The 56,311-nt window shown below is 73.5% G+C and carries 52 protein-coding genes; 19 read left to right on the top strand and 33 right to left on the bottom strand.

The features are described 5' to 3' along the window. Positions 1-113: 113 nt before the first annotated feature. Together ABGB06_RS18940 and ABGB06_RS18945 are read left to right on the top strand one after the other, a co-directional pair. On the top strand, positions 114-587 hold the full coding sequence (locus ABGB06_RS18940) for a DUF2975 domain-containing protein (RefSeq protein ID WP_347590836.1): 474 nt from the start codon (positions 114-116) through the stop codon (positions 585-587). Next, complete coding sequence (locus tag ABGB06_RS18945; protein WP_347590837.1) at positions 587-790, top strand: helix-turn-helix transcriptional regulator; 204 nt, start codon at positions 587-589, stop codon at positions 788-790. The genes ABGB06_RS18940 and ABGB06_RS18945 overlap by 1 nt, the downstream gene beginning before the upstream one ends. 3 nt (positions 791-793) lie before the next feature. On the opposite strand, the gene ABGB06_RS18950 is transcribed toward ABGB06_RS18945, so the two are convergent. Continuing rightward, entirely contained in the window at positions 794-1,843 is a 1,050-nt protein-coding gene (locus ABGB06_RS18950; protein WP_347590839.1) for a methyltransferase, read from the bottom strand. Between the two features lie 146 nt (positions 1,844-1,989). Between ABGB06_RS18950 and ABGB06_RS18955 the strand changes: the two genes are divergently transcribed. After that, on the top strand, positions 1,990-2,166 hold the full coding sequence (locus ABGB06_RS18955; protein ID WP_347590841.1) for a hypothetical protein: 177 nt from the start codon (positions 1,990-1,992) through the stop codon (positions 2,164-2,166). Positions 2,167-2,213: 47 nt separating this feature from the next. Next, positions 2,214-4,907 (top strand): lanthionine synthetase LanC family protein, encoded by a 2,694-nt coding sequence (locus ABGB06_RS18960; RefSeq protein WP_347590843.1) that lies wholly within the window; start codon positions 2,214-2,216, stop codon positions 4,905-4,907. A 16-nt stretch (positions 4,908-4,923) separates the two neighbouring features. Here the strand turns inward: ABGB06_RS18960 and ABGB06_RS18965 are convergent, their stop codons facing one another. Then, positions 4,924-6,660 (bottom strand): hypothetical protein, encoded by a 1,737-nt coding sequence (locus tag ABGB06_RS18965; RefSeq protein WP_347590845.1) that lies wholly within the window; start codon positions 6,658-6,660, stop codon positions 4,924-4,926. Positions 6,661-6,857: 197 nt separating this feature from the next. Here ABGB06_RS18965 and ABGB06_RS18970 point away from each other — a divergent pair, with 197 nt between their 5' ends. After that, entirely contained in the window at positions 6,858-7,805 is a 948-nt protein-coding gene (locus ABGB06_RS18970) for an aldo/keto reductase (RefSeq protein ID WP_347590847.1), read from the top strand. A 93-nt stretch (positions 7,806-7,898) separates the two neighbouring features. Here ABGB06_RS18970 and ABGB06_RS18975 read toward each other — a convergent pair whose 3' ends face one another. The 6 genes from ABGB06_RS18975 to ABGB06_RS19000 all read right to left on the bottom strand — a co-directional run bounded on the left by ABGB06_RS18975 (position 7,899) and on the right by ABGB06_RS19000 (position 12,532). Further along, the gene (locus tag ABGB06_RS18975) at positions 7,899-8,459 is read right to left on the bottom strand and encodes a dihydrofolate reductase family protein (RefSeq protein WP_347590849.1); all 561 of its coding nucleotides are present in this window, start codon (positions 8,457-8,459) and stop codon (positions 7,899-7,901) included. Between the two features lie 120 nt (positions 8,460-8,579). Further along, positions 8,580-9,281, bottom strand: coding sequence for a helix-turn-helix domain-containing protein (locus ABGB06_RS18980; protein ID WP_347590851.1), 702 nt, complete (start codon positions 9,279-9,281; stop codon positions 8,580-8,582). 73 nt (positions 9,282-9,354) lie between these two features. Continuing rightward, positions 9,355-10,263 (bottom strand): SAM-dependent methyltransferase, encoded by a 909-nt coding sequence (locus ABGB06_RS18985; protein WP_347590853.1) that lies wholly within the window; start codon positions 10,261-10,263, stop codon positions 9,355-9,357. Continuing rightward, positions 10,260-10,796 (bottom strand): EF-hand domain-containing protein, encoded by a 537-nt coding sequence (locus ABGB06_RS18990; protein ID WP_347590855.1) that lies wholly within the window; start codon positions 10,794-10,796, stop codon positions 10,260-10,262. The genes ABGB06_RS18985 and ABGB06_RS18990 overlap by 4 nt, the downstream gene beginning before the upstream one ends. Before the next feature lie 209 nt (positions 10,797-11,005). Then, entirely contained in the window at positions 11,006-11,794 is a 789-nt protein-coding gene (locus ABGB06_RS18995) for an alpha/beta fold hydrolase (protein ID WP_347590857.1), read from the bottom strand. Positions 11,795-11,932: 138 nt separating this feature from the next. Then, complete coding sequence (locus ABGB06_RS19000; protein ID WP_347590859.1) at positions 11,933-12,532, bottom strand: TetR family transcriptional regulator; 600 nt, start codon at positions 12,530-12,532, stop codon at positions 11,933-11,935. Positions 12,533-13,003: 471 nt separating this feature from the next. Between ABGB06_RS19000 and ABGB06_RS19005 the strand changes: the two genes are divergently transcribed. The 3 genes from ABGB06_RS19005 (at position 13,004) to ABGB06_RS19015 (ending at position 16,145) form a co-directional block, all read left to right on the top strand. After that, positions 13,004-14,512, top strand: coding sequence for a hypothetical protein (locus ABGB06_RS19005; protein WP_347590861.1), 1,509 nt, complete (start codon positions 13,004-13,006; stop codon positions 14,510-14,512). Beyond that, positions 14,509-15,708 (top strand): hypothetical protein, encoded by a 1,200-nt coding sequence (locus ABGB06_RS19010; protein WP_347590863.1) that lies wholly within the window; start codon positions 14,509-14,511, stop codon positions 15,706-15,708. Before ABGB06_RS19005 ends, ABGB06_RS19010 begins: the two co-directional genes overlap by 4 nt. 68 nt (positions 15,709-15,776) lie before the next feature. Then, the gene (locus ABGB06_RS19015; protein ID WP_347590865.1) at positions 15,777-16,145 is read left to right on the top strand and encodes a hypothetical protein; all 369 of its coding nucleotides are present in this window, start codon (positions 15,777-15,779) and stop codon (positions 16,143-16,145) included. Between the two features lie 181 nt (positions 16,146-16,326). On the opposite strand, the gene ABGB06_RS19020 is transcribed toward ABGB06_RS19015, so the two are convergent. From ABGB06_RS19020 to ABGB06_RS19060, 9 genes are all read right to left on the bottom strand, one after another. Further along, positions 16,327-18,648 carry an FdhF/YdeP family oxidoreductase gene (locus ABGB06_RS19020; RefSeq protein ID WP_347590867.1) on the bottom strand — a complete coding sequence of 774 codons (2,322 nt, stop codon included), beginning with the start codon at positions 18,646-18,648 and terminating at the stop codon, positions 16,327-16,329. A gap of 35 nt (positions 18,649-18,683) precedes the next feature. After that, entirely contained in the window at positions 18,684-19,196 is a 513-nt protein-coding gene (locus tag ABGB06_RS19025) for an SRPBCC family protein (protein WP_347590868.1), read from the bottom strand. Between the two features lie 217 nt (positions 19,197-19,413). Beyond that, the gene (locus ABGB06_RS19030) at positions 19,414-20,757 is read right to left on the bottom strand and encodes an FtsX-like permease family protein (RefSeq protein ID WP_347590870.1); all 1,344 of its coding nucleotides are present in this window, start codon (positions 20,755-20,757) and stop codon (positions 19,414-19,416) included. A gap of 3 nt (positions 20,758-20,760) precedes the next feature. After that, a complete protein-coding gene (locus ABGB06_RS19035; protein ID WP_347590872.1) occupies positions 20,761-21,576 on the bottom strand; it encodes an ABC transporter ATP-binding protein in 816 nt (271 codons plus the stop codon). Positions 21,577-21,723: 147 nt separating this feature from the next. Continuing rightward, positions 21,724-21,900, bottom strand: a complete 177-nt coding sequence (locus ABGB06_RS19040; protein ID WP_347590874.1) for a hypothetical protein — start codon at positions 21,898-21,900, stop codon at positions 21,724-21,726. 162 nt (positions 21,901-22,062) lie between these two features. Next, positions 22,063-22,710, bottom strand: coding sequence for a response regulator transcription factor (locus ABGB06_RS19045; protein ID WP_347590876.1), 648 nt, complete (start codon positions 22,708-22,710; stop codon positions 22,063-22,065). After that, positions 22,703-24,298 (bottom strand): sensor histidine kinase, encoded by a 1,596-nt coding sequence (locus ABGB06_RS19050; protein WP_347590878.1) that lies wholly within the window; start codon positions 24,296-24,298, stop codon positions 22,703-22,705. Before ABGB06_RS19050 ends, ABGB06_RS19045 begins: the two co-directional genes overlap by 8 nt. Positions 24,299-24,319: 21 nt before the next feature. Beyond that, positions 24,320-25,138, bottom strand: coding sequence for an ABC transporter permease (locus ABGB06_RS19055; RefSeq protein ID WP_347590880.1), 819 nt, complete (start codon positions 25,136-25,138; stop codon positions 24,320-24,322). A gap of 1 nt (position 25,139) precedes the next feature. Next, positions 25,140-26,057 (bottom strand): ABC transporter ATP-binding protein, encoded by a 918-nt coding sequence (locus ABGB06_RS19060; protein ID WP_347590882.1) that lies wholly within the window; start codon positions 26,055-26,057, stop codon positions 25,140-25,142. Between the two features lie 184 nt (positions 26,058-26,241). Here ABGB06_RS19060 and ABGB06_RS19065 point away from each other — a divergent pair, with 184 nt between their 5' ends. Beyond that, on the top strand, positions 26,242-27,045 hold the full coding sequence (locus tag ABGB06_RS19065; protein WP_347590884.1) for a MerR family transcriptional regulator: 804 nt from the start codon (positions 26,242-26,244) through the stop codon (positions 27,043-27,045). After that, entirely contained in the window at positions 27,042-27,659 is a 618-nt protein-coding gene (locus tag ABGB06_RS19070) for a hypothetical protein (protein WP_347590886.1), read from the top strand. The genes ABGB06_RS19065 and ABGB06_RS19070 overlap by 4 nt, the downstream gene beginning before the upstream one ends. Here the strand turns inward: ABGB06_RS19070 and ABGB06_RS19075 are convergent. The 6 genes from ABGB06_RS19075 to ABGB06_RS19100 form a co-directional block, all read right to left on the bottom strand. Continuing rightward, a complete protein-coding gene (locus ABGB06_RS19075; RefSeq protein ID WP_347590888.1) occupies positions 27,634-27,792 on the bottom strand; it encodes a hypothetical protein in 159 nt (52 codons plus the stop codon). The genes ABGB06_RS19070 and ABGB06_RS19075 overlap by 26 nt on opposite strands. A 296-nt stretch (positions 27,793-28,088) precedes the next feature. After that, positions 28,089-29,600: a choline-sulfatase gene (gene betC, locus ABGB06_RS19080; RefSeq protein WP_347590890.1), complete on the bottom strand. Its 1,512-nt coding sequence runs from the start codon at positions 29,598-29,600 to the stop codon at positions 28,089-28,091. Continuing rightward, a complete protein-coding gene (locus ABGB06_RS19085) occupies positions 29,593-30,447 on the bottom strand; it encodes a sugar phosphate isomerase/epimerase (protein ID WP_347590892.1) in 855 nt (284 codons plus the stop codon). Before ABGB06_RS19085 ends, betC begins: the two co-directional genes overlap by 8 nt. Beyond that, positions 30,440-31,453, bottom strand: coding sequence for an ABC transporter substrate-binding protein (locus tag ABGB06_RS19090; RefSeq protein WP_347590894.1), 1,014 nt, complete (start codon positions 31,451-31,453; stop codon positions 30,440-30,442). The genes ABGB06_RS19085 and ABGB06_RS19090 overlap by 8 nt, the downstream gene beginning before the upstream one ends. A gap of 19 nt (positions 31,454-31,472) precedes the next feature. Continuing rightward, entirely contained in the window at positions 31,473-32,264 is a 792-nt protein-coding gene (locus ABGB06_RS19095) for an ABC transporter ATP-binding protein (protein WP_347590896.1), read from the bottom strand. Beyond that, complete coding sequence (locus tag ABGB06_RS19100; protein WP_347590898.1) at positions 32,261-33,028, bottom strand: ABC transporter permease; 768 nt, start codon at positions 33,026-33,028, stop codon at positions 32,261-32,263. Before ABGB06_RS19100 ends, ABGB06_RS19095 begins: the two co-directional genes overlap by 4 nt. A 286-nt stretch (positions 33,029-33,314) precedes the next feature. Between ABGB06_RS19100 and ABGB06_RS19105 the strand changes: the two genes are divergently transcribed. Next, positions 33,315-34,061, top strand: coding sequence for a GntR family transcriptional regulator (locus ABGB06_RS19105; protein ID WP_347590900.1), 747 nt, complete (start codon positions 33,315-33,317; stop codon positions 34,059-34,061). Between the two features lie 125 nt (positions 34,062-34,186). On the opposite strand, the gene ABGB06_RS19110 is transcribed toward ABGB06_RS19105, so the two are convergent. The 3 genes from ABGB06_RS19110 to ABGB06_RS19120 all read right to left on the bottom strand — a co-directional run bounded on the left by ABGB06_RS19110 (position 34,187) and on the right by ABGB06_RS19120 (position 38,417). Beyond that, entirely contained in the window at positions 34,187-36,370 is a 2,184-nt protein-coding gene (locus ABGB06_RS19110) for an MMPL family transporter (RefSeq protein ID WP_347590902.1), read from the bottom strand. A 119-nt stretch (positions 36,371-36,489) separates the two neighbouring features. After that, positions 36,490-37,203 (bottom strand): response regulator transcription factor, encoded by a 714-nt coding sequence (locus tag ABGB06_RS19115; protein WP_347590904.1) that lies wholly within the window; start codon positions 37,201-37,203, stop codon positions 36,490-36,492. Next, positions 37,200-38,417 (bottom strand): histidine kinase, encoded by a 1,218-nt coding sequence (locus ABGB06_RS19120; RefSeq protein ID WP_347590906.1) that lies wholly within the window; start codon positions 38,415-38,417, stop codon positions 37,200-37,202. Before ABGB06_RS19120 ends, ABGB06_RS19115 begins: the two co-directional genes overlap by 4 nt. A 171-nt stretch (positions 38,418-38,588) precedes the next feature. Between ABGB06_RS19120 and ABGB06_RS19125 the strand changes: the two genes are divergently transcribed. Further along, positions 38,589-39,992, top strand: coding sequence for an OFA family MFS transporter (locus tag ABGB06_RS19125; protein ID WP_347590908.1), 1,404 nt, complete (start codon positions 38,589-38,591; stop codon positions 39,990-39,992). 323 nt (positions 39,993-40,315) lie between these two features. Further along, entirely contained in the window at positions 40,316-41,350 is a 1,035-nt protein-coding gene (locus ABGB06_RS19130; RefSeq protein WP_347590910.1) for a pectinesterase family protein, read from the top strand. 72 nt (positions 41,351-41,422) lie between these two features. On the opposite strand, the gene ABGB06_RS19135 is transcribed toward ABGB06_RS19130, so the two are convergent. Beyond that, positions 41,423-42,028, bottom strand: a complete 606-nt coding sequence (locus ABGB06_RS19135; protein ID WP_347590912.1) for a TIGR03086 family metal-binding protein — start codon at positions 42,026-42,028, stop codon at positions 41,423-41,425. A gap of 73 nt (positions 42,029-42,101) precedes the next feature. On the opposite strand from ABGB06_RS19135, the gene ABGB06_RS19140 reads away from it, so the two are divergent. After that, positions 42,102-42,908 carry a helix-turn-helix domain-containing protein gene (locus ABGB06_RS19140; protein WP_347590914.1) on the top strand — a complete coding sequence of 269 codons (807 nt, stop codon included), beginning with the start codon at positions 42,102-42,104 and terminating at the stop codon, positions 42,906-42,908. Between the two features lie 118 nt (positions 42,909-43,026). Here the strand turns inward: ABGB06_RS19140 and ABGB06_RS19145 are convergent, their stop codons facing one another. From ABGB06_RS19145 to ABGB06_RS19165, 5 genes are all read right to left on the bottom strand, one after another. Continuing rightward, a complete protein-coding gene (locus tag ABGB06_RS19145; RefSeq protein WP_347590916.1) occupies positions 43,027-44,607 on the bottom strand; it encodes a tripartite tricarboxylate transporter permease in 1,581 nt (526 codons plus the stop codon). A gap of 2 nt (positions 44,608-44,609) precedes the next feature. After that, positions 44,610-45,143 (bottom strand): tripartite tricarboxylate transporter TctB family protein, encoded by a 534-nt coding sequence (locus ABGB06_RS19150; RefSeq protein ID WP_347590918.1) that lies wholly within the window; start codon positions 45,141-45,143, stop codon positions 44,610-44,612. After that, entirely contained in the window at positions 45,140-46,126 is a 987-nt protein-coding gene (locus tag ABGB06_RS19155; protein ID WP_347590920.1) for a tripartite tricarboxylate transporter substrate-binding protein, read from the bottom strand. Before ABGB06_RS19155 ends, ABGB06_RS19150 begins: the two co-directional genes overlap by 4 nt. 201 nt (positions 46,127-46,327) lie before the next feature. Further along, complete coding sequence (locus ABGB06_RS19160) at positions 46,328-47,053, bottom strand: response regulator (RefSeq protein WP_347590922.1); 726 nt, start codon at positions 47,051-47,053, stop codon at positions 46,328-46,330. Further along, the gene (locus tag ABGB06_RS19165) at positions 47,050-48,747 is read right to left on the bottom strand and encodes a sensor histidine kinase (protein ID WP_347590924.1); all 1,698 of its coding nucleotides are present in this window, start codon (positions 48,745-48,747) and stop codon (positions 47,050-47,052) included. The genes ABGB06_RS19160 and ABGB06_RS19165 overlap by 4 nt, the downstream gene beginning before the upstream one ends. Before the next feature lie 157 nt (positions 48,748-48,904). On the opposite strand from ABGB06_RS19165, the gene ABGB06_RS19170 reads away from it, so the two are divergent. Beyond that, positions 48,905-49,819, top strand: coding sequence for an endonuclease/exonuclease/phosphatase family protein (locus ABGB06_RS19170; protein ID WP_347590926.1), 915 nt, complete (start codon positions 48,905-48,907; stop codon positions 49,817-49,819). Positions 49,820-49,898: 79 nt separating this feature from the next. Next, positions 49,899-50,666, top strand: coding sequence for a class I SAM-dependent methyltransferase (locus ABGB06_RS19175; RefSeq protein WP_347590928.1), 768 nt, complete (start codon positions 49,899-49,901; stop codon positions 50,664-50,666). Positions 50,667-50,671: 5 nt separating this feature from the next. Here the strand turns inward: ABGB06_RS19175 and ABGB06_RS19180 are convergent, their stop codons facing one another. Continuing rightward, complete coding sequence (locus ABGB06_RS19180) at positions 50,672-51,802, bottom strand: FAD-dependent oxidoreductase (RefSeq protein ID WP_347590930.1); 1,131 nt, start codon at positions 51,800-51,802, stop codon at positions 50,672-50,674. 256 nt (positions 51,803-52,058) lie between these two features. On the opposite strand from ABGB06_RS19180, the gene ABGB06_RS19185 reads away from it, so the two are divergent. The 3 genes from ABGB06_RS19185 to ABGB06_RS19195 all read left to right on the top strand — a co-directional run bounded on the left by ABGB06_RS19185 (position 52,059) and on the right by ABGB06_RS19195 (position 56,307). Next, a complete protein-coding gene (locus ABGB06_RS19185) occupies positions 52,059-52,262 on the top strand; it encodes a cold-shock protein (RefSeq protein ID WP_347590932.1) in 204 nt (67 codons plus the stop codon). An 82-nt stretch (positions 52,263-52,344) separates the two neighbouring features. Then, positions 52,345-53,793: a DEAD/DEAH box helicase gene (locus ABGB06_RS19190; protein WP_347590934.1), complete on the top strand. Its 1,449-nt coding sequence runs from the start codon at positions 52,345-52,347 to the stop codon at positions 53,791-53,793. 162 nt (positions 53,794-53,955) lie between these two features. Further along, positions 53,956-56,307, top strand: coding sequence for a rhamnogalacturonan lyase (locus ABGB06_RS19195; RefSeq protein ID WP_347590936.1), 2,352 nt, complete (start codon positions 53,956-53,958; stop codon positions 56,305-56,307). Positions 56,308-56,311 lie beyond the last annotated feature (4 nt).

Below are 56,311 nucleotides of genomic sequence, written 5' to 3' on the forward strand. Positions count from 1 at the left end.
GGAGGCGGTCACCGGTTGACGAGGGGCTCGTCGGTGTCCGCGGGTCGCGCGGTCTTGCCGATGCCTATCGAATGTCGATAGCTTTTTATCGAGAGTCGATCGGAGGAGGGGTGATGGGCCAGCTGGCGGTGCACGGGTTGCGGGGGGTGATCGTGGTGTTGTTCGGCGGGTCGGTGTTCGTGCAGGCGGTGATGGTGCCGCTTCTGGCCATCGATCTGGAGGGGGTCGACGCGGTCGCGTATCCGCCGTCCGCGTTCGTCGTGGTCACGGTGCTGGGGGTGGTGACGGTCCAGGTCGTGCTGGTGTGCGTGTGGCGGCTGGTGACGATGGTGCGGCACGGGACCGTGTTCTCGCACGAGGCCTTCAGGTACGTGGACGTGGTGATCGGCGCGTTCGTGGCGGCGGCGGTGCTGCTGTTCGCGCTCGCGGTGATGCTGGCGCCGGGGGAGGCGGTCGCGCCCGGTATCGTCCTGCTGATGTGCGGGGTGGTGGTGGCGGTCCTGGGGGTCGCGCTCATCGTGCTGGTGTTGCGGTTGTTGCTGGCCCAGGCCGCGCGGATGCGGGTCGAGTTGGAAGCGGTGATCTGATGCCGATCACCGTCGACATCGACGTGATGTTGGCCAGGCGGAAGATGTCCGTGGGGGAGTTGGCGGAACGCGTGGGGATCACGCCGGCCAACCTCGCGGTGCTGAAGAACGGGCGGGCCAAGGCGGTGCGGTTCACGACGCTCGACGCGCTGTGCGAGGCGTTGGAGTGCCAGCCGGGGGATCTGCTGCGCTGGGAGAAGTGAACCTCAGCCGGCGGTGGGCGTGCAGGTCAGGACGAGGTGGCCGGTCGCGAGGGTGCGGCGCAGGGCGGCGTCGGGGGTCAGGCCGGCGGCGGTGGCCAGCCGGATGAGCTGGGGTTCGGTGCGCACCCGGCCGCCGTTCAGGATCAGTTGGTGCAGGTCGGCGTGGGCGACGCCGGCGCCGCGCTCGGGCGGCGACCACTCCACGCACAGCACCCGGGCGGTGCGGCCCGCGGCCTCCCGGCAGCGGCGGAGGAGGCGGAGCGCCTCGTCGTCGCCCCAGTCGATGAGCACGTTCTGCAGGACGTAGACGTCGGCGCCCGCCGGGATGGTGCCCGGGTCGAAGAAGTCGCCGCCGACCGTCGTGCAGCGCTCGGCAAGTCCCTTACCGGCCAAAGCCGTTGCCACGGCGGCGGCGGTGTGCGGCAGGTCGACGAGGGTGCCGCGCAGCTGGGGATGGCGGGGCAGCAGGGTGTCGAGCAGCGATCCGGCGCCGCCGCCGACGTCCACGACGTGCCCGGCGTCCGCCCAGGGATAGCCATCCGCCAGGGCGACGCTGACGGGGGTGGGGCGGCCGGTGCGGCCGGCTCGGTGGGCGGCGAGCACCGCGTCGTCGTCGTCCACGTCGTGGTAGAAGCCGGTGCCGAACGACTCCGGATAGGCGGCCCGGCCGGTCCGCAGGGTGTGGGTGAGCAGCGGGTAGGCGCGCTGGGAGCGCGCGTTGACCCCGTTCAGGTCGAGGCCGGCGCGCAGTCCGCCCGGATGGTCCTCGCGCAGCGGCTCCGACAGCGGCGTCAGCGAGAACGCCCCGGGCGTTTCCTCGGCAAACAGGCCGCGGTGGACCAGGAAGTCCAGCAGCCGCCGGGTGGCGTCCGGTTCGGTGCCCGCGGCGGCGGCGATGGCCTCCGCCGTGTGGTGTCCGGCCGCGATGTGGTCGGCGATGCGGAGGGTGGCGGCGGCCCGGATCGCGTACGGGCCGAGCAGGTCCGCCGCGTCCAGCAGCCGTGCGGCCGGGGAGGGCGCGGGATCGGGTGGACCGGGTGGGGAGGCGGGCATGGGGCGAGTCTGGACAAGGCCGTCGGGAGGCGTCAACGAGGGGATGGGCAGGCAACGGGAATCGGCCGGATCACGCCGTTGGCCGTCGATTTGCGCGTTGCTATGGTCACCGAGTTGGTCAATGTTCCTTTTTGAGAGAGGTTTCTGTGGATATTCTCTCCGAACTGACCCCGCGGGTGGCCGGCCGCCGTGTGGTCGAGCCGCAGCTGTCCTTCGACCACGTCGAGCGGGCCATCCAGGCCCCGGACCGGTGCGCCATGAGTTGCTCGTGCATCGGCACCGACTGTCGCCTGACGGACAACAGCCTCGCCTTCGCTGAGTGAACGACCCGGTCGAGCGTGACGCGGCGGGGGCCGGGGAAGGCGATCGGATGACGGACGCCGCGCCGAAGGGCTGGCAGGCCGAGGCACTGGTCCGGCAGCATCTGGCGGCTCTCGACCTCCCGGAACCCGGCCCTGCCGTGCACGTCGGCACCCAGTGGACGAGCGTCGCCCCGCACGGCGTCCCGATCCACGAGCACGGCTGGAAGCTGCACGTCTCCTCGCGCAGCGACACCTTCCCCCGACTGGCGGCCCGGCTGCTGCCCGTGCTGCTGGCCGAGCGCCACCATTTCAAGATCGCGCGGTCCGAGACCGTCCTGGCCATCATGAACCACGGCCGGGAGTCCCCCGCCACGGTCGGCAAGGCCGTCACCGTCTACCCCGCGCCCGACCAGGTCAGGCGGCTCGGCCTGGCGTTGGCGGAACTGCTGCGGGGGCACGAGGGTCCCCGGGTGCTCAGCGACCGGCGGGTGGCCGAGGACGCCCCCGTCTACTACCGGTTCGGCCCGTTCGCCGCGCGCTGGTACGCGGGCGAGCACGGCGCGTTGGGCATCCGCATCGCCGGACCGGCCGGGGAGTGGTTCGAGGCGGGCGCCACCATGGAGTACCGGCAGCCGGCCTGGACCAGCGACCCGTTCACCGAACGGCACGCCGACGACGGCGGAACGGGCGAGAACACCATGACGCTGGGCGGCCGGTTCCGCGTCACCCAGGGCATCTACCAGGCGGCCCAGGGCAACGTCTACCGGGCCGAGGACACCGACACCGGCCGTCCGGTGGTGGTCAAACAGGCGCGGGCGCACGTCGGCGAGGGGCCCGGGGCCGTCGACGCGCGCACCCGGCTGCGCAACGAACGGCGCATCCTGCACGCCTGCGAGGGCGTGGCGGGCGTGCCCGAGTTCGTCGACCACTTCGCCCACGGGCCCGACGAGTACCTGGTGACCAGCGACGTCGGCGAGCGCAACCTGCTGCAACACGTCCGGCTGCACGGCGTCCTCCAGCCGCCCGGACACCCCGCGCCCACCGAGGCGTTCGCCACGCTGGCGGCCCGACTGGCCGCCACGGTCCTGGCGTTGCACGAGCGCGGCGTCATCGTCCGCGACCTCACCCCGCGCAACGTCGTGCTCGGCCCGGGCGGCCAGGACCGCCCCGACGCGCTCGACCCGTGCCTGATCGACTTCGGACTCACCGCCCTGGACGGCGTCTTCTTCCCCGGCGGCACGCCCGGCTTCGCGCCGCCGCGGCAACTGGCCGGCGAGGAGCCGCGCCCGGACGACGACGCCTACGCGCTGGGGATGATCCTCGGCTTCGCCGCCACCGGCATGGTGCCGCTTCCCGAGATCAAGGACGTCGATCTGGCGCGCCGCCGGATGCTCCAGGCCCTGGCCGACCAGGGGTCCGCGGCACCGGGCTCCGGCGCACCGAGCTCCGGGCCGCCGGACGGGCTGCTCGCGGCCATCGAGGGACTGCTGTCCGGAGACGGCGAGACGGCGGACCGGGTGCTGCGGGCGCTGGCGTCCGGGCGGTGGCACGACGACGAGACGGGCGACCGTGACCGGCCCGGCCGGGACGCCGGCCACACCCCGCCCCCGCCGCCGCGGACCGCGCCGCGCGCCATGGAGGCGCGCGTGCTCGACATCGTGCTCGCCGAGGTCGGCAGCCGCCAACTGGACAGCGCGCCCTCCGAGATCGGCGCCGTGGACGCCAACCTCTACACCGGCAGCGCCGGCGTCGGCCTGGAACTGCTGCACCATCTGGAGCGCCCCGGCGTGCCCGAGGTGGTGGAACGCCTGGCCGCGCACGCGCACGCGGCCACCCGACGCATCCGGTGGCCCGAGGGGCTGCTGGCCGGGACCACCGGGATCGAGCTGTTCCTCGCCCGCGCCAGGGCCGCGGGGCTCGACGTGCCGGCGGTGGAGCGCGGCACCGAGCCCGAGCCGAACGACGACCTCTTCAGCGGGGTCGCCGGCCTGGCGCTCGGCCACCTGCTGCTGAGCGACGTCACCGGCGACCTCGACCAACTGGCCGTCGCCCGGGCCCACGCCGAGCGGCTGGCGAGCCCCGACGCCCCGCACCTCACCGTCGACCCGGACGCCCCGGGACTGCCCGCGGGCGCCGGCGTCGACCCGACCGTCGGATACGCGCACGGGCGGGCGGGCATCCTCGACGCCCTGGTCGGCACCGTCGCGCGCACCGGCGACGCGGGCCTGCGCGACGCCGCGCGGCTGCGGGCGCGGGAGCTGGCCAAACAGGCCGAGCCCATGATCGAGGCGGCGCTCGCCCCCACCGCGGTGCCGATCACCGCGTCCTGGTGCCAGGGCCTCTCCGGCGCGGCGCGGGCGCTGGTGCACGCCGGCTCGGTGCTCGCCGAGCCCGAGTGCACCCGGGTCGGCCGCGCGGCGGCGGACGCCTGCGCCGCCTGGATCCCGCGGATGGAGAACCTCTCGCAGTGCTGCGGGGCCTGCGGTGTGGGCAGCATGCTGATCGACGTCGCGGTGCGGAGCGGGGAGGAACGGCACTGGGAGGCCGCCCACCGGGTGGCGCGGCACCTGATGACCCGCAGCCACGGTCCCGACGACGCACCGCGGTTCATCCCGCTGGACGGCCAGGACGCGCCGCTGTCGTTCGGCATGGGCTACGCCGGCGTCCTCACCTTCCTGCGCCGCCTCAACCGCCGCGGCGACCCCGACCTGCTCAGCCCGGTCATCACCCCGGTCGTCGGCCCGGTCGTCGGCCCGGGCTGAGGAGGTCGGTCGGGCGTCACGGGGTGATCAGCGACTCGTAGGCGGAACTCACGTCCGAGGGCGACGAGTCGACGTACATGTCGGACGGCGGGCCGGTGTCGATGCCGTAGTACTCGTACTCCACGGTGTACGGGCAGCCGGTGCCGCCGATCTCCATGCGCTCGTCGCTCACCCGCTCGCCGGTGCGCACCTCGTACACCTCCACGGGGAACCGCCGGTTGTGGAACGTCACCTCCGTGCCCCAGTCGTGCAGCGGGGTCTCGTACCGCTCCGTGCAGACCGAGGTGCCCTGCTTCAGGTCGCCGACGCAGATGACCAGCACGGCGTCGTCGGCGCCGTCGGCGAGCCAGGATCCCGGCAGGTGGCCCTCGTGGCTGGCGGGTTCGCCGTAGACCAGCGCGGGGTTCGAGCCGTCGCCGCGGAACGGTTCCGCGCCGCGGTAGGGCGCGGGGTCGTCGCAGTAGGCGGGCTGGTCGCCGGAGGAGCCCGAACCGGGCGCGAGGAGCTCGCGGAGCTGGTCGAACTCGATGGCCGTCTCCGCCCGTTCGACGCCGTCCGCGGCCTGGGCGGCGAGGTCGTGGTCCGGGTACTCGTCGAGCAGCTGCTGGTAGCGGTCGCGGGCCTGGTCCCAGTGGTCGTCCGCCATGGCGTCGTCGGCGCAGCCCACGATCGCCGCGGGCGCGACGGTCGGGACCACGTCGGCGGCGCGGTCCAGCACGTCGTCGCTGGTCGGCCGGCCGGCGAGCCAGTCGGTGACGTCCCTGGTGTCGCAGGCGTCGTCCAGCGGCAGCGCGTCGAGGAAGCCGTCCAGGACCCGCTCGACCTCGTTCTCCTGGCCGGGGAACTCCGCCAGCACCGTGGCGAGCTGGTCGAAGCCGGTGGCCAGGGCCGCGGTGTCGCCGCTCACCGTCGCGGAGTCGAACTCCTCGGCGGCCTCCGCGAGGACGAGATCGGCCCGGCGTCCCGGCGCGCCCTCCCACAGCGCCGCGGGGTGCTCCTCGTACGTCTCCAGCGTGTCGGCGGCCCGCAGCCGGTCGTCCTCGGCCTGCCGTTCGGCGCGCAGCAGCAGTTCGCAGGCCTCGACGGCGTCGTCGGCCCGGTCGACCAGCGCGGGGTCGGTCACCTGGTGTCCGGCCCACAGGCCGTCCAGGATCGACAACGCCGCCGCGCAGTCGTCCCCGCGGTGCGCGTCGGCCGCGTCCCGCTCGATCCCGGCGGCGTCGACCCGCAGCACCGCGAAGACCAGCAGGACGGGAGCCGCGACGCCGAGCGCCACGAGCCGCTGCCGCCGCACCCCGGGCCGGCCGAGATCGGTGGCCGTGGTGGCCGTGGTGTTCGCGATGTTCGGGGTGTTCGGGGTGTCGACGGCGGCCGCGGTCGCGTCCCGTGCGGTGCGGCGCGGCCAGCCGCCCGCCAGATACCAGCCGTGCAGCACGAGGGCCACCCACCACAGCAGCACCGCGATCCGGAACCACGTGGCCTGCGCGCCGGAGGCGAGGACGGCGACGAGGACGGCCGTGGCCGCCACCGTGCCGACGGCCAGGCGTCGCCGCCCGAGCATCAGGTAGCCGGCGCCGAGGAGGGAGACGTTGGCGAGCGCGACGGCGAAGGGGTCTCGGGAGCGGCGAGCGGTCCTGGCCCCGGTCGGTTCCGGTGCCGGGTCTGGGTCCGGGTCCGGTGTCGATGCCGGCGGTGTCGATGCCGGCGGTGGCGGCGACGGCGGCCGGTCGGGCATCGCGGGTGTCGGGTCCACTGGATCTTCCTCCCCCTGGGCGCACACGACGTTCCGTTTCCCATTGTTGGGACGGCGGCCGGGAGGGGTCCCAGAAGCGGGGAACGAGCGGGCGACGGTCTTGCCCTGGAGAGCACTCCAGGTGCCAGGCTCGTGTCCCTCGGCCAGCCTTCGGCCGGGGGGACCCCCAGACCCGCGGAATCACGGGAAGGAACGCCATGACCGCGCTCAACCTCGCGCTCGGCACGATGCACTTCGGCACCCGGCAGGACGCGCCGACCTCGTTCGACCTGCTGGACCGGTTCGTTGACGCCGGCGGAACGCTCCTCGACACCGCGGACTGCTACGCCTTCTGGGCCGACGACGACGGCCACGGGGGAAAGAGCGAGGAGGTCGTCGGGCAGTGGCTGGCCGGGCGACCCGGCATGCGGGACCGGGTGTACCTCAGCACCAAGGTCGGCGCGGAGCCGGTCGGTCCCGGCGAGTGGCCCGCCAACCGGGAAGGGCTGTCCGCGAAGGCGATCGGCGCCGGCGTCGAGGGCAGCCTGCGGCGGCTCGGCACCGAACGCATCGACCTGTACTGGACCCACATGGAGGACCGGTCGGTCGGCCTCGAGGAGACGGCCGGCGCCCTCGCGGAACTGGTCGGGGCCGGCACGGTCGCCCGGCTCGGCTCCTCGAACCATCCGCTGTGGCGCGTGGAGCGGTCCCGGCAGATCGCGCGCGGGCACGGCTGGGCCGAGTTCACGGCGCTCCAGCTGCGCCACTCGTACCTGCGGCCCCGCCCCGGCGCGCCCGTGGCCGGCCAGGACCACCCCTACGGCTGGGTCACCGAGGAGACGCTCGACTACGTCCGGACCGACCCCGAACTCACCCTGTGGGTCTACACCGCCCTGCTCAACGGCTCCTACACGCGCCCCGACCGGCCGCTGGGCGAGCCGTACCAGCACGTGGGCAACGACCGGCGGCTGGCGGCCCTGGGCCGGGTCGCCGAGGAACTCGGCGTCAGCCGCAACCAGGTCGTCCTCGCGTGGCTGGTGGGCGGCGAGCCCGCCCTCACCCCCATCGTCGGCGTCAGCACGCCGGAGCAACTCGACGAGGCGGTGGCCGGCGTGCGCCTGGAACTGCCCGCCGAACACCGCCGCCTGCTCGACGAAGCCGCGTGACCGGGCCGGCGGGCCGCGCCGACACCGGGCCCCGCACGCCGAGCACGACGTGCCGGTCCCGGTGCGGCGGCCCGCCGTTGCCGGGGCTCTCCGTCAGGCCGAGCGCACCGGGTGGTAGGTGGCGATGATCACGCCGCTGCTGGTCTGCTGCGAGCTCACCAGTTCGAGCTTCTTCAACGCGGCGTCGTCGGCGAAGAGCTTCTTCCGGCCCTCGCCGGCGATCACCGGGTGGATCAGCAGCACGAGCTCGTCGAGCAGGTCCTGGGCGATGAGGGACCGCACCAGGCCCGGGCTGCCGGCGACCGAGATGCCCTTGCCCTCGGTGGCCTTGAGCTCCCGGATCGCGGTGGCCAGATCGCCCTTGAGCAGGGTGCTGTTCGCCCATTCGGACACGGAGTCCAGTGTGGTGGAGGCGACGTACTTGGGCGCGTTGTTGATCCAGTCCGCGAAGCCCGCGTCCTCGCCGCTGGTCACGGTCGGCCAGTAGCCGGCCCATTCGGAGTAGGTCACCCGGCCGAGGAGCACCGTGTCGTTGCTCTCCAGCGCGTCGCTCAAAACGGCGCCCATCTCGTCGTCGAACGCGAACTGCCACTGGTCGGGCGATTCGGCGACGCCGTCGAGCGAGAAGAAGAGGGTCGAAACGACTTTGCGCATGGTGGCGACCTTTCCTGCGTTCCTGTGCCGGGGCGCACGCCCCCCGCATGTGCTCCAGGTTGGGCGCCTGGGGCGGTCCGGGCTCGGTGGCCGTGGTGTGAGGGTAGACCGGGGCGCGGGTCAGGTCTTGTACGTGAGCGACATCGGCTCCGCGGGATCCCGGGTACGCAGCTGCGTCGCCGTTCGCCCGATGAAGCGGCTCAACGACCGCGCCAGATGCGGCTGGTCGAAGTAGCCCAGCCGGTGCACCACGTCCAGGGCCGGTATCCCGGCGTGGAGCAGATGGGCCGCCTCCCGGGCGCGGTGGATCCGCTCGACGGCGCCGCGGGTGAACCCGGTCGCGGCGAGGAAGCGCCGCTGCACGGTGCGCGCGGAGAGGTCGGGTGGCGCGCCGCGCAGCACGTCGGCGACGAGCGGGTCGGAGACCAGCACCTCCTCGCGCACCAGCCGTCGGACGAACGCCTCGGCGTTGTCGTAGTCGGGCAGCCGCCAGGCGGAGCCCTTCAACCAGAACGTCCGGCGCGTCGCGTCGGGTATGTCGACGGCGCCGTTCACCAGCCCGCCGATCGGGAGATGCGGCATCGACGTGCCCAGCGCGAAGGTGATCCCGACGAACGCGGCCTCCTCCGGCACCGGGGCCCGGCTCGCCGCCGACTCGGGGCCCTGCACCGTGACCATGATCCGGCCGCGCTGCTCGCAGACGACCAGGTCCCAGGTCGTCGCCGCGACCGACGTCATCCGGTCGACGCCGCGGCTGCGGCTCCGCCACACGGCCTCGACGAACGGCGAGTCGGACGGTCGGCTCTCGATCTCCAGGCCCATCGGCGCGCTCCCCCCGCTCGGCCGGCCCTGCCCAGGCGGCCAGTGTGGCACGCCCCCGGTCCCGGCCCGGGGGCTAGCCGAGGGTCGCGAAGGCCCAGCGGTTGGTGGCGAGGGTGTCGCGGGGTTCGGCGGGCAGGGCGCGCGGGTTGAGGTGGGCGTGGTCGAACGGGGTGCGGACCGAGGTGGACCAGCCGCGGGCCCGCAGGTCCGCCGCGGAGTCGGGGCGGGGCGCGCCGTCGAAGAGGGCGAGGAAGTTGACGCCGATCTGGTGGAGCGTGGCGGCGTAGATCGGGTCGCTGGCCGCGGCGAGGGACGTCGCGTCGGCCTTCGCCTCGTAGGCCAGGGCGCTGCCCGGGACGCTCAGCCGGTGGATGGTGTCGACGAGGCGCCGCTCGGCGGCGGCCGGCAGGTAGAACAGCAGGCCCTCGGCCAGCCACACGGTGGGGAGGGTGGGGTCGAAGCCGGCGGCGGTCAGCGCGCCCGACCAGTCGGTGCGGAGGTCGACCGCGATCGGCACGAGGGCCGCGCGGGGAACGGCGCGCCGGCCGGCCAGCACGTTCCGTTTGAAGGCGAGCACCCCGGCGCTGTCGAGCTCGAAGACCACGCGGTCCGGCGGCCAGTCGAGGCGGAAGGCGCGGGTGTCCAGGCCCGCGCCGAGGAGCACGATCTGGCGGGCGCCCGACCGGGCCGAACGGAGGGCGAAGTCGTCGAAGACCCGGGTGCGCAGGCCGAAGTAGCGACCGAGGCGGCCCCACAACGGGTTGGCGTCGCCGTCCGGGACCTGCTCCGGGCGGACCGGCCAGTCCGCGGACGCCCGCGCGGCGCGGACGAAGTGCTCGGCGTGGACGTCCCGCACCAGGGTGTCGGTCCGGTGGGTCTCGATGGCTCGGGCCGCGGCGACCATCAGGGCCGTCCGCCCGACCCCGTCCCCTATGCCGTCCTCCGCTATGCCGTCCTCCGCGTCGGTCACGGGGCCGGTCACGGGGTCGGCGCCGGTCCGACCAGGAGGTTGCCGGGCGTGTCCGCCGTCTCGGGGGCGTAGTACTCCCGGATGCCGGCGGCCCAGGTCTCCTTCGCGATGCGGTCGTCGTCGGAGGGACCGAAGGCGTCGAAGAGGGCGTCGATGTTCGAACGGTCGAAGCCGATCGCCGTCATCAGCGCCACGAAGACCGGGCGTTGGACGGTGCCGTCGCCGTTCGGGTCCCCGAGGGTGGAGAGCGCCTCGGCGAACTCGTCGATGGTCTCGTCGAACCGCTCGGGCGACAACACGCAGGCCGTGTACTCGTCGAAGCTGATCCGGCCGTCGTGGTCGGCGTCCAACTCCGTGCGGAGGGTGGTCCAGTACCGGCGGAACGCGGCCCGCATCGCCGCCCTCTCGCCCTCGTCGGAGGCGACCGCCGCCTCGTCGACCCGGGCGGCCATCAGGTCGAAGTCGTCGGCCTCGAGGTGCCCGTTGCCGTTGACGTCGAAGAGGGAGAAGACGAGCCGGACGCGGCTGACTGCCTCAGAGCGCATGGATGTCCTCGGATGAGATGGAAGGTGTGATGGTGCGCTGCCCCCACTATCGGGAGCCCGCCCGGCGCGGTGGGGTCGAAGCGGCCGCACTCACCCGATCGGGTGAAATACGCGGGTGCGGGGTTTGATCCGCAAGGGCTTCCTGCTCGGTCCTGCTCGGGGTCTCCTCGGGACTGTTCGGGCTGCCGTCCGCTACCGCTGCGCTGTTCCTACGGTGTGGGCGCGGTGGTGAGGAAGTCCAGGACGAGAGGGCTGGCGTGGGCGCGGTGCTCCTCGAAGTAGGCGTGCCGGCCGTTGGGGATCAGGTGCAGTCGGGCGCCGGGGATGCGGTTGGCGAGCAGGGGAGCGTTGGCGGTGGGGTTGAGCCGGTCGTCGCTTCCGTGGACGACCAGGGTGGGCGCGCTGATGTCCGGCAGGAGATGCCAGGCGTCGTGCTGGTCGCTGGCCGCGAGGTGGTGGCGCCGGGCGTGGGCGGGCATGCGAGGGTCCCCGAGGGTGTGGTGCGGGCCGGGATGGGTGGCGAGCCATCGAGGGGTGTACATCAGCTCCAGAAGGGCCTGTCGCGCGGCTCCGGGCCGTGACCGCGTCAGGGCCCGGCGGACGTCGTTGTCGCGTTCGACGCCGTGCGGGCCGCCGGGTGAGGTACAGCCGAGGACCAGGGCGCCTACCCGGTGGGGGTGGCGGGCCGCGAGATGCTGGGCCACCCGCCCGCCCATGGACGTGCCGTAGACGTCGGCCCGGTCGATGCCGAGTTCGTCGAGGACGGCGATGACGTCCCGGGCGAACAGTTCGGTGCTGTGGGGAGCGTCGGGCTTGTCGCTGTCGCCGGTGCCGCGGTAGTCGAGCGTGAGGGTGCTGCGCGCGGGATGGAAGTCGGCGCGAACCGCGTCCCACCAGCGGTGGTTGTTGGCCTGGCCCGCCAGCAGGACCAGCGGCGCCCCCTGCCCCTGGAGCTGGTACGCGATGCGGGTTCCGTCCGGTGTCATGGCGTACGTCATCGGTTTCCTCGCTCCCCTGCCGTCGAGCAGGGTACCCGCGTTGCCCCGTGCCCCGTGGCCCGTGGCCCGTGGCCCGTGCCCCGAGCGGACGGCGAAGCCGGGGCGATCGCTCCGGGTGCTTCGTCGCCCCCGGGTCGTTCAGGGCCGGTCGTCGGACGGGTCCGCGTTCGTCGGGGCGGCGCGGTCGACCAGGGAGGCGATGAGGGCGTCGGGGGAGTGCGGCCGGAGGAGGTCGGGGACCGTGAGGTCGTCGATGATCAGGCCGAGCATGGCGAGGTAGAGCAGCAGCACCGTGGTGCGGTCGCCGGGGAGGCCGGCGTCGAGGTGCCAGGCGATGTTGTCGTCGAGCATCGCGGTGAACCGGTCGGTCAGGTCGGCCCGGAGCTCCGGGCGGCGGGTGGCCTCCAGGCGCAGCTCCAGCATCGCGAGATGGCTGCTGCGGTCGGCGCGCATCCGGTCGAGGAGCTGGCGCAGCAGGGTGACCGTCAGCTCCCGGGAGGGCTCGGCGGTCATGGTGGCCGTCAGCTCCGCCTCGTCCGGGGTGAGGCGCTGGGTCGTGCGGTCCATGATCTGCCGCAGCAACTCGGCCCGGTTCGCGAAGTAGTTGGAGGCCGTGCCGACCGGCACCGCGGCCTCCTTGTCCACGGCGCGCAGCGTGAGCCCGCGTGAGCCCTCGCGGGCGAGGACTTCGATGGCCGCGTCGAGCAGCGCGGTGCGCCGGGCGGGGTTCTGCCGCATCTGGAATCTCCCGAGGGAAGCCGTTGACACCACTGCAGGTGCAGTAGTACGTTCAAAGCACTTCAAGCAGAGTACATCAGATGGAGCGATTAGGAGGATCCCCATGCGAGCTCAGACCACCCGACGCGTTTCCCCGCGGGCGAGGCACGGCCGCGGCGGCCGGCCGTTCCCCCAGCCCCGCCGCCCCATGCCCCGCTCCCAACCCCGCCCACGGCCCTTCCCCAAGCCGGGCACCCGCGGCTGACCGCCGTGGTCGGGAAGGCAACGGGGGCGTGCCCGCATAGCGGCCACGCCCCCGTTCGTGCGCGGCGGTAAAAGCGGTACGGGTCGGGAGTGGGGCGGGGTTAGGCTGCGGGGGCCGGCCGTGGGACTTCGGTGTGACTTCCGAGACCTGCCTGTTCAGCATGTATTTCGCTGCTCACGCCCTCATTCCCCGGCCGGCGACCGCTCACGGGCCCGGGGGGAGAAGCCATGGCGGAGTCGTTCGCCGACCTGGTCGCGGCCGAGGACGTGCTGCTCTTCGTCAACGCCGCCGTCACGGCGACCGGGCAGCGCGAGTTCCACGCCGGCGAGCACGAGCAGCGGCTCTCGCTCGACTTCCTGCACGCGTACGTGCGGGTCAACTACCGCCCGGTCTACGCCGCCGCGCTCGCGCTGGACATCAACGACCACAACGCGGCGCGGATCGTCGAGTGGCTGCTGCGGACGGCCGGCGAGGTCGGGCCCGCGGAGCGGCGGGTGGAGGGACGGCTGATCGCCGCGCGGCTCGCCGCGATGCCGCCGCAGCGCGTGTACCGGCTGTTCGCCGCCCTGCGCGCGGCCCGGGTCAACAACCGGCGGACCCGCGCGATCGTGCGCGACTGGCTCGCGGCGCGCCCGGACCTGGCGCACGACGCGGTGAAGTACCGGAGCGGCGTGAAGACCGCCGCCCGGCACGCGCACCTGCCGCTGGACCGGGGCGGCGAACGGGACGGCGAGGTGGGTGACTTCCTGTTCGCGTCGGCGCGGCGGGGGCGTGCGCGTTATGCGGACGCCCGCCTCGACGCGTACCGGCGTGCGCACTACGAGCAGGCCGCGCTCTACGAGCTGCCGTTCACCACGGCCGAGGGCTTCGCCGCCCGGCACGGCATCCCGCGCGACGTCTTCCTGGAGCGGATCGCGTCCCGCATGACCCGCCTGGAGCGGCTGCGCACCCAGCGTCAGGCCGGCCCCGGATCGGCCACCGACCTGGCCACCATGCCGTTGACCCGGCTCGCGCTCTACGTGCTGTCGCTCGACGTCGAGGCGCGCGTGCGCCGGCGCGCGGAGCTGACCGGCGCGCTGCGGTCGGCCGCCCGGCGGGTGGCCGGGCCGCACGCCGGCACCTGGGGCCGGGTCGCGGCCGTGCTCGACGACAGCTACTCGGCGTCCGGTTCGGCGGTCAAGCGGCGCCGCCCGCTCGCGGTGGCGCTGGCCAGCCACTTCCTGCTGGAGGCGCTGGCGGGGACCTACGCGGCGCACTGGACCTCGGGTGGCACGGACCCGCTGCTGGTCCGGCCGTTCGGGCCGACGCCGCTCGGCGCCCGGATCCTCGACGCGCTGGAGACGTCGCCCGAGCGGCTCGTCATCGTCTCGGACGGCTGGGACAACGCGCCGCCGGGACTCGCGGGCGAGGTGCTGCGCGTGTGGCGCGCCCGCCTCGACCCGGAGCGCCGGACCGGCGTCGTCCACCTGAACCCGGTCTACGACGCGGACGGCTTCGACGTGCGGCGGCTCGCGCCGCGGGTGCCGACGGCCGGCGTCCGGGACGCGGAGGACCTGCCGGCGCTGGCGGAGATCGCGCAGTTCGCGGAGGGGCGCACCGGGCTGGCGGAGCTGCGGGCCTACCTGGACCGGCGGGTCGAGCTGTTCCTGGGCGACGTCCCGGGGGCCCCGCACTCGGACTCGGGCTCGCACTCGGACTCGGGCTCGGGCTCGGACTCGGAGGAGGCGGCGCCGTGAGCCGGATCGACCTGACCGGGCTGACCGCCGCGCCCGCCCAGGTGTGGGGCGGCATCCGCCTCGTGCCGCTGCTGCGCGCGGAGCCGGTGGCCGGGCTGCGGCTGCACCGCGAGGCGTACGACGGCGGCACCGGGGGCGGATACGGCGCCGTGGACCTCGGCGACGGGACCGCGTACGTCTCGTACATCCCGCACGGCTTCGTCGCCGACTGGTCGGGGGACGGCACCCAGGCCGCCGCGTACGGCACCCAACTGGGCCGGGACGCGGCCCAGGCGCCCCGCGTGCCGCTGCGGTTCCACCACCGGCTGGCGAAGCGCCGGCGGGAGAAGGGCACCGGCCGGGCCGAGCCGCGGCTCCGCTTCCTGCCGCTGCACCTCGCGCTGGAGGGGTACCTGGCGCTGCACTTCGGCGGTCCGACCACGGTCTGGGACGAGTGGTCGCAACGCGCGGTGCGGCAGGGGCTGTCGCCGCGCGCGGAGGCCGCGTACGCCGGCTGGGAGGTGCGCGGACTCGGGGACGCGCTGCGGGTCTTCGAGATCCACCCGCGCCAGTGCGGGGTGATGGTGTACGCGGCGGACGCGCTCGCCGCGGCCTTCGTCGTGCCGCATCCCGACGACTACCGCGCCCTGCACCCGACGCTGGTCCGGGACCTCTACGGCGAGCTGGTGCACCAGTACGCGCTCTACGGCGCGCCAGTGCCGGAGTTCGGCGCCCGGATCCGGGACGGCGGCGTGCGCACGCTCGCCGACCTGCGCGCCGCGGCGCGCGAACAGGAGCGCGCGTGGCACGAGGCACACGACGGGCTGCTGGCCCGGGACCTCCTGGAGACCCGGTACTCCTTCGAACGCGCCTACCGCATGGGCTCGTTCGACCTGTACCGCTTCCTGCCGCCGTTCCATCGCGGCGGCGGGGAGCAGCACATCGGCGAGCTGATCACGGACCGCAAGGGCCGGACCGCCTACCTGAAGACCTTCCGCCTCTCCACCCACCAGATCCGCCGCGGCTACCTGCTGCGCCGGCTCGCCGACTGCGACTGGCACCTCGGCCGCACGGCGGAGGCCCTCGGCTGCTCCTACGCCGACCTGACCCACCGCATCACCACCGCCGGCTTCGGCCCTCTCCTCAACGCCCACGAGGTCGCCCACCGCATCAGGAAGGAGGCCCGGCAGTCCCAGGGACGCGGCTCTCCCGGGTGACTGTCGGAGGCGTCTCCTAGCCTGACTGAGCGCAGTGGAACAGGAACGAATGGTGAGGGGTGGACGCGGTGCGGCGGCAGGGTGTGGCGCTTCGGCGGGTGCGGGTGGCGGTGTCGGTGGTGGACGACCGGGCGGATCTGGAGCGGTTACGTGACGTCGTCCAGCAGCGTGGTTGGTACCTCGGCGAGGACGTGTCGGTGTGCCGCCGGACCGGACGGGTGCTGGCGCTCATCGACGTCCTGCTGCCCGGCTCCGAGTTCCTCGTTCGCCGCGCCGCCGTTCGCGAGGTCGGCGACCTCGCGGCGCGGCAGGCGATCGACCTCACCGTCCGGTCGGCGGAGTTCGTGCGGCCGCCCGAGGCACCACGGCTCTATCGCGTGGATCGACTGCCCGCCACGCCCGACCGGACGTGGCTGCGCGGCGCTGCCAGCGCCTAGAGCCCGGCATACCTGGGCTGCCGACCCGCGACGGATCGCACCCTCGTCTCGTTCGGGTCCACCGGCGAGCGCATCTACATCTGGGATCCCCGGACCCGGGAGGCCTGCCAGGTCCGCATGGACGACTACGCGATCGACCGCCTCGACCCGGACGACTGATCGGATCCGGCGGGCGCCAAGCTCACGGCGTCGGAGACGTCGTGGGTTCCAGGCGGATGGGGATGGATTTGGAGGTGGGGGTGTTGCTGGTGTCGGCGACGCTGTCGAGGGGGATCAGGACGTTGGTCTCGGGGTAGTAGGCGGCGGCGCAGCCGGGGGTGGTGGGGTAGGAGACGAGGCGGAAGGCGGGGGCGCGGCGTTCGGTGTCGTCGCGCCAGACGGAGACGAGGTCGACGAGCGTGCCGTCGGTGAGGCCGAGGGCGGCGAGGTCGGCCGGGTTCACCAGCACGACGCGGCGGGAGCCGTGGATGCCGCGGTAGCGGTCGTTCATGGTGTACGGGACCGTGTTCCACTGGTCGTGCGAGCGGAGGGTCTGGAGCAGCAGGTGGCCCTCCGGGAGCGGCGGCGCGTAGAAGTCGTTGCGGGAGAAGACCGCCTTGCCGGTGGAGGTGTTGAAGACGCCCTCGTTGACCGGGTTGGGGAGGCCGAAGCCGCCGGGTTGGGACGCGCGGGCGGTGTAGTCGTGGAAGCCGGGGACGACGCGGGAGATCCGGTCGCGGATGGTGTCGTAGTCCGCCTCGAACTCCTCCCACGGCACCGGCACCCGGTCGCCGAGGACGTGGCGCGCCAGCCGGCTGATGATCGCGACCTCGCTGAGCAGATGCGGGGAGGCCGGCTCCAGGCGGCCGCGGGAGGCGTGGACCTGGCTCATCGAGTCCTCGACGGTGACGAACTGCTCGCCGCCGGCCTGCACGTCGCGGTCGCTGCGGCCGAGGGTGGGGAGGATGAGCGCGATGTCGCCGCAGACGGCGTGCGAGCGGTTGAGCTTGGTGGAGATGTGGGCCGTGAGCCGGCAGCCGCGCAGGGCGCGTTCGGTGACGTCGCTGTCGGGGGTGGCCCGGACGAAGTTGCCGGCGAGGCCGAGGAAGATCCGGGCACGGCCGTCGCGCATGGCGCGGATGGCCTCGACGGTGTCGAAGCCGTGGTGGCTGGGCGGCGTGAAGGAGAACTCCGTGCCCAGCGCGTCGAGGAACCGCTGCGGCATCTTCTCCCAGATGCCCATGGTCCGGTCGCCCTGGACGTTGCTGTGGCCGCGCACCGGGCAGACGCCGGTGCCGGGGCGCCCGACGTTGCCGCGCAGCAGTTGGAAGTTGACGATCTCCCGGATGGTGGGCACGGCGTGCTTGTGCTGGGTGAGGCCCATCGCCCAGCAGGCGATGATCCGTTCGCTGGCCAGCACCTGGTCGCGCAGCCGCTCGATGTCCGCGCGGGTGAGCCCGGTGGCGACCAGCACCTCGGGCCAGGAGACGGTGCTTCGGAGCTGGGCGGCGAAGTCGTCGAAGCCACTGGTGTGTTCCTCGATGAACGACCGGTCGAGCACGGTGCCGGGCGCGGCGTCCTCGGCCTCCAACAGCAGCAGGTTGAGCGCCTGGAACAGCGCGAGGTCGCCGCCGAGCCGGATCTGCAGGAAGTCGTCGGCGAGTTGGGTGCCGCGGCCGACCACGCCGCGCGACTTCTGCGGGTTCCGGAAGCGCTTCAGGCCCGCCTCGGGCAGTGGGTTGACGGCGATGATGCGGCCGCCCCTGCGCTTGTTCTCCTCCAACGCGGTCAGCATCCGCGGGTGGTTGCTGCCCGGGTTCTGCCCGAGGGTGATGATCAGGTCGGCGTGGGAGAAATCGACCAGGCTGACACTGCCCTTGCCGACGCCGAGCGTCTGGTTCAGCGCGGCGCCGCTGGACTCGTGGCACATGTTGGAGCAGTCGGGGAGGTTGTTGGTGCCGAAGGCGCGGGCGAGGAGCTGCAGCAGGAACGCCTGTTCGTTTCCGGCCCGGCCCGAGGTGTAGAAGACGGCCTCGTCGGGGGAGCCCAGGCCGTTCAGCTCGTCGGCCAGCAGTCGCAGCGCGTCGTCCCAGCCGATGGGCTCGTAGTGGTCGGAGCCCTCGCGTTTCACCATCGGCTCGGTGAGCCGGCCCTGCTGGTTCAGCCACTGGTCGGAGCTCCCGGCGAGCTGGTCGACCGAGTGCCGCCGGAAGAAGTCGGCGGTGACGCGCCGGGACGTCGCCTCGTCGTTGACGTGCTTGGCGCCGTTCTCGCAGTACTCGTTCCTCGTGCGGTGCCCGGGCGCCGGGTCGGGCCAGGCGCAGCCGGGGCAGTCGAGTCCGGTGGTCTGGTTCAGGTTCAGCAGCGTCAACGCGGTGCGCCGCGCCGACGTCTGGCCCAGCGAGTACCGCAGGGCGCTCGCCACCGCGGGAACGCCGGCCGCCCACGTCTTCGGGCTGCTGATCTCCGCCTGGTCGCCGCCCGGGTCCTCGACCGGTGGCTCGACCGGTGGCTCCTGCCCCACGCCCATCATCCTCTTCTCTCGCTGCCCGCTGAAGCTCAGCCGTGTGGCCAGTCCGGGACGTCGGGGCCCTTCGCCTCGGCGTCCGGCCGCACGTGGCTGCCGCTGATCTCGCCGTGCCACCGCCCGGTCTCGCGCTCCTGCTCCTCGATGAACTCCTTGAAACGCGCCAGGTCGCTCCTCACCTTGCGGCGGGTGACTCCCAGGGTCTCACCGGTTCGCTCCACAAGACCGCGTGGCGCGGTGTCGATCCGGAGGGCGATCCGGCAGCGCTGGTCGCCCAGCGCGGTGAACGTCACGGTGCCGGTGTGCCGGGGCTGGTGCAGGGTGCGCCAGGCGAGGCGCTCGTCGGGGCGCTGTTCCACGATCTCGGCGTCGAACTCGCGGGTCAGCGGGCCGACCCTGACCACCCAGTGGGTCAGGGTCGGGCGGGGGCGGTCGACGCTCCGGACGCCGGACATGAAGTGGCGGAAGCTCTCCAGGTGGGTCCACTGGTTGTAGGCGGTGTGGACCGGGACGTCGACGTCGACGGACGCCTCGGTGCTGCCCATGACCGCCCTGCCTCTCGCCCGACCACCGCCACGGATCCCCGCGGCGGTTCCCGCCGAGTGCCCTCACCCGGGCGTCTTCAACCCCGCCGCACCGGCCCGGCGGCACGCGGCCCGGCGGCAAGCGGAAACGCGCGGCGGCGGCCGCCCCCGCGACCGCCCCGCGCATTCCCGTCGTTTCCCGTCGTTGCCCGTCGTCTTCCGGTGTCTCCGACCCGGCTCAGGCGGCCAGCGACACCGCCTCGGCCGCCGGCACGCGCAGCGCCCGGCGCGTCGTGGCCACGCAGGTGACCAGCGTCGCCGCGACCGCGATCGCCACCACCCCGAACCAGATCCCCAGGCCCTGCTGCGGCAGCACCGTGTCGCTGCGGACCACGGTGAACGGCACGATCCCGGCCAGCGCCGCCGCCGAGCCGAGGCCCACGCCGGTCACCGCGAGCAGCAGGCCCTCGGTCAGCACCATGCCCTGCACCTGCGCCGGCGTGGCGCCGACCAGGCGCTGCCGGGCGAACTCCTCGCGCCGGTAGGACGTCGCCGCGTACAGGCTGTTGATCAGCATCACGCAGCAGAACGCCACGATGATGCCGACCACCGTGAGGTTGAGGGTCTCCAGATTCTTGTCGTCCACCGCACGGGTGAGCCCGGACGCGTCGAGCGCCTCGTTCTCCACCGCCTGCATGTACAGCGTCGCCGTCGCGATGCCGGTGAAGACGACCAGCGGCATCAGCACACCGGCCAGCCGCTCGGCGCGCTGCCTCATGTTCCGCACCGCCAGATAGCCGCTGGGGCCCGCGACCGCACCGATCGGGCGGCGCAGCCAGCCGAGCGCGGTCCGCAGCAGCGCCGGCGAGAACATCGCGAAGCCCACCGAGAGCAGGATCGCGCCCCACGCGGGGGCCGCCATCAGGCCCGGGTCCGTCGACTCGAAGGCGAAGGTGGAGCTGACGCCGCCCGCGCCGGCCACCAGCGCCGCGCCGCCAGCGATGGTGCGCGCCCGGCCACGCGGCCGGCGTCCCTTCGCCGCGCCGCCCGCCCCGGTGGCCCGCCGCACCGCCAGGAACGCGGCGCCGACCGAGGTCAGCAGGGTGACGGCGAAGCCCGAGTAGAGCGCGATGAACCCGAAGGCGTGGTCGACGTTCTCCGCCACCTGGTCGGTGTCCTGGAACATGTCGAGCAGCGCCCGCCCGCCGAGCATCGCCGGCAGGATCGCCAGCAGCGCGCCGGCGAGCCCGATCACGGCGGCCTCGCCGACCACCATCCGCTTGATCTGCGCGGGGGTGGCGCCGCTGCAGCGCAGCAGCTCGATCTCCTCCTCGCGCTGCCGGACGTTCACGGTCAGCGTGGAGGCGATGGCGAAGAAGACCAGCAGGGTGCCGTAGCCGCCGACCACGCCGGCGGAGAGGCTGAGCGTCTCGGCGCTCGTGTCGTCGACGCCGGCCGCGCCGGCGGTGTCGTGCAGCGAGTTGAACGTCATGATGATCGCCGCGCCGAGGAACGCGGCCAGCAGGGTGCCGGCGAAGCGTCCGGGACGCTGCCGGATCGAGCGCAGGGCCAGGGTGAACACGGCTCACACCCCCAGTGCCAGCGTCGCGTCCGCGGCCGCCGCCGTGGTCCGTGCGGCGGGGTCGCCCAGGTGCGCGAGCCGCTCGGCGACCGCGTCCACGGTGGGCGCGGCCAGGCTGCCGGCCAGCCGGCCGTCCGCCAGGAACAGCACGGAGTCGGCGTACGAGGCGGCGACCGGGTCGTGGGTCACCATCACCACGGTCCGGCCGTGCACGTGCACCGCCTCCCGGAGCAGCTCCAGCACGTCCCGGGCGCTGCGGGTGTCCAGCGCGCCGGTCGGCTCGTCGGCGAAGATCACGGTGGGCTCGGCGAGCAGCGCCCGCGCGATGGCGACCCGCTGTCGCTGCCCGCCCGAGAGCTCGTCGGGGCGGTGGCCCATCCGGTCGGCCAGGCCGACCAGGGCGAGCACCTCCCGGGTCCGGTGCGGGTCGATCCGCCGCCTGGCCAGCTTCAGCGGCAGCGTCGCGTTCTGGGTCACGGTGAGGGTGGGCAGCAGGTTGTACTGCTGGAAGACGAAGCCGATCCGCTGGCGGCGGAACTTCGTCAGCTCCGCCTCGCTGGCGCCGGTCATCTCCTCGCCGTCCACCACGACGATGCCGCTGTCCGGCCGGTCCAGGCCGGCGGCGCAGCGCAGCAGCGTCGACTTGCCGGAGCCGGAAGGGCCCATCACGGCGGTGAAGCTGCCGGCCGGCAGGCTCAGCGTCACGTCGTCCAGCGCGGTCACGGCGTTGCCGCCGGCGCCGTGGACCTTCCTGACGCCGACCAGACGCAGCGCCTCGGCACTCCTCGCGGGTCCGGCCCCGCGCCGCTTGCGAAACATCGTCGCCCCTTCCCGAGCAGGCGCCCTGTGCGCCACGTCTACGACGCTACGGACGCGGGGCGGCGCGGGCACTGGGCCCACCGCCCGAACGCCGGGTGGTGCTGGGTACACCCCGGGAGGGGGGCGGGGCGGGGCCGGACCGCGCGGTCAGCGTCTGCGGGCGCGGGCGGACCAGCCGGAGCCGATGCCGGCCAGGTGCAGCGCGAGGAGCGTCAGCCCGACGAACATCAGGCTGGTCGGGGTGAAGATGTCCTCGGTGGTGGTGTCGGACGCGTTGATGATGAAGGCGATGCCGAAGAGCACGGCCGCGGCGACAGCCAGCATGCGCGGTCCTCCTGTCGGTTCGACGGCACACCGCCCGGCTGGCGGTGGCGCGACGGTCCCTTCCGACTTCCCCGTGACGGCCGTTTGAGGCACCCGACTTGGCTCGTCCCAGGTCGCGAACCGGCTCGGTGGGGGCGCCCGGCGAGCGAGGGGGGAGCGGGGTCAGCCCAGGATGCCGCGGTCGTACGCGGTGGCCACGGCGGCGGCGCGGTCGTTGACGCCGAGCTTGGCGTAGACGTGCGCGAGATGCGTCTTGACGGTGGCCTCGCTGATGAACAACGACGCCGCGATCTGCCGGTTGGACGTTCCCCGGGCCACGAGCTCCAGCACCTCGCGCTCGCGGGCGCTGAGCGGTTCGTTGCCGGGGCCGCGCACCCGGGAGACCAGCCGCGAGGCGACGGCCGGGGACAGCACGGTGCGGCCCGCGGCGGCGGCGCGGACCGCGGTGAACAACTCGTCGCGCGGCGCGTCCTTCAGCAGGTAGCCGGTGGCGCCGGCCTCGATGGCGGGCAGCGTGTCGGAGTCGGTGTCGTAGGTGGTGAGCACCAGCACCCTGGCCCGCACGCCCCGGCGGGCCAGTTCGGCGATCGCCGCGACGCCCCCGCCGCCGGGCATCCGCAGGTCCATCAGCACCACGTCCGGGTCGAGCGCGGCGGCGATCCTGACCGCCTCGGGGCCGTCCGCGGCCTCGCCGAGCACCTCGAAGTCCGGGGCGGCGGCGAACATTCCGCGCAGCCCGTCCCGCACCACCGGGTGGTCGTCGACGATCAGCAGCGAGATCGGGGTCGCCGGGGTGGTCTGGTCAGCCATGGCGCACCAACGGTACGCGGGCGGAGATCGCGGTGCCGTGCCCGGGCTCCGACTCGATGTCCAGGGTGCCGGCGACGCGTTCCGCCCGGGCCCGCATGCCGCGCAGGCCGAAGCCGCCGCCGAGGCCACGGCCGAGGGCATCGCCGAGGGCATCGGGCCGCGGCGCGGCCGGGTCGAAGCCGCTCCCGTCGTCGCGGACGTCGAGCGACACCTCGTCGCCCATGTAGGAGAGGGTGACGCCGATCCGGGTGGCGCCGGCGTGCCGGGCGGCGTTGGCCAGCGCCTCCTGGGCGATGCGCAGCAGCGTCGCCTCGATCTCGTCGTGCAGCGGCTCGACGGTGCCGGTGACGGTGAGCTCGGCCGGTGTGGCGAGCCCGCGCGGGCTGGACATCGCGACGAGCTTGCGCAGCGCCTCGGGCAGCGCGTCGTGCTCCAGCGCGGCCGGGCCGAGGTTGTGCACGGAACGCCGGGCCTCGCCGAGGTTCTGCCGGGCCAGCGCGGCGGCCCGCGCCAGATGGGCGCGGGCGGCGCCCGGCTCCGCGGCGTCCTCGGCGGCCTGCAGTTGGGTGACGATGCCGGCGAGGCCCTGGGCCAGGGTGTCGTGGATCTCCGCGGCGAGCCGGCCGCGTTCGTCCTGGGCCCCGGCCTCCCTGGCCTGCACCAGCAGCTGCGCGTGCAGTCCGGCGTTCTCCGTGAGGGCCTGCTCCAGGCGGGCGTTGGTGCGGGCCAGCTGCTCGATGGTGTCGGTCCTGGCCCGCGCGGCGCGTTCCTCGCGGACGCCGAGCTGGCCGAAGATCACGGCCAGCGAGGCGTTCAGCAGGAACAGCGCGGCGAAGGCGATCCAGCCGGTGGCGTCGGGCGGTGGCAGGCCGCCCGACTGGGAGCCGGCCATGGTCACGGCGGTGCCCATCAGCCCCGCCCACAGGGCGGGGCCGCGCAGCAGGCGCGGGGCGTCGAAGTAGCCGATCGTCGCGTAGACCGCGAAGAAGGGGTTCAACCAGGTGAGGACGAAGCCGAGCAGCAGCCGTGCGGTGTAGTACCGCCGACCGACGCGGCTCGGCTCCACCGGGGAGACGCCGGCGCGCTGCCACACCACCTGGAGCAGCAACGCGACGAGCACCAGCGCGACGGCGGCGTAGACCTGGCCCCGGGTCATCAGCGATCCGGCCGTGGCCGCGCTGAGCCCCGTGGCCAGGACCAGCAGCGCGTACGGACCCCACCGCAGGAACCCCGCCCACCACGCCTCGACCCCGGCGTCGGCGTCGGCGTTGGCCTTGCCGGCCAGATGATCGGGGGATGCGGGCGTGGGGGGATCGGCGTCGGCGTGGGTGTCCCCGACGCGGGGCGATCCGCCGGCGGTGCCGAGGCCCTCGCGGCGTCCGTCCCTCGGCGCGGCGGTGTCCCGGCCCGTGGTGTCCGGGCCGGTGGTACCCGGCGCGGCGGCGCCCGGTCCGGCGGCGGCGCCTGCCGTGGCGGCGTTCCGGTCGTCCGCCGGGCCGGGGCCGCCAGCGGGGGCGGCCGGGGCGTCGGCCCGGTCGGGCCCGGCCGGCGCGTGCGGCGCACCGCCCGTGTCGTATGCCCTGGCCATGGGGTTCAGCATGCCGGGTCGCTACTCCCAGCGGAACCAACGGGCCGCCGCCGAGACCAGCACCACACCCCACAGCGCGGTGACGCCGAGATGCGTCCAGCTCGGCCAGTCGCCCACGGCCGCCGCGTCCAGCGCCTGCGACGCCGCGCCGAACGGCGTCAGCTCGACGACGGTGCGCAGCCCGTCCGGGAGCGTGCTGATCGGGACGTAGACGCCGGCGGTGAACATCATCGGGAAGAAGACGGCGGTGCTGACGGCCTGGGTGGCCTTCACCGTCCGGAAGAACGACGAGAGCAGCCCACCGAGCGCGAGCGCCGCGAACCCGGCGACCAGCACCGTCAGCGCGTAGCCGGCCGGCTGGGACGGCAGCCCGACGTCGAACGCGAGGCGGCCGACGACCAGCGCCAGCACCAGCCCGAGCAGCATCGCCGCGCCGTGCAGCACCAGCTGGGCGATCAGCAGGTAACGGGGGCGGGCCGGGGTGGTGGACAGCCGGCGCAGGATGCCGTGCTCCCGGTAGCTGGTCAGCGTCACGGGCATGCTCTGCACGCCGGCCACGATCATCGCGAGCAGCACCACGGTCGGCACGTACAGGTCGATGACCCGCTGCCCGTCGAGCTCCTCGTCGACCTCCCGCATCGCGGGGATCAGCCCGAGGATGGTCAGCAGCAGCGCCGGGAAGAGGATGATCCAGAAGACGGCGGCCGGTTCCCGGCGGAACAGTCGGGCCTCCGCGCGCAGTACGGCCGCCGAGGCGCCGGAGGGCGCGGACGCGCGGGCGCGGGAGTGCGCGTGGGCCGGGGCGGCCGTGGTCGGGGACGTGGGAGTGGGTGCGGGCATGTCAGTCGTCCCTGTCGTCGTGGTCCGGCTCGGTGAGGTCGAGGTAGGCGTCGTTGAGGCTCGTGTCGCTGACCCGCAGCTGCTCGGCCGTGACGCCGCGCCTGGCGAGCAGCGACATCACCGCGTTGACGGTCTCGTCGCTGCCGTGCACGGTCAGCCGCTCGTCCACCCGGTCCACGGCCGTGGCGCCTGGCAACGCGGCGAGCTCCGCCTCCGGCACCGGCGCGGACGGCGTGAACGAGATGACCGTCGCGCCGGCGGTCCGGCTGATCAGCCCGGCCGGGGTGTCGACGGCGGTGACCCGGCCGCGGTCGATCAGCGCGATCCGGTCGCACAGCCGCTGGGCCTCCTCCATGAAGTGGGTGACCAGCAGCACCGTCACCCCGGAGTCCCGCACCTGCTCGATCAGCCGCCAGGTGTCGCGCCGGCCGCGCGGGTCCAGTCCCGTGGTGAGCTCGTCGAGCACCACGACCCGCGGGTTGCCGACCAGCGCCAGCGCGATGAACAGCCGCTGCTTCTGGCCGCCGGACAGCTTGCCGAACCGGACGTCGAGCCGGTCGGCCAGGCCGAGCCGGGCCGCGAGGGGCCGCCAGTCGGCCGGGTCGGGATAGAAGGCGCTGTACAGCCGGAGCGCCTCGCCGACCGTGAGCCTGGGCTGGAGTTCGCTCTGCTGGAGCTGCACGCCGAGCACCTCGGTGACCCGGTCGTGGTCCGCCAGCGGGTCGAGCCCGGCCACCCGGACCCGGCCGGCGTCGGGCGTGCGCAGCCCCTCGACGCACTCCACGGTGGTGGTCTTGCCCGCGCCGTTCGGGCCCAGGATGCCGAAGATCTCGCCCGCCTCGACGGCGAACGACACCCCGTCCACGGCGGGTGTGCCGCCGTACGCCTTGCGGAGGTCCTCGACCTCGATGATCGCCATGCCGTCGAGCCTCCCGCGCGGCCGGCGCCCACCGCATCGGCCGTCTCGCTCGGATCGGCATCAGCCGATCGGCTGATGCGGGGATCATTCCGCCGTCGCGCTGGCCAGGGTGCGCGGCCCGCGGTTCGGGGCGCGCCGCGCCGACGCTTGACCTTGTCGCGACGTCAACGTTTCTACTGGCGGCATGCGTATCGGAGAGCTCGCCGCGCTGGTCGGGGTCAGCACCCGCACCGTGCGCCACTACCACCGGATCGGGCTGCTGCCCGAGCCCGCCCGGCAGGCCAACGGCTACCGGGCGTACCACCTGCGGGACGCGGTCGAGCTGGCCCGGATCCGGCGGCTGACCGAACTCGGCCTGGCCCTGGACGAGATCAGGGACGTGCTCGCGGCGGACGCCGGCCGGGACCTGGCCGAGGTGCTCGTCGAGCTGGACGCGGACCTGGCCAGGCAGGAGGAGGACATCCGGCAGCGCCGGGCGACGCTGGCGGAGCTGCTGCGGCGGGCCGAGGAGGGCGACGGGCTGCCGGCGGAGGGCCCGGTGTCGCCCGAGGTGGCCGCGGTCTTCGCGGAGATGGCCCGCGCCTCGGCGGCGCTGCCCGGGCCCGAGCCGGCGATGGCGGCCCGGGAGCGGGAGCTGCTGGCGCTGCTCGACGGGGTGCCCGGCGCGGGTTCCCGGAACTGGCTGGAGGGACTGCTGCGGACGATGAGCTCCGAACCCGACGCGATGCGGCGCGCGTACGAGATCTACGCCCGGATGGACGAGCTGGCGGAGGCTGCGGAGGACGATCCCAGGGTCGGCGCCGTCGCCCGGGACATCGCCGCGGTCATGCCGGACGAGGTCGTCGGCGCGATCCGGACCTGGGACGGCGCGGGCGGGGCGGCGGGCGCCGAGGGCGGCTTCGCCGAGGCGTTCTTCGCCGAGTACGCCCCGGCCCAGGCCGAGGCGATCCGGCAGGCCATCGAGCTGCTGCGGGAGCGTGCGGGATGAGGCGGGCGGCGGTGGCGACGTACCGCCTCACGCGCCACGAACTCGTGCTCACCACCAGCCTGCTGCGCTGGGTCACCCGCCGTCCGCCGCACGGGGTGCGCCCCGCCGCGGGCGATCTGCCGGTGCCGTACGCGAGCGGGCAGACGACCGTCTTCCTGCTGTTCTTCTTCGTCTCCGTGGTCGAGACGGTGGCGCTGGCGTTCCTCATACCCTGGCCGCTGGTGCACCGGCTGCTGCTGGTGCTCGGCGTGTGGGGCTGCTACTTCGTGGTGGCGCTGCACGCGTCCTGCGTCGTCCGGCCGCATGTGGTCGGCGCGGACGGCTCGTTGCGGCTGCGGTACGGCGCGCTGGTGGGCGTCGCCGTGCCCGCCGACCGGATCGCCTCGGTCCGGCGGGACCGGCGGTTCCCCGGCGGCGGGCTGGTGCGGGTGGGCGACGACGGCGAGCTCGACCTGGCCGTGGGCAGCCAGACCAACGTCACGGTCGAGCTCACCGAGCCGGTGGCGTTCACCCGCCCGCTCGGCCGTCGCGCCTCGGCCCGGGTGCTGCGCTTCTACGCCGACGATCCGGACGCGACGGTCGCGGCGCTCAGAACCGCGGGGACCAGGACGTGAGGGTGCCCTCGAAGACGTACGCCTCGTCGAACACTGAGAGGGGCCAGGTGCCCTCGGGGTCGAGGCCGAGGTCGAGGACGGCGTAGGTCGCGTCGAGATCCTCGGCGGCCTCGCCCATCCGGTCGCGCGGCAAACAGGCGTGATCGGCGTGTCCGCAGGGACTGGCTCCGTTCGAGTGGGAGGACGGCGCCTCGACCACTCCTCGGCTGGTCGAGGCCGCTGGCGCCGACGGTCAGTGGTTCCTCGTCCTCCGCCCGGAGGGCAGCACCGCCCGGTCCTTCGTCATCAACTACGTCGCGGAGGACCCTCACGACGTGCCCCCGGACGGGACGGAGCGGCCCTGAGGGCGCACCACCGCGGAGCGTCGCGGGCCGGCGGGTCGGGGGGCCCGCCGACCGCGACACTCCGTCGCCCAGAGGGACGCCGGCGTCAGGTCTCGCGCCAGTAGCGCGTGAAGAGCGAGGGATCGGGGTCGTACGCCCAGACGGCGCCGGTGGTCGCCATGGAGCTCCTGACGATTTCGCGGTCCTGGAGGCTCCGCCGGATCCGGGCCTCGATGTCGTCGGGGTCGAACCGGCGCAGAATGTCCGCCCGGGCCGCCTCGACGTCGTCGGCGTGTCCGGGGTCGGCGGAGAGATCGACGAGTTCCCGCGGGTCCGTGCTGAGGTCGAAGAGCTGGTGGCCGTGGCCGTGGACGTAGGTGTACTTGAGGTTTCCGGACCGGCGCATCCAGCAGGGCGCGTAGACGCCCTCGGAGTGGTACTCGACGAACACCGGCCGCTCGTCGACGGATCCACCGGTGAGCTCGGGGAGGATGCTCCGTCCGTCCGGGCGGATCGGTTCGACGCCGACGAGTTCGCACGCCGTCGGCACGAGGTCGAGGAGCGAGACCGGAACGGTGGAGACCGTGCCGCGTGCGGTCACGGGGCCGCCCGCCATGATCAGCGGGACGCGTGCCGACCATTCGTAGAACGTGCGCTTCTGCACCATGCCGCGCTCGCCCAGCATGTCCCCGTGGTCGCTGGTGAAGACGATGAGGGTGTCGTCGGCGTGGCCCGTCTCCTCGAGCGTGTCGAGCAGCTCGCCGACCTTGTCGTCGATGTAGGTGACGAGGGCGTAGTAGGCGCGGCGGGTGCGGTACGCCTCCTCGCTGTCCGCGAGGTCGACGCCGTCCACGCCGTGCAGCGTGTCCACCCAGTCGTCCATGGCCGAGCGCGGGAGGTCGGCGCCGCCGCGGACGCGCACGGGGTCGATCTCGGCGTCGGCGTAGCGGTCCCAGTACTTCCGCGGGGTGAGGAACGGCTCGTGCGGGTGGTGGTAGGAGGCGACGAGCAGCCAGGGGCGCTCGTCGGCGGGCGGCGTCGGCACCTGGAGCGATCCGCGTCGCTCGGTGCGTTTCGAGTGCAGGAACTCGAGCGCGCGGTAGTGCGTCTCCTCGTCGAACTGCAACTGTTCGGTCCACTGCACCGGCCCCGAGCTGACGTAGTCGATGGCGATCGGTGGACCGCAGGGGTTCGCCGGATGGGTGAACCGTCCGACCCTGTCGCGGTCCGGGGTCCACGCCAGGGTGCTGGGGAACATGTCGGTCGTCAGGCGCTTGGCGAAGCCGTGCTCCTGGTCGGCCCCCACGAAGTGCATCTTTCCTGACAGCGCGGTGTCGTAGCCCGCCGTGGCGAGATAGTGCGGGAGCATCGGCAGGTCGGACGCGATCGGGGCGGCGTTGTCCCACGCCGAGTTCGTGGAGGCGAACCGCCCGGAGAGCATCGAGCTGCGGGACGGCGAGCACACCGGAACGGGGCAGTACGCGGCGTCGAAGCGCACGCCGCGGCGCGCCAGGCGGTTCAGGTTCGGCGTCTGGACGACGGGGTGGCCGTAGGCGCCGGTCAGCTCCGCGATGAGCTGGTCCGCGACGATGAGCAGGATGTTGGGCGTTTCAGGCACGCTGGAGCTCCAGTCCGTCGATGTGGGCCTCGATGCCGGCCAGCTGGGTCCGGGCGGTTCGGAAGGCGAGACGGGGCGCCGTGGTCGCGGCGACGTCGCCGATGACCTCGACGACGATCGGCGTCCCGGGGTCGAGCTCCACGACGCGGGCGCAGAGGTCGGCGACGTCGAAGCGTCCGTCGAGCGGGAAGGTCCGGTCGCGGTAGCCCAGGAGTTCCGGCGTCGGTCGTTCGTTGGCGTTCGAGATCTGCAGGGCGAGGATCGGGACGTCCTCGTAGTGGCGGAGGTCGTCCGGATCGTGACCTGCGCGGAACCAGTGGAAGGAGTCGAGGAGCAGCCCGATCCGGTCGTCGTCGAAGGCGCGGAGCGTCGGCGCGAGTTCCTCCGCCCGCGGCAGGACCGGATGGTGCCCGATCGGCTCGACGGCGAGCCGGATGTCGGTACCGGCGGTGAGCGACAGCGCGCGGGTGAGGCCGTGCGCGACGCTCCGGGCATCGCCGCGCGGGTCCATGAACGGCATGACGAAGTAGTCCGCGCCGAGTTCGGCCGCGATCTGGACCTCGGCGCGCAGCCGCTCCTCCGTCCGGGTGGTCCAACGCCAGTGCCACTGGTGCAGCGCCGGGGTCGGGGTCACGCCGAAGAGCCGGAGCCCGGTCTCGTCGAGCAGCGACGCCACCGGCGCGGGCGCGGCGGCGACGAGCTCGCCGGTCAGCTCCACACCGTCAACGCCGCTGGCCCGAGCGCCCCGGAGGAACGCCTCGGCGTCCAGGCCGGGAACGGTCTGGGAGTTGATGCCGGTGGTGAGCCTGGGCCTCGGCGGGCGCGGACCGGTCCCCGGGTCAGTCATTCAGGACCTCGCCGAAGGTCGTCGTGTCGACGTACTCCTCGGCGTCGACCGTCGCGCCCTCCAGCCCGCCGATCTCCTCGAAGACGGTCTGCATGCCGCTGATCCAGTCGACGACGGTGCCGTCCTCGTAGAGCTCGGCCCACTGGTCGTTCGGGTACGCCTCGGTCTTCGCGTAGAGGTCCTCGCACACGTCCCGGGGCATGTTCTCCTCGATGCGCGGGCAGAAGACGTCGAGGGCCGCCTCCGGGTCGGCGACGATGTCCGTGTTGGCCTGCTGCCAGGCGCGGACCATGCCCCGGACGAGTTCCGGCTCGTTCTCGTAGAACGCGGTGCTCGCGACCCATCCTCCGGAGATGGGCGAGTCGAGCTCCGCCGCGGTGGCGACGAGGTTCGCGTCCGGGAGGTTCTCCTCGACCTGCTGGTCGAACGGCGCCCACAACGAGGCCGCGTCGACCCCGCCGGTGACGAAGGTGTTGGCCACCGACGGCATCTCGAGATTGACGATCTCGACGTCGTCGCGGGTGAGGCCGGCCTGTTCGAGCGCGACCTGGAGCACCAGGTCCGACGCCGTTCCCGAGGTCGTCGCGATCCGGGCCCCCTTCAGGTCCTCGACGCTCTCGATCCCCGACTCCGGGGTGGCCCATATCTGGTGGATGTCGACCTGCTGGTTGTTGAGCACCATCACCCTGCCCTGCCCGCGGGCGGGGAAGTTCGCGACGACGGCGCCCATCACGCCGACGTCGATACTGCCCCCGGTCAGTGCCTGCGACATCGCGATCCCGGTCTGGAACGGGGTCGCCTCGATGGCGATGTCCTGGTCGGCGAAGTATCCGGCGTCGTCGGCGACGAAGAGCTGGGCGACGTCGTGCGCGCCGGGGATGTAGCCCACCCGCACCGTGGTGACGCCGTCGCTGTTCGGCTGCCGGCCCGCGTCCGCCGCGCACGAGACGAGCGCCGCGGCGGCGGCGGTCGCGGTGGCGGCGGCGACGATGACGTTCCTGTTCATGGTTCTCCTTGCGTGGTCCTCAGACGCGGTCGCCGGCGTCGGCGCGCAGCAGGCCCTCGACGCGACGGCGCAGGGCGATGAAGTCGGGGGTGAGCTTGAGGTCGTGGTCCCGCTCGGCGCCCCAGGGCACGTCGATCACCTCGCGGATGCGGGCCGGGCGGGCGGCCATGACGACCACCCGGTCGGCGAGGAAGAGCGCCTCCTCGACCTGGTGCGTCACGAAGAGCACCGTGCGCCGGTCGCGCTGGTTGATCTCCAGCAGCACCTCCTGCATCTGCTCCCTGGTCTGGGCGTCGAGTGCCGCGAAGGGCTCGTCCATGAGGAGGATCGCGGGATCGACGGCGTACGCCCGCGCGATGGCGACCCGCTGCTTCATGCCGCCCGAGAGCGTCTTCGGCAGGGCGTCGCGGAACGCCGTCAGCCCCATGACGTCGAGATAGCGGTCGACGATCTCGGCTCGGCCCGCCCGATCGCCGGTCCAGCCGCGGAGCCGCGTCCCGAAGTCGATGTTGCGCGCGACCGTGAGCCAGGGAAAGACGGCGTACTCCTGGAAGACGACGCAACGCGAGGGGCCGGGGCCCGTGACCAGCTCGCCGTCGACCTCGACGCGCCCGGAGTCCGGAGCGATGAACCCCGCGATGGTGTTCAGCAACGTGCTCTTCCCGGAACCCGACGGGCCGACGACGGCGACGAACTCGCCGTCGTCGATGTGCAGGGAGACGTGGTCGAGAACGGTGACCCGCTTGGCTCCCTTGCCGAATCCCTTGCTGACGTCGCGCACCGTGACGCCGGTTCGGGTCGTCGTACTCATCGCGATCCCCTGTCCTGCCAGCGCAGCACCCGGACCGCGCCGGCGCGGATCGCGAGATCCATCACCAGGGCGGAGAGCCCGATCAGGATGATGCCGGCGTACATCCCGGGGACGTCTAGGAAGTTGCTCGCGTTCTGGATCGAGGCGCCCAGTCCGTCCTGGGCCGCCACGAGTTCCGCGGCGACGAGCGAGGACCAGCCGATCCCCAGGGAGACGCGCGCCGCGGTGAAGATGTGCGGCGTGGAGAGCGGGAGCACGATCTTCGTGAACAGCTCCAGCCGCGACGTGCCGAGCGTCTGCCCGGCCCGGACGTACTTCTCCTCGATGCCGCCGACGCCCTCGTAGACGATGATGACGGTCGCGAAGAAGGCCGCGTAGACGAGGATGACCTCGCGCGCCACCTCGCCGATGCCGAAGTAGATGACGACGAGCGGCACCAGCGCGATGGGCGGCAGGGCCCGGAAGAAGTTGACCAGCGGGTTGAACGTCACCCGGGCCCGCGGAAACCAGCCCAGGGCGAACCCGAACGGGATCGCGAGGACCATGCCGATGGCCACGCCCAGCACCACGCGGCGGCAGCTGACCAGTAGATCGGACAGGAGCGGCCCCGACGTGAGGCCGTCCACGATGACCCGGCCGACCTCCAGCGGAGGCGGCAACAGCCCAGGACGGGTGAGTTCGAGGGCCGCGGCGATGTGCCAGGCTGACACGATCAGGACGAACCCGAGCGTGCCGAGGGCGCTGTTCGCCGCGATCCGACGCACGACGACGCCTCTGCCCGACGGGTCGCCGGATGCGCCTCGTTCGGGCGGGGCCGGGTCGGGTGAGGGGGCGGGGTCGCGACGTTCTTCGGGTGGTCGCGCGGCAGTTGCCCGCGTGGGCGTTCGTGCTGTGGGATCCATCGACCTCAATCACATTCGTGCGATCATTGATGAATGATATATCCTACCTTTGATAGGGGAGCATGCCTCGCGCACCGCCAGCATGTCAACGGAATGATCCGCTGAAGTTCCCGGTATTGGTTCTACCTTTCAAGTGAAGGGTTCCGCGATGACGATGCACAGTGCCGCCGAGCGCGCACACGAGGGTCTCGTCGCCCTCATCCACGAGTACCGGCGCCGCGGACGGGACCGGCTGCCCACGGAGGCGGCCCTGAGCACGGAGCTCGGCGTGTCCCGCAACTCCCTGCGGGAGGCGCTGGCTCGTCTCGAAAGCGACGGGGTGGTCGTTCGTCGTCGCCGGGTCGGGACGCTGATCGTCGGCGACACGCTCGTCGCGCCCGAGGCGGATGCCCCGCTCGCCTACCCGATCGACGAGATCGTCTCCATCCCCGACTTCTTCGCGCGGAGCGACCAGCCGTTCCACATCGAGTGGGTGGCCGTGGTCCTGGAGCGCGCCGCACGGGGGGACGCGGAGCGGCTCGGCATCGCCGAAGGAGACGAGGTCTACCGGGTGCGGCGCAAGTACGTGCTCGACTCAGGACCGGCCGCCCTCGGCGAACACGTGATCCCCAAGGTGCTGCGCGGGCACGGGATCCACATCGACGCCCTGACCGACGGCGTCTCGACGTTCCTCGCCGAGGTCGAGCACATCAACGTGGACCTCGTCGACCACGTCGTCGGCGCCGTCGCGGCCGGCGACGAGCTGGCGTCGGAACTCCAGGTCCCCCTCGGGACACCGCTGTTGGTGGTCGACGCGCGCCTCCAGGGCGTCTACCGCGAGGTCGTCGACACGGTCTCGGTCGGCCGCCTCACCTTCAACCCGGCGCGGATCCGCGTGTGCGCACAGGGTCGTTGACCCCCGGCAGGCCGGCGGGCCGGCGAACCGACGAGGTGCTCGTCGTTCGCCGGCCCGCTCGGGGAAGGTCCGTGCCACATGCCCTCCCGGCCGCGGAAGTCAGAGGCCGGGGCGCGGTGGGACCGCTAGCCGCCTGAAGCGGACGAGGTCTCCGCCGTGGCCGCCAGCGCGGGCTCCCGTTCGGCGGCCGGCGCCGGCGGCGCGGCCGGCGGCGCCTCGTTGAGGCCGAACCGGTCGTGCAGGCGGCGCAGCGGCGCCGGTGCCCACCAGGCGCGGCGGCCGAGCAGCGCCATGGTGGCCGGCACCAGCAGCATCCGGACGATCGTGGCGTCGATCAGCACCGCCAGCGTCAGGCCGAGGCCGACCTGGAGGATCGGGGAGAACCCGCCGGTCATGAACGCGCCGAAGACGACCGCGAGCAGCAGCGCCGCGCAGCTGACCACCCGTCCGGAGCTGCGCAGGCCCTCCACCACGGCGGCCCGCTCGTCACCGGTGTGCAGCCAGTGCTCCCGCATCCGGGCCAGGATGAACAGCTCGTAGTCCATGGCCAGACCGAAGGCGATGGCGATGGTCAGCGGCGGCGCGGTGAGGTTCAGCGCGCCCAGCCCCTCGGCGCCGAACCAGCCGGCCAGATTGCCGTCCTGGAACACCCAGACCACGATGCCGAGCGCCGCGCCCAGGCTCAGCACGGTGGTCGCGATGGTGCGCAGCGGCACCAGCACCGAACCGGTGAAGGCGAACAGCAGCACCGCGACGCCGACCAGCACGATCGCCACCGCCCACGGCACGTGGCTCGCCAGCATCGTTCGGAAGTCCACCAGATGCGCCGCGATGCCCGTGACCAGCACCGGCTCGTCGCCGCGCAGCTCCCTGACCTCCTCGACCAGGCCGGTGGCCACCGGGCCGTCCACCGTGCCGGTCGGCGTCAGCTCCAGCAGCGTGCCGCCGTCCGGCAGCGCCGTGGTCTCGGCCGCGGCGACGCCGGGCAGCGCGGAGAACGTGTCCACGCACTCCGGGTCCGCGCCGGGCCGCAGCAGCACCAGCACCGGGTTGACGTCGCTGCCCTCGGGGAAGTGCGCCCGCACGGCGTCGTCCAACTGCCGCGCCTCCGCGTCGTCGGGCAGCGAACGGGCGTCGCCGACCGCCAGGCTCATCGAGAACGCCGGGATGGCCAGCACCGCCAGGCCCGCGACGACGGCGAGCGGCACGGCCAGCCGGCGACGGATGCCGAAGTCGGCCAGCCGGGCGAACATCCGGCCCGGCTCCTTCCGTCCGCGCGGGGCGCGCGCCGCCGGGATCCGGGCGCCGAAACGCGCCAGCAGCGCGGGCAGCAGCGTGACCGCGGCCAGCATGTCCACCACGACCACGGCGGCCACCGCCAGGCCCATGCTGCGCAGGAAGGTGTTGGGGAAGACCAGCAGCCCGCTCAGGCACACCGCCACCGTCAGCCCGGAGAACAGCACCGTGCGCCCGGCCGCGGCCACCGTGCGGTGCACGATCGCGGGAATGTCGTCGGGGTCGGGCGCGTCCCGCCGCTCCTCGCGGAACCGGACCACCATCAGCAGCGCGTAGTCCACGGCGAGGCCGAGCCCCAGCATGGTGGTGGTCTGCACGGCGTACACCGACACCTCGGTGAAGGTGCTGAACGCGAACAGCGCGAGGAACGCCCCGGCCACCCCGCTGATCGCCACCAGCAGCGGCAGCGCGGCGGCCCGCAGCCCGCCGAAGACCACCAGCAGCAGCATCAGCACCACGGGCAACGAGATCAGCTCGGCGCGCTGCACGTCCTGCTGGGCCCGTTCGCCCATCTCGTCGCCGAGCAACGGCCCGCCGCTGACCAGCACCTCGCCGTCCGCGGCCGCCTCGTCGAGCTGCCGCAGCCGGTCGGCCGCCGCGCCGACCGCGTCCTCCTCGGCGGCGTCGTCGAGGCCGCCGGCGAGGGCGACGGGTATCAGCACCGCCCGCCCGTCGTCGGCGACCAGCCCGGGCGTCGCGTACGGGTCGGGCACCTCGGCCACGCCGTCGATCCCCCGCACGTCGGCCACCGCCCGGTCCACCGCGGCGCGCAGCCCGGCGTCCCGCACGTCGGTGCCGTTCACCAGCGCGGTGAACGACTCCCCCGTCGGGTCGACACTTTCCAGCAGTTCCTCGGCCCGTTCGGCCTCGCTGCCGTGCACCGACTCCACCGTGTCGGTCAGCCGCCCGAAGACGCCGGTGCCCAGGCCGAAGCCCAGCAACAACAGCAACAGCCAGAGGAAGAGAACGGTCAACGGACGGCGGGTCGCCGTCCGGGCGAATGCGGTGAGCACGGGTCCTCCTCGGTGGGGCGTCCGGGTCGTCCGGTTGGTCGTCCGGTTCGCCACTCAGAGTCGGTCCGTGGGCGGGTGCGGCGGATCGCCGAGGCGAGCGGTCTTCCCGCCCGCCGATCTCAGTCGCGGGAGGGAGGCTCCCCGCCCACGCCCCCGTCAGCGACTTCGCCGGCGACGACAAGGCCCGCCTCGTAGGCGCAGATCACCGCCTGCACCCGGTCCCGCAGGTGCAGCTTGCTGAGCACGTTGCTGACGTGCGTCTTGACGGTGTGTTCGCTGACCACGAGGGTCGCCGCGATCTCCGCGTTGGACAGGCCGCGGGCGAGCAGCCGCAGCGTCTCCGTCTCACGGGTGGTCAGCGCCGCGAGTCGCTCGGAAGGACCAGACGGCTCGGGGGCGCGCGCCGCGCGGCGGAGCCGGATGACGTCGGCCACCAGCCGCCGGGTCACCGAGGGCGCCAGCAGGGACTCGCCCCCGGCCACCACGCGGACCGCGTGCACCAGGTCGTCCCGGCGCACGTCCTTCAGCAGGAAGCCGCTGGCCCCGGCGTACAGCGCCTCGTAGACGTACTCGTCCAGGTCGAAGGTGGTCAGCATCACCACCCGGCAGTCGCTTTCGGCGCACACCCGGCGGGCCGCCTCGATGCCGTCCATGCCCGGCATCCGGATGTCCAGCAGCAGCACGTCCGGCGCGTGCCGGCCGACCTCGGCGACCGCCTCGGCGCCGTCGCCCGCCTCCGCCACCACCTCGATGTCCGGCTGCGCGTCGAGGATCATGCTGAAGCCGCTGCGCACCAGCTCCTGGTCGTCCGCGACCACCACCCGTATGCTCACACGGCGACCCTACGGGGAACGGTCGGCAGGGTGGCGGCGACCCGGAAGCCGCCGGCGTCGGCCGGACCCGCCTCCGCGCTGCCGCCGCAGGCCGCGGCGCGTTCGCGGATCCCGATCAACCCGTGCCCCGCCCCCTGACCGCGGCCCCTGCCGGCGGCAGCACCGGGTCCGTGCCGCCCGTCGTCCGTCACGGTGACCAGCAGCGTCTCGTTCCGCTCGGCGTCCCAGTCCAGCTCGACCAGCGCCGTCGCGTCCGGGCCCGCGTGCTTGACGGTGTTGGTCAGCGCCTCCTGCACCACCCGGTACGCCGCGACCTCGGTGTCCGGCTGCAACGGCCGGGGCCGGCCCCGGGTGCGCAGCTCCACCCGCAGCCCGGTGGTCCTGGTCACCCGGCGCACCAGCTCGGGCAGGCCCGCCACGGTCGGCTGCGGCGCCAGCGCGTCCGCCTTGTTCGGCTCCTCCTTCAACACGCCCAGGATCCGCCGCAGCTGCGCCATCGCGTCCCGCCCCGCGCCGGCGATCGCGTCGAACGCCGCCTCCGCCCGGTCCGGGTCGGCCCGCACCACCACGGGTCCCGCCTCGGCCTGGACCACCATCAGGCTCACCGCGTGCGCCAGGATGTCGTGCATGTCCCGGGCGATGCGCGCGCGTTCCCGCGCCGCCGCGCGGGCCCGTTCCGCCTCGGCCTCCTGCTCCAGCCGCCGCGCCCGGTCCTCCACGGCGGCGGTGTAGGCGCGTTGGATCCGGGTCAGCACGCCGATCGCGTATGCCGCGACGATGCCCAGCAGGTGGAAGCCGTAGTCGATCGGCTCCCCGTCCATGATCGCGATGGTCAGGGAGCAGCCGACCGTCCAGCCGACCAGCATGTACCGCCGTTTCCAGGGCCGGGAGAGCGCCGCGACGGTGTAGAGCGAGACGAGTCCCGCGGAGTTGACCTCGGGCGCCGGCGCGTGGTGCACGGCCATGCTGACCGTGAAGAAGCTGACCACCAGGGCGGACGCGAACGGCGCCCGCCGCCGCCACACCAGCGGCACCACCGTGCCGACCCCCAGCAACACGCCCTGCAGAGTGACCTCGTCGCCGCCCCGTTCCGGCAGGACGAACTGGTAGGAGACGGCGACGAGCACGGCGGCCGCCAGGGCGATGTCCACCACGTACGGGTTCGCGGAACGCAGCCGATCGGCGAGCGTAACGATGCGTGACCTACCGCTCATGGGCAACTCTCCCGGCGTCTCACCAGACAGAAGGCCCCGCCAGTATCGCGACCCCGCCGGGCCGGCCGCCTCACCGATGCGAGGGATATTTCCCGGTCTCCGCGAGGGTTCATCGATGGAAGATTCAACTACCTTCTGCGGAGGGCCGCTCACCCTCGTCCGGAGGTGCCCATGGCCATGGCCAGCTTCCTCGACCGCTCACGGACCATCGCCCCGCCCGGCTGGAGCAGGTGGCTGGTGCCACCCGCCGCCCTGTCGGTGCACCTGGCCATCGGCCAGGCGTACGCGTGGAGCGTCTTCAAACCCCCGCTGGAGGAGTCCCTCGACCTCAGCGGCACGCAGAGCGCGCTGCCGTTCCAACTCGCCATCGTCATGCTCGGCCTGTCCGCCGCCTTCGGCGGCACGCTGGTGGAGCGCAACGGGCCGCGCTGGGCGATGTTCGTCTCGACGGTCTGCTTCTCGTCCGGCTTCCTGGTCTCCGCGCTCGGCGTGTGGGCCGAGCAGTACTGGGTCGTGGTCCTCGGCTACGGCGTCATCGGCGGCGTCGGCCTCGGCATCGGCTACATCTCCCCGGTCTCCACGCTGATCCGCTGGTTCCCCGACCGCCCCGGCATGGCGACCGGCATCGCCATCATGGGCTTCGGCGGCGGCGCGCTCATCGCGTCCCCCTGGTCGGACCGGATGCTGGAGGGCTTCGGCACCGACACCGGCGGCATCGCCATGACGTTCGCGGTGCACGGCTGCGTCTACGCCGTGTTCATGTCGCTCGGGGTGCTGCTGGTCCGGGTCCCCGCGCCCGACTGGCGCCCGCCGGGCCGGGAGGCGTCGACCGTCGTCGCCCCGCGCGCCCGGGCCCTGATCACCACGGCCAACGTCTCCGCGCGCAACGCCCTCCGCACGCCGCAGTTCTGGTGCCTGTGGATCGTGCTCTGCTGCAACGTCACGGCCGGCATCGGGATCCTGGAGAAGGCCGCGCCGATGATCCAGGACGTCTTCGCCGAGACGGACGCACCGGTCACGGCCGCGGCGGCGGCCGGTTTCGTCGCGCTGCTCTCGCTGGCCAACATGGCGGGACGCATCGCCTGGTCCTCCTCCTCCGACGTGGTCGGCCGCAAGAACATCTACCGCTTCTACCTCGGCGGCGGCGCGCTGCTCTACCTGACGCTGGCCCTGGCCGGGGACTCCTCCAAGCTGCTCTTCGTGGTCGCGGCCCTGGTACTGCTGTCGTTCTACGGCGGCGGCTTCGCGACCGTTCCGGCGTACCTGAAGGACCTGTTCGGCACCTACCAGGTGGGCGCGATCCACGGCCGGCTGCTGACCGCCTGGTCGGCCGCGGGGGTGCTCGGGCCGCTGATCGTCAACGCCATCGCCGACAGCCAGGAGGAGGCGGGGCGTTCCGGACTTGAGCTCTACACGCTCTCCTACTTCGTCATGGTGTCGCTGCTGGTCGTCGGCTTCGTCGCCAACGAGTTCGTCCGGCCGGTGCACGAGCGGCACCACGAGCCGGCGGAGCCGGCGCCCGCCGCCGAGCCCCGGCCGGAGTCGACGTCGGAATCGGAAGGAGCCGCCCGATGAACTCGATGAACCGGCGCACCCTCCTCGTCATCGCCTGGCTCTGGGTGGCGATCCCCTTCAGCTACGGGCTGGTCGAGCTGATCAGGAAGGCGACCCAGCTCTTCACCGGCTGATCCCCGAAGGGTCCGAAAAGAAAGGCCCAACTCCCCGATAGTTACGACGCGACCGCCCCGTGACGCACCTCGAAGGCGCCACGGGGCGGTCGCGTCTCTCCCGGTGTCACCGGCAACCAACGGCCCCTCCGTGGCGACTGGAGGCGGGAGCGCTCCCCCTTCAGGGGCTCGAAAATTTCGATCCCCTCCCCCCCCACAAGGGAGATCATCATGGACCAGACAGACGGGACCACCAGGAAGCCCGGCATCCGCCGGAGGAGCCGGCTACTGGCCGCCGCGGGCGCCGCGACGGCGTGCGGCGGCGTCCTCGCGGTCTACGCCGCCCCGGTCGGCGCCGCCGAACCGGCCGCCGCCGCCACCGTCATCACGGTGGCGACCGACGGCAGCGGCGACCACACCAGCGTGCAGGACGCCGTGGACGCGGTGCCCAGCGACAACGCCAGCGAGGTCACCATCGAGATCTCGCCCGGCGAGTACCGCGAGCAGGTGATCGTCCCCGAGGACAAGCCGTACGTCACCTTCCTCGGGATGGGCGCCCAGGAGGACGAGGTCACCATCGTCGAGGGCCGGAACGCGGGCGACCACGGCACCGAGGGCAGCGCCACCCTGGTCGTGAAGGGCCACGACTTCCACGCCGACAACCTGACGTTCGCCAACGACTTCGACGAGAACTCCTCCGACACCGGCGACCAGGCCCTCGCCGGCTACCTGGACGCCGACCGCATCCTGCTGGACGACGTCCGCCTGCTCGGCGACCAGGACACCGTCCAGGTGCACGACGGCGCCCGGGCCTACGTCAGCGACTCGTACATCGAGGGGACGGTCGACTTCATCTACGGCGGCGGAACTGCGGTGTTCCACCGCTGCAAGATCTACGAGAAGCGGGACACCGGCGGGCCCATCACCGCCGCCAGCACCCCGGCGGAGCAGCAGTACGGGTTCCTCTTCTACCAGTCGTCGATCGACGGGGCCACGGACGGCACCACGCAGCTCGGCCGGCCGTGGCGGCAGGACGCGCAGGTCCTCTACCGCGAGGTCGAGATGTCGGCGGCCATCGCCACCGACCAGCCCTGGACGGACATGTCCGACGCCACCTGGGAGAACGCCCGTTTCCTGGAGTACCAGAACACCGGCGACGGCGCCGGCGTCAACGACAACCGCCCGCAACTCTCCGACGACGAGGCCGCGGAGTACACCCCCCAGGCCTACCTCGCCGGCACCGACGGCTGGAACCCGGTCGGCTGAACCCCACCGCCCCCCGACCGCCCGGCCCCCAGTCTCGGGCGATCGGGGGGGCGGCGCTCAGGGGGTCGCCGCTCAGGTTGTCGGCGTGGGTGGGGTCCAGTGGGGGGCGCGGCCTGAGGTGGCGAGGGCGCGGGTGAGGGGGGTGGCGGTGGCGGCGACGGGGAGGGGGTCGGCGAAGCCCTGGTACTGGCGGTAGATCTCGGCGTGCTCCTCGACCACGGCGAGGACCATGCGGGCGAGCTCTTCCGAGACGTCGATCCGCTGGCCGGTGGCCCGGGCGACGTCCCAGCCGTGGACCACCATCTCCTTGATCACCATCTGGGCGATCGTCGACGCGGGCATGGCCATGCCGCCGAGGTCCACCTCGCCCTCCCACGCGGCCGGCTCCGACCAGGCCGCCACCGCCCGGTCCAGCTGGGCCGCGTAGCCGTCCGCCCAGTCGGGGTCGGCGGTGAAGTCGCGGGCGACCAGCTCCTCCGGGAGGGGCTCCCGCCGGGCGCGGTGTTCGAGGCCGTGGGAGGTGTAGAGCACCCAGTGGTTGACCAGGGTGCGGGTGTCGAAGTCCGTGCAGGGGGTCGGTCCGTCCAGATGTTCCGGGCGGACGCCGCGGGCGATGCGGGCCGCCTCCGCGGCGGCGCCGGCCATCAGGGGGTGCAGAGAGGGCGTGCTGTCGTTCATGCGTTCGATCATGGGCCGGTCGCGGGGCGGGCGTCTTGAAGAAACGCGACAGCCGGACGGTTAGCCTGGCGGTGTGACCTCCCCGGACCTCGGACGAGGGGTGCTGGAACCCGGCCGCGCGGCGGCCGTGGTCAGCCTGGCCCGGCACGAGCCGCGGCCGGAGGTGGCGCGTTTCGTCGAGTTCTACTGGCTGGTGCGCTGGGACTGCCGCGGCCGGCCGGCGCACGAGCAGAAGGTGCTGTCCCACCCCAACGTCCACCTGGTCTTCGAGGAGCCGACGGCGCGGCTGTACGGGGTGGACCGGTCGCTTTTCGTGCGCCGGTTGGAGGGCGCCGGGCACGTGCTGGGGGTCAAGTTCCGGCCGGGCGCGTTCCGCCCGTTCGTCGACCGGCCGGTGGCCGAGCTCGCCGACCGGGTGGTGCCGGCCGCCGACGTCTTCGGGCCCGACGTGGACCGGGTCAACGAGGTGGTGCTCGGCCCGGACGGCCAGGACGGCCCGGCGCTGGCCGCCCGGGTGGACGCCTTCCTGCTCCCCCGGCTGCCCGAGCCCGACCCGGTGGCCGCGGAGGTCGCCGCGATGGTGGAGCACATCGCCGCCACACCGGGACTGTCCCGGGTCGACCAGGTGGCGGAGGCGTGCGGCGTCGGCGTGCGGCGGCTCCAGCGGCTGTTCCACGAGTACGTCGGCGCCAGCCCCAAATGGGTGCTGCGCCGCGCCCGGCTGCACGAGGCCGCGGAGCGCGCGGACCGCGGCACGGACGTCGACTGGGCGGCGCTCGCCGCGGAGCTCGACTACGCCGACCAGGCGCATCTCACCCGTGACTTCACGGCCGCGGTGGGCACCTCGCCGGCCCGCTACCTGGAAACGGGCCGGCGGTAGGCCGGTCCACCGCGGCGGGGGAGCACCACCGGGGGAGTGGCGCTCCCCCGCGGACCCCGGCGGAAGGGGACGTCGCGCCGGGGTCGCCGGCGCGTAGGGGGCGCGCCGGGTTCGGGGGTCAGCGGTCGGCTCGGGCGGTCGGATCGGTCGGATCGGTCGGATCAGTCGGACCGGTCCGATCGGTCCGGCGCGAGCGGCGCAGGACGACGCGGGCCAGGGGCCAGAGCAGGATGGCCGCGATCAGGCCGTAGACGCAGAGCGCCAGCGGGGTGTTGACCAGTCCGGACAGGCTCCCGTCGCTGAGCTGGAGCGCGCGGCGCATCTGGAGCTCCGCGGCGGGGCCCAGGATCACGCCGAGCACGGCGGGCAGCACGGGCAGCCCGTAGCGCCGCATCAGCAGCCCCAGCAGTCCGATCAGCAGCAGCAGGAAGACGTCGAACGAGGAGCCGGAGACCGCGTAGGCGCCGACCGCCGCGAAGAACAGGATGCCCGCGTACAGGTAGGGGCGCGGGATGCGGAGCAGCCGGGCCCAGACCGGCGCCAGCGGCAGGTTGAGCACCAGCAGCATCGCCATGCCGACGAACAGCGAGGCGATCAGGCCCCACACCAGCTCCGACTCGCGCTCGAACAGCAGCGGCCCCGGCTGGATGCCGTACGTCTGGAAGGCGGCCAGCATCACCGCGGCCACCGCGGTCGTCGGCAGGCCGAGCGTCAGCATCGACGCCATCGTGCCGGCGGCCGAGGCGGAGGCGGCCGACTCGGGGCCCGCCACCCCCTCGATGGCGCCCTTGCCGAACTCGTCGCGGTGCCGGGACAGCCGCTTCTCGGTCGCGTACGACAGGAACGTCGGGATCTCCGCGCCGCCCGCCGGGATGGCGCCGAACGGGAAGCCGATCACCGGTCCGCGCAGCCACGGCGCCCAGGTGCGGCGCAGCTCCCGACGCCCCAGCCACGGGCGGCCCACCGGGATCGGCCGGTCCGGCCGGCGCCGCAGGTGCAGCGCGACCCACAGCGCCTCGCCGACCGCGAACAGGCCGACGGCGACGATCACCACGTCGATGCCGTCCGCGAGGTTCAGCACGCCGAACGTCAGCCGTTGCTGTCCGGTCAGCGCGTCCAGGCCGACCAGGCCGATCGCGAGGCCGACCAGCAGCGAGGCGAAGCCCCTGACCCGGGAGCTGCCCAGCACCGAGGTCACCGCGACGAAGGCGAGCACCATGATGGCGAAGTAGTCGGCGGCGTGGATGTCCACCGCCCAGTCGGCGATGGACGGGGCCAGCAGCACCAGCAGCAGGGTGCCGATCACGCCGCCGGTGAAGTGCCCGATGGCCGCCGCGGCCAGCGCCTGCGCGCCGCGCCCGGCCCTGGCCATGGGATGGCCCTCGATGGCGGCGACCACCGCGGCGGTCTCGCCCGGCGTGTTCAGCAGGATCGAGGTGGTGGAGCCGCCGAACATGCCGCCGTAGTAGATGCCCGCGAACATGATGAACGCGGCGGTCGGGTCCAGCCCGTACGTCACCGGCAGCAGCAGCGCCACGGCCATCGCGGGACCGATGCCCGGCAGCACGCCGATGGCCGTGCCGAGCAGCACGCCCAGCGCCGCCCACAGCACGTTGGCCGGCGTCAGCGCCGTTCCGAAGCCGTCCAGCAGGGAGTTCAGCGAGTCGACGGCGAGGGCGTCGACGGCAGGAGCGTTCATGGTCACAGCACTCCCGTCAGTGGTCCGCCGGGCAGCGGGATGCCGAGCAGGCTGTCGAAGACCACGTAGGTGACGACGGACAGCACCGCGGCGATCAACGGATCCCGGGTGTGGGCTCGGCTGCCCAGCGCGTAGGCCGAGCCCCAGAACATCAACGCGCCGGAGGCCGGGAAGCCCAGCGGCCCGATCAGCACCGCGTTGCCGAGGAAGACCCCGGCGAGCAGCAGCACCGTGCGCCAGTCGCCGGGCGCGGTCAGGTCCACGTCCTCGCCGCCCTCGGCCTCGCCGCGCCCGCCGCGCAGCACGTCCACGGCCAGCAGCACGGCGACCACCAGCAGCCCGACGCCGACCACGGTCGGCGCGCTCTTCGGGCCGACCGGCCCGCGCTGCGCGACGTCGACGTCCATGGTCAGCACGTCGCCCAGCACCAGGGCGCCGAGGGCGAGGAGCAGCACGCACACCCCGAGCTCGGAGTGCTCGTGCGCCCACCGCCGCGCCGTGCCGGGCCCGTTCGCCCCCTGCTCCGCGAGATTCACAGCCCCAGCTCCCTCAGCGTCTCGTCCACGCGCTCGTCCTGCCGTTCCAGGTAGCGCCCGAAGTCCTCACCTGTGAGGAACGCGTCGGTCCAGCCGTTGCGGGCCAGCGAGTCCCGCCACTGCTCGGAGTCGTGCAGCTCCTGGAACAGCCGGATCAGCCGGTCGCGTTCGGCGTCGCTCAGGCCCGGCGGGGCGACGATGCCGCGCCAGTTGGTGAACGTCACGTCGAGACCGACCTCGGTCAACGTGGGCGCGTCGGGCATCCCCGACACCCGCTCCTCGCCGGTCACCGCGAGCACCCGCAGCTCCCCGGCCTCGATCTGGTCGAGGTACTCGCCCACGCCCGAGACGCCGAAGGCGACCTCGCCGCCGAGGATGGCGGCGAGCAGTTCGCCGCCGCCGTCGTAGGAGATGTAGTTGGCCGACCTGGGGGTGACGCCGGCCGCCTCGGCCATCAGCATCGCGGCCAGATGGTCGGGACCGCCGGGGGAGGAGCCGCCGCCGACCGGCAGCGACTCGGGGTTGGCCCGCCAGTCCGCGAGCAGGTCCCCGAAGTCGCGGTACGGGGAGTCGGCCGGCACGACGACCACGTCCGGCTCCTCGGTCAGCCGCGCGATCGGGGTGGTGTCGGCGAGCGTCACGTCGGTGTCGTTGGTGTGCACCGCCCCGACGACGCCCAGGCCCATGGACATCGCCATCCGGCCGTTGCCGCGCTCCGAGACCAGGCGGCTCAGCCCGACCGTGCCGCCGGCGCCGGGCAGGTTGAACACCTCGATGGTGCCGGTCAGGTCGGCGTCCTCGGCGTTGGCCGCGGCGGTGCGGGCGGTGATGTCGTAGCCGCCGCCCGGCTCGTTGGGGACCATGAAACGCAGCCCCGGGATGCTGGTGCCGCCGCCCTCGGAGTCGTCGGCGGACAGCAGCGGCGGGACGACGAGCACGATCAGCGCGGCCGTGAGCACGGAGACCAGGAACCGCGGTCGCATCCGGGAGGCACCGCCCTTCCGTCCTTCCGTCGGGATCCGCGCCGGTCGGCGCGGCGTCGCATCGGTGCGAACGGCGCCACCCTGCCCCCGGGCCCGGCGGGCCGTCCATGCCCGGGCGCGTTGCGAACGTAAGTCTCCTTTTCTTCATAGAGTTCACGGCCGCGAGCGACTGGTTTCAGGCCGGGCCGCGCACGGCCGGGCTCAGGGCGCGCGGAGGCGGAAGCGCCGCTCGGGACGCCCGGCGCCGCCGTACCGCAGCGACACCGTCACCTGCCCCGTCGCCATGAAGTGCTCCAGATAGCGCCGGGCGGTCACCCGGGACAGGCCCGCCCGCTCCGCGCAGTCGGCCGCGGACAGCCCGTCGGCCTCGGCGCCCGCGGCCAGCACCCGCCGCACCAGCTCTGCCGTCTCCTCCGACAGGCCCTTCGGCAGTGCCCTCGTCCCCCTCGACCCCTTCGCCGGCCGGGTCGCCGCCGTCCCGAACACCCGGTCCACCTCGTCCTGGCCGGGCGCCGCGAGGGCCGCCAGCTCCCGGCGCCGCTGGGCGTAGTCGCGCAGCCGCTCCTGGAGCACGGGAACGTCGAACGGCTTGATGACGTAGTGCACCGCGCCCCCGCGCAGCGCGCCCCGCACCGTCTCCATCTCCCGCGCCGCCGTGATCACCAGGACGTCCACGTCGATGTCCCCGACCCCGTCCCCGCCGGACCCGGCCCCGGAACGCAGCTCGCGCAGCACGTCCAGGCCGCTCATGTCCGGCAGGTAGATGTCCAGCAGCACCAGATCCGGGCGCAGCTCCCGCACCGCGGCCAGCGCCCGTTCGCCCGTGTGCGCCTGCCCGACGACCCGGAACCCCGGCGTGCGCTCCACCACCTTGCTGTGCAGCCGGGCCACCATGAAGTCGTCGTCCACCACCAGCACCCCGATCACGACCCCACCTCCGACTCCGTCGCGCCAGTCTCCGTCGCGCCAGTCTCCGCCGCGCCAGACTCCGCCGCGGACGAATCCGTCGCGGGCGGCTCGCGCCTCGGCGGCGTCCGGGGCAGCCGGGCCAGGAACGCGGACCCGTCGACCGCGACGTCGCCGCCGCGCCGCCCGCACACCAGCCGGGTGATGGCCAGCCCCAGGCCCCGGTCGCCCGCCTTGGTGCTGAAGCCCTGCCGGAACACCGCGTCCCCCACCTCGGGTGCCACCCCGGGACCCGAGTCCCGCACCCGCACCCGGACCTCCCCGGCGGCCCCGTGCTCGGTCAGCGCCACCTCCACCCACGCGTCGGGGCCGCCGCCCCGCACCGCCTCCAGCGCGTTGTCGACGAGATTGCCGATCACCGTCACCAGGTCGGACACCAGCGACTCCGGCAGCGCGCCCAGCGCGCTGCCCCGGGCGATCCGCAACGCCGTCCCCTGCTCCGCCGCCAGGCTCGCCTTCGCGACCAGCAACGCCGCCAGCGACGGGTCGTCAACGGCCGCCTGCACCCGGGCGGTGCGCCGCGCGTGCGTTCCGCTGATCCCGCGCACGTACCGGCCGACCTCCGGATACTCCGCCAGCTCCACCAGCCCGGCGATCACGTGCAGGTGGTTCGAGAACTCGTGGGCCTGGGCGCGCAACGTGTCGGTGGCGCTCCGCGTGGTGTCCAGCTGGTGCTGGAGTGCGGTCAGCTCGGTCAGGTCGCGCAGCGTGGTCACCGAGCCCATGGCCTGCCCGCGGGCGACGAGCGGCATCCGGTTCAGCGTCAGCACCCGGTCCCGGGTCACCACCACCCGGTCGCGGTCGGGCCGCGGACCGGTCAGCGCCTCCCGCAACACCTGCTCCACGCCGAGCTCGTCGAGCGTCCGCCCGGCCGCGTCCGGCGGCAGCCTGAGCAGCTCCCGCCCGCTGTCGTTCGCCAGCGTCACCCGGCCCTGCCGGTCCAGGCCCACCACGCCCTCGGTGATCCCGTGCAGCATCGCCTCCCGGTGCTCCACGAGGGCGGTGATCTCGCCCGGTTCGAGGCCCATCGTCTGCCGTTTGATCCGGCGCGCCAGCAGATAGGAGCCTGCCACGCCGAGCCCCGAGGCGATCCCCAGGTACAGCAGCAGGTCGGGCGCCGCGGCCTCCACCCGGGCCGCGAGGCTCCGCTCCTCGCTGCCCACCGCCACCACGCCCAGCAGCCGGCCGTCCTCCCCGAACACCGGCACGTGCGCCACCAGCGAGGTCTCCGCGCCCACCGCCGTGACCGAACCCACCCATGACCGGCCGGCCAACACGTCGCTGTCGCCCAGCTCCAGCGGCTCCCCGACGCGTCGCGGATCCGCCGCGGTCAGGATGCGCCGGTCGAGCCGCGCGATCTCCACGAACGACGCCCCCGACGTGCTCCGCGCGCCCTCCGCGGGCGCGTGCAGCGCCCCCACCCGCGCCGGGTCCGCGAGCCCGATCCGCACCACCCGCTGCGCCGCCACCGACTCGGCGGTGCTCAGCAGCCGGGCGCCCTCGGTCCGCCGCCAGTCGGCGTTCGCCAGCACCACCGACACCCAGGCGACGACGACCAGCACGACCACGACCAGCGCCAGCTGCAACGTGAGCACCTGGCCCGCCAGCGACATCCGCGCCGCGGGGAACCGGCCGGGAAACACCCTGCGACCCATCCGCCGTCCTCCTCCCTGCCCCGTCGCCTGCCCCGTCGCCCTGCTCGGTTGCGACCGCACATTCTGCTGGCTGCGGGCGAAGGTCACCAGATCCGCGCACCCGAGGATTCACGCCGACGTATGGCGTTGTTCGACAGGCGTGCGGAGACTGGCGCGGGTGAACGACAACAACACCAGAACCTCCCGCCGCAGCCTCCTCACCGCCGGACTCGGCCTCGCCGCCGCCGGCACGGCGACCACCCTCGCCGCGACCACCCCCGCCGCCGCCTCCGACTCCGCCGCCTCGGGCGCCGCCTCGGGCGCCGCCTCGGGCTTCGCCCGGCCGGCCCGGCTCCGCGTCGCCACCTTCAACATCCACCACGGCGCGAGCCCCGCCGACGTCCTGGACCTGGAGCGGATCGCCCGGGTGATCAGCCGCCTGCGGCTCGACGCCGTCGGCCTCCAGGAGGTCGACCGCCACTGGTCGGACCGCAGCGGCTACGTGGACCAGGCGGCGTGGCTGGGCCGGCGGCTGCGGATGCAGCACGTCTACGGCGCCAACCTCGACCTCGACCCGGAGACGCCGGAACAGCCGCGCCGCCAGTACGGCACGGCGGTGCTCTCCCGCTGGCCCGTCCTGTCCTCGACCAACACCCCGCTGCCGCTCTTCCCCGGACACGAGCAGCGCGGCCTGCTCCAGGCGGCGCTCAACGTCCGCGGCACCCGCGTCACCTTCGCCGTCACCCACCTCCAGCACAACGACAACCTGGAACGGGAGCAGCAGGCCGCGCGGATCGTCGAGCTGCTCGGCTCCCGGCCGCGCCGCACCATCCTGACCGGCGACCTCAACGCCACCGCGGAGACGCCCGAGATCACGACGCTGACCTCGGTGTTCGACGACGTCTGGCCGGCCGCCGGCAGCGGCGACGGATTCACCTACGACGTCCTGGACCCGCACACCAGGATCGACTACGTGCTCGCCTCGCCCGACCTCCGCCCGCTCACCGCGCGGGTGGTCACCGACGACCCGGAGGCGTCCGACCATCTGCCGGTGGTGAGCGAACTCCTGCTGGCCGGGCCCGCGACCGCCTGAGCCGACGGCCGGCCGCGCCGGGCCGCCCCGGGGAAACTCGGTGGCCCGGCGCCCCGGCGGGGTGGCAGCCTTCGCTGTCATGAGCGACGACGCGGAACTGCTGGCGGACCTCTGGAACGAGGAGGTGGCCCAGGGATACGACGAGGACTCCGCGTACATGTACGCGCCCGAGGTGCTGGATCCCACGGTCGAGTTCCTCGCCCGCCGCGCGGCTGACGGACCGGCCCTGGAGTTCGCGGTGGGCACCGGCCGCGTCGCGCTCCCGTTGCGCGCCCGGGGCGTGCGGGTGTCCGGGATCGAGATGTCCGAGCCCATGGCGCGGCGGCTGCGCGCCAAGCCGGGCGGCGAGCACGTCGACGTGACCATCGGCGACATGGCCACCACCCGGGTACCGGGCGAGTTCGGCCTCGTCTACCTGGTCTACAACGGCATCAGCAACCTGCTCTCCCAGGACGAGCAGGTCGAGTGCTTCCGCAACGCCGCCCGACACCTCGCCCCCGGTGGCCGCTTCGTCATCGAGGTCGGCGTCCCCGACCTGCAACGGCTGCCGCCCGGCGAGACGGCCCGTCCGTTCCACATCGGCCGCGAGCATCTGGGCTTCGACACCTACGACCTCGTCAACCAGCGGCTGGTCTCCCACCACTACCGGATCGTCGAGGGCCACACCGCCACGTTCCGCTCCCCGCACCGCTACGTCTGGCCCGCCGAACTGGACCTGATGGCCCGGCTGGCCGGCCTCATCCGCACCGAACGCTGGGCCGACTGGTCGGAGTCGCCCTTCACCGACACCAGCACCACGCAGATCTCCGTCTGGCAGAAGCCCGCGGCCGGGTCCGCCCCCGCCTGACGGGGTCAGCGCTCGCGGAGCGGGGCGTACGGGGCGAGGTCGAGGCCGAGTTCGGCCTTCAGGTCGTGGTCGGTGGCCAGCAGCGCGGCGAGCCTGCCGGCCCACGGGCCCATGGTGAGGCCGGTCGCGCCGAGGCCCGTGGCCACCACCAGGCCGGCGAGCCCGGGCACCGGGCCGAGCAGCGGCCGGGCGTCGGGGCCCATGGGCCGGAAGCCGATCCGGGTCTCGACGTGCACCGCGGAGGCCAGCCCCGGCGCGACGGCGAGCGCCTCGTTGAGCACCTCGGCGAGGCCGCCCGCGGTCACCTGGTAGCTGAAGCCCGAGCCGGTCTCCCGGGTCGCGCCCGCCACCACCCGGGAGTCGTCGAACGCCACCAGGTAGTGGGCGCTGCCGCCCGGCAGCACCGCCGGCCACCGCGAGGTGTCCGTGCCCGGCAGCGCCAGATGCGCGATCTGGCCGCGCTGCGGCTCCACCGCGGCGGTCAGCCCGACGAGCGCCAGCACGTCGGCCGTCCACGCGCCCGCCGCCAGGATCACCCGGTCGGCCTCGATCACGCCGCCCGCCCCCGACACCTCCACCCCGCCGACCCGGTCGCCGGAACGGACCAGCGTGGCCCGCCCCTGCCGCAGCCTGGCGCCGCGCCGCTCCGCCTGGCGGAGCAGCGCGTCCCGCAGCAGCCGGCCGTCCACCCGGGCGCCGGCCGGCACGTAGACCGCGCGGGAGTCGGCCGCCAGCGGCGGGAAGAGCTCGCGCGTCTGGTCCCCGTCGAGGATCTCCACGTCGCCGGTGTCGGACACCGAGTCGCGCCGCGCCACGGTGCGGCGCAGGATCTCCGCCAGTTCCTCGTCGTCGGAGGCCAGGCTGAGCGCGCCGACCCGGCGGTAGCCGAGGTCCCGCTCGCCGGCCTCGGCGAGCTCCGCCACCAGCGGTCCGTAGTAGCGGGCGCCGTCGCCGGCCATCCTGAGGTGGTGCGGATCGGCCACCCGGCTGGCCCACGGGCAGACGATGCCCGCCCCGGCGTCGGTGGCCCGCCCGCGCAGCGGCTGGTCGACCACGACGACCTCGGCCCCGAGCCCGCTGGCGTGGTACGCGGCGCTCGCCCCCGCGATGCCCGCCCCGACAACGACGATGCGCATGCTGTGCCCTCTCGGCCGACGTCGGCGAACCCCGTCCATCCCGTCCATGGTCCATCACCCACCGCCGGGCTTCCTGTGTTAGGCTTGAGGCAGTTGCGGTTTTGGTTTTCCATAGATTTTGGTGCGTCCAGTGGGCCTACCCCGGGACGTGCCTTATTTTTTTGCCGGTCATTTCCGGATGGGGTCATTGCAGCAACATTCCGAGGGACTCCGCTTCCGGCGGATCCCAGCACTTTCCCCTCATGAGGAGATGGACATGGCCAACGGCACCGTGAAGTGGTTCAACGCCGAGAAGGGCTTCGGCTTCATCGAGCAGGACGGTGGCGGCGCCGACGTCTTCGCCCACTACTCGAACATCGCCGGTTCCGGCTTCCGCGAGCTGCAGGAGGGCCAGCGGGTGAAGTTCGACGTCACCCAGGGCCAGAAGGGCCCGCAGGCGGAGAACATCGTTCCCGAGTAACGCCACAGGCACATCACGAGCCGGGGCCCGCACCTGAAGGGTGCGGGCCCCGGCTCGTCGTGCCGTCAGAGAGGCACATCACATGAGTCGTCGCCCCCGACGCCGAAGTAACACCGCTCGGCTCGCCGGCGCCCAGTCCGCCGTCGCCCATCCCACCGCGGCCCGGTCCGCGGTCGCCGAGTCCGCGATCGCCGAGACCGCCGTTCGCCCCGCCGCCGCCCAGCCGACCGCCGTCGCCTCGTTCGCCGAGCTCGACCTGCCCAGGCAGCTGTCCGACGAGCTCACCCGCCAGGGCATCTCCGCGCCCTTCCCGATCCAGGCGGCGACGCTGCCCAGCGCGCTGGCCGGACGGGACGTGCTGGGCCGCGGGCGGACCGGCTCCGGCAAGACCCTCGCCTTCGGCCTGCCGCTTCTGGCGCGCACCGCGGGCCGGCGCGCCGAGCCGCGCCGCCCCCGCGCGCTGGTCCTGGTGCCCACCCGCGAGCTGGCCCAGCAGGTCACCGAGGCCCTCACCCCCTATGCCCGGGCCCTGCGCATGCGGCTGGTCACCGTGGTCGGCGGCCTGTCGATCAACCGTCAGGCGTCCGAGCTGCGCGACGGGCGCGAGGTCGTCGTGGCCACCCCCGGACGGCTCAGGGACCTGGTGGAACGCGGCGACTGCCAGCTCGACGGGGTCGCCGTCACCGTCCTGGACGAGGCCGACCAGATGGCCGACATGGGCTTCCTCCCGCAGGTCAGCTGGCTGCTCCGGCAGGTGCCCGCCGACGGCCAGCGGATGCTTTTCTCCGCGACGCTGGACCGGGACGTGGACCGGCTGGTGAAACGGTTCCTGCACGATCCCGTGCTGCACTCGGTCGATCCCCCCGCGAGCGTGGTCAGCACGATGACGCACCATCTGCTGCACGTGTCCGCGGCCGACAAGCAGGCCCTGGTCACGCGGATCGCCGGCCGCGAGGGTCGGGTCATCATGTTCCTGGACACCAAGCGCGCGGTGAACCGGCTGACCACCAGGCTGCTGACCGCCGGCGTGCGGGCGGCGGCGCTGCACGGCGGGCGATCCCAGCCGCAGCGCACCCGCACCCTGGACCACTTCCGGACCGGCCACGTCACGGTGCTGGTGGCGACCAACGTCGCCGCCCGCGGCATCCACGTCAACGACGTCGACCTCGTCGTCAACGTCGATCCGCCCGCGGACCACAAGGACTACACCCACCGCGGCGGGCGCACCGCGCGCGCCGGGGACTCCGGCAGCGTGGTCACGCTGGTCCTGCCCGACCAACGCCGGGCGATGGAACGACTGATGTCCGCCGCGAGCATCACCCCGCACGTCGCCCGGGTCCACTCCGCCGACGCCGAGCTCGCCCGCATCACCGGAGCACGCGTTCCTTCCGGCGTCCCCGTCGTGCTCGGCGCCGAGGCCCAGGAGGCGCCGCGGCCGGCCACCCGACGCGGGCCACGGCCGAATCACGACGGCCGCGTGCGCCGGAGCTCGCGTCCCGCGCGGCGGCGCGCGCCGCGGCGCGCTGAGTAGCCGCGCGACATCTTGACGGTCGTCGTCCGCCCTCGTACTGTCGCGCCCGACCCGGATTGAAACGAATCAATACGCGAAGCGCCGCGAACTGATCCGCGAAGCGATCCGCGCATCGACACCCGGGTCGAAGCCCCGCTCGACACCGCCGCGGAAGGACCTCCGATGACACAGCACAGACGCTCCCGACGGCGCTGGTCGGTCGCGCTGTTGGCCTCGTTGGCCGCCGGGGTGACCCTGGCCGGCGGCCTGACGAGCGGCGCGCAGGCCGGCGGGGACGGGCCCGGTGGGGGCCGGGACGACGTGCGACTGGAGCGTCTCGACCGGGGTCTGGTGGCCGTGGAGACCGGCGAGGGGGTCTTCCTGAGCTGGCGGCTGCTCGGCGACGAGGTGACGGGCGCCACCGAAACGGGCATGGCCGGCGTCGACTTCCGCGTGTACCGGGACGGCGAGCGGATCGCGACGGTCACGGACAGCACCAACTACCTGGACACCGAGGCGTCCCCCGACAGCGAGTACCGGGTGGCCCCGGTCAGGAACGGCGACCGCGGCCGGCTCAGCGAGCGGGTGTCGCCGCGCGACGACGGCTACTACGAGATACCGCTGACCCGCCCGGCGGACGGCGTCACCCCGGCGGGCGAGGCGTACACCTACCGCGCGAACGACATGAGCGTCGGCGACGTGGACGGCGACGGCGCCTACGAGTACGTCGTGAAGTGGGATCCGACGAACTCCAAGGACGTCTCCCAGGTCGGCTACACCGGCAACACCTACATCGACACGTACGAGCTCGACGGCACGCTGCTCAGTCGGATCGACCTCGGCGTCAACATCCGCTCGGGCGCGCACTACACGCAGTTCCTGGTCTACGACTTCGACGGCGACGGCCGCTCGGAGCTGATGTTCAAGACCGCGCCCGGCACGAGGGTGACCAGCTACGACGAGGACGGCGACGTCGCGTCGGAGGAGTACATCACCCTGCCGCGCGCCGACGTTCGCGCGGGCTACTCGAACGAGGACGACTACCGGCTCAGCGCCGAGGGCTACTACGACCATCTGGTCGAGATGTTCCAGGGCTGGGACGAGCACCCCGAGGTGGAGGCCGGGAACTGGCCGGCCACCATCGAGGAGGCCCTCGGCATCACCGACCGGGAGCCCTACGACTACCCGCTCTCCCGCGCCGACGCCGAGTCGCTCGCCGACCACTTCATCGACGTGTACGCGCCCAGCCGGAGCAGCCGCAACCAACTCCGCGCGTTCGAGGGCTTCGTCCTCGAAGGACCCGAGTACCTGACGGTCTTCGACGGCGCCACCGGCGCGGAGCTCGACACCGTGCGCTACCCCGTCCCGCGCCACGACGACGGGCTGATGTGGGGCGACTACGCCATGAGCCGCATCGAGCCGGGCAACCGGGTGGACCGCTTCCTCTCCGGGGTGGCGTACCTGGACGGCGAACACCCCTCGGCGATCTTCGCCCGCGGCTACTACACCCGCTCCACCGTCGCCGCCTACCGCTGGGACGGCCACCGGCTCCGTACGGACTGGACCGTGGACAGCGGCTGGACCCCGATGGCCAACCCGTTCAACGCGAGCCCGCACGGCGTGGACGGCACCGACCCCGAGTACGGCACCCTCACCACCCAGGGCTTCCACTCCCTCGGCGTCGCGGACGTGGACGGCGACGGCCGGCAGGAGATCGTCTACGGCTCCGCCACGCTGGACGACGACGGCGACCTGCTCTACAGCTCGTTCGGCGAGATGCCCGAGGGCAGCGCGGATCCCGGCGCCTCCGCCCGGCTCGGACACGGCGACGCCATGCACGTCACCGACATCGACCCGAACCGCGAGGGCCTGGAGATCTTCACCGTGCACGAGGGCGGCAGCTGGGCGCCGTACGGGTTCGCGCTGCGCGACGCCGCCACCGGCGAGGTGCTCTACGGCGGCTACACCGGCGTGGACACCGGACGCGGCATGATCGGCGACGTCAGGCCCGACGTGCCGGGCCTGGAGAGCTGGGCGTCGGTGCCGCTCCAGTCCTCGGACACCGGCCTGTGGTCGGCCGCCGGCGAGAACCTCGGCGGCGAGACGCCCGGCACCAACGCCAGCATCCGTTGGGGCGCCGACCTGACCACGCAGCTGGTCAACGGCGCCACCACGGACACGTACACGACGCCGACCATCGACGACTGGACCCGCGGCACGCTGCTGACCGCCGAGGGCACCACCACGAACAACTACACGAAGGGCAACCCCTCCCTGGTCGCCGACGTCCTGGGCGACTGGCGCGAGGAGCTCTTCCTGCCCACCACCGACCAGGACGCCATGCGGATCTACGTCAGCACCGAGGTCACCGACCACAAGATGTACACGCTGATGCACGACCCGCAGTACCGGGTGGACGTGGCCCGCCAGCAGACGGCCTACAACCAGCCCGCCTACCCGGGCTTCTACCTCGCCTCCGACACCGACTGGGCGGACGTGCCGGTGCCGGACATCGACTACCCGCGCGGCCGGTGAGGTA

This window comes from Streptomyces sp. B6B3 (assembly GCF_039871525.1).
Lineage (GTDB): Bacteria > Actinomycetota > Actinomycetes > Streptomycetales > Streptomycetaceae > Streptomyces.

Bases quoted from the DNA above. Each gene is read 5' to 3' on its own strand.
- ABGB06_RS18940 (WP_347590836.1), top strand. From the start codon at position 114: ATGGGCCAGCTGGCGGTGCACGGGTTGCGGGGGGTGATCGTGGTGTTG.
- ABGB06_RS18945 (WP_347590837.1), top strand. From the start codon at position 587: ATGCCGATCACCGTCGACATCGACGTGATGTTGGCCAGGCGGAAGATG.
- ABGB06_RS18950 (WP_347590839.1), bottom strand. From the start codon at position 1,843: ATGCCCGCCTCCCCACCCGGTCCACCCGATCCCGCGCCCTCCCCGGCC.
- ABGB06_RS18960 (WP_347590843.1), top strand. From the start codon at position 2,214: ATGACGGACGCCGCGCCGAAGGGCTGGCAGGCCGAGGCACTGGTCCGG.
- ABGB06_RS18970 (WP_347590847.1), top strand. From the start codon at position 6,858: ATGACCGCGCTCAACCTCGCGCTCGGCACGATGCACTTCGGCACCCGG.
- ABGB06_RS18975 (WP_347590849.1), bottom strand. From the start codon at position 8,459: ATGCGCAAAGTCGTTTCGACCCTCTTCTTCTCGCTCGACGGCGTCGCC.
- ABGB06_RS18980 (WP_347590851.1), bottom strand. From the start codon at position 9,281: ATGGGCCTGGAGATCGAGAGCCGACCGTCCGACTCGCCGTTCGTCGAG.
- ABGB06_RS18990 (WP_347590855.1), bottom strand. From the start codon at position 10,796: ATGCGCTCTGAGGCAGTCAGCCGCGTCCGGCTCGTCTTCTCCCTCTTC.
- ABGB06_RS18995 (WP_347590857.1), bottom strand. From the start codon at position 11,794: ATGACGTACGCCATGACACCGGACGGAACCCGCATCGCGTACCAGCTC.
- ABGB06_RS19000 (WP_347590859.1), bottom strand. From the start codon at position 12,532: ATGCGGCAGAACCCCGCCCGGCGCACCGCGCTGCTCGACGCGGCCATC.
- ABGB06_RS19005 (WP_347590861.1), top strand. From the start codon at position 13,004: ATGGCGGAGTCGTTCGCCGACCTGGTCGCGGCCGAGGACGTGCTGCTC.
- ABGB06_RS19025 (WP_347590868.1), bottom strand. From the start codon at position 19,196: ATGGGCAGCACCGAGGCGTCCGTCGACGTCGACGTCCCGGTCCACACC.
- ABGB06_RS19035 (WP_347590872.1), bottom strand. From the start codon at position 21,576: ATGTTTCGCAAGCGGCGCGGGGCCGGACCCGCGAGGAGTGCCGAGGCG.
- ABGB06_RS19040 (WP_347590874.1), bottom strand. From the start codon at position 21,900: ATGCTGGCTGTCGCCGCGGCCGTGCTCTTCGGCATCGCCTTCATCATC.
- ABGB06_RS19045 (WP_347590876.1), bottom strand. From the start codon at position 22,710: ATGGCTGACCAGACCACCCCGGCGACCCCGATCTCGCTGCTGATCGTC.
- ABGB06_RS19050 (WP_347590878.1), bottom strand. From the start codon at position 24,298: ATGGCCAGGGCATACGACACGGGCGGTGCGCCGCACGCGCCGGCCGGG.
- ABGB06_RS19055 (WP_347590880.1), bottom strand. From the start codon at position 25,138: ATGCCCGCACCCACTCCCACGTCCCCGACCACGGCCGCCCCGGCCCAC.
- ABGB06_RS19060 (WP_347590882.1), bottom strand. From the start codon at position 26,057: ATGGCGATCATCGAGGTCGAGGACCTCCGCAAGGCGTACGGCGGCACA.
- ABGB06_RS19065 (WP_347590884.1), top strand. From the start codon at position 26,242: ATGCGTATCGGAGAGCTCGCCGCGCTGGTCGGGGTCAGCACCCGCACC.
- ABGB06_RS19070 (WP_347590886.1), top strand. From the start codon at position 27,042: ATGAGGCGGGCGGCGGTGGCGACGTACCGCCTCACGCGCCACGAACTC.
- ABGB06_RS19085 (WP_347590892.1), bottom strand. From the start codon at position 30,447: ATGACTGACCCGGGGACCGGTCCGCGCCCGCCGAGGCCCAGGCTCACC.
- ABGB06_RS19090 (WP_347590894.1), bottom strand. From the start codon at position 31,453: ATGAACAGGAACGTCATCGTCGCCGCCGCCACCGCGACCGCCGCCGCC.
- ABGB06_RS19095 (WP_347590896.1), bottom strand. From the start codon at position 32,264: ATGAGTACGACGACCCGAACCGGCGTCACGGTGCGCGACGTCAGCAAG.
- ABGB06_RS19105 (WP_347590900.1), top strand. From the start codon at position 33,315: ATGACGATGCACAGTGCCGCCGAGCGCGCACACGAGGGTCTCGTCGCC.
- ABGB06_RS19120 (WP_347590906.1), bottom strand. From the start codon at position 38,417: ATGAGCGGTAGGTCACGCATCGTTACGCTCGCCGATCGGCTGCGTTCC.
- ABGB06_RS19125 (WP_347590908.1), top strand. From the start codon at position 38,589: ATGGCCATGGCCAGCTTCCTCGACCGCTCACGGACCATCGCCCCGCCC.
- ABGB06_RS19130 (WP_347590910.1), top strand. From the start codon at position 40,316: ATGGACCAGACAGACGGGACCACCAGGAAGCCCGGCATCCGCCGGAGG.
- ABGB06_RS19135 (WP_347590912.1), bottom strand. From the start codon at position 42,028: ATGAACGACAGCACGCCCTCTCTGCACCCCCTGATGGCCGGCGCCGCC.
- ABGB06_RS19145 (WP_347590916.1), bottom strand. From the start codon at position 44,607: ATGAACGCTCCTGCCGTCGACGCCCTCGCCGTCGACTCGCTGAACTCC.
- ABGB06_RS19155 (WP_347590920.1), bottom strand. From the start codon at position 46,126: ATGCGACCGCGGTTCCTGGTCTCCGTGCTCACGGCCGCGCTGATCGTG.
- ABGB06_RS19165 (WP_347590924.1), bottom strand. From the start codon at position 48,747: ATGGGTCGCAGGGTGTTTCCCGGCCGGTTCCCCGCGGCGCGGATGTCG.
- ABGB06_RS19175 (WP_347590928.1), top strand. From the start codon at position 49,899: ATGAGCGACGACGCGGAACTGCTGGCGGACCTCTGGAACGAGGAGGTG.
- ABGB06_RS19180 (WP_347590930.1), bottom strand. From the start codon at position 51,802: ATGCGCATCGTCGTTGTCGGGGCGGGCATCGCGGGGGCGAGCGCCGCG.
- ABGB06_RS19185 (WP_347590932.1), top strand. From the start codon at position 52,059: ATGGCCAACGGCACCGTGAAGTGGTTCAACGCCGAGAAGGGCTTCGGC.
- ABGB06_RS19190 (WP_347590934.1), top strand. From the start codon at position 52,345: ATGAGTCGTCGCCCCCGACGCCGAAGTAACACCGCTCGGCTCGCCGGC.
- ABGB06_RS19195 (WP_347590936.1), top strand. From the start codon at position 53,956: ATGACACAGCACAGACGCTCCCGACGGCGCTGGTCGGTCGCGCTGTTG.